Here is a 40,411-nt window from a genome sequence, read left to right on the forward strand (position 1 = left end):
CTCGTTCCTGCGCGACGCCACCGCCCTGCGGCTCGTCGTGAACCGCAACAAGAACGAGCTGATGTGCCGGGCGTACGACGACAGCGACGGCAAGTGGATCGTGAACCCGATGTTCATCGAGCCGAAGAAGCAGAAGACCGCCCCCTACCCGTGCTCCACCACCGGCTACGTCGACCACGACGGCACGCCGGGCCCGGTCCGCCGGGGCGACGGGGGCGTCATCCCGGACCAGACCGACTCCGTGTACGCGGAAGGGACCGCCTAAAGGAAGGTGCGGCCCTCGCCCCGGTACGTCGGGGCGGTGGCCGTCACCCGGTCGCCCTCGATCAGGTGCAGCGCGTCGAACCGCTCGCACAGTTCCCCGGCCTTGGCGTGCCGGAACCACACCCGGTCGCCGATCAGCAGGTCGTCGGCCGGGCTGCCGAGCAGCGGGGTCTGTACCTCGCCCGCGCCCTCCTGCGGGTCGTAGCGCAGCCCCTGCGGCAGGTACGGGACGGGCAGCCGGTCCTGGCCGGCCGCGCCGGAGGCCGGGTAGCCGCCGCCGAGCACCGTCACCACCCCGACGCCGGGCCGCCGCACCACGGGCTGGGCGAACAGCGCCGCCGGACGCCCCCGGAACGAGGTGTAGTTGTCGAACAGCCTCGGCACGTAGAGCCCGGAACCGGCCGCGATCTCCGTCACCGCCTCCTCCGCGGCGGTCTGCCGCACGCTGCCGGTACCGCCGCCGTTGACGAACTCCAGGTCGGGGACCACCTCGCGGACGGCCCGTACGGTCTCCGCACGCCGGGCGGCGAGCTCCTTGCGGGCCGCGCTCTGCATGAGGCGGATGGCCCGGGAGCGCAGCGGCCGCCCGGCGAGCGCGTCACCGACCCCGGCGACGTGCCCCTCGTACCCCATCAGGCCCACCACCCGGAAGCCGGGCCGGGCCGAGACCGTACGGGCCAGCTCGGCCAGCTGCTCCGGCTCGCGCAGCGGTGAACGCCGCGCCCCCACCCGTACCCGGCCGCCGAAGAGGTGCAGGGCCGTGTCCAGCTCCAGGCAGACCCGGACCTCCTGGGTCCCGCCGTCGCGGGACCGGTCGATCAGCTCCAGCTGGGCGGGATCGTCGACCATGACGGTGATCGCCGCGGCGAGCTTGGGATCGTCCGCCAGCTCGGCGAAGCCGGCCCGGTCCGCGGACGGGTAGGCCAGCAGTACGTCCTCGAATCCGGAGCGGGCCAGCCACACCGACTCGGCGAGGGTGTACGACATGATCCCGGCGAACCCCGGCCGGGCCAGCACCCGTTCGAGGAGCACCCGGCACCGGACGGACTTGCTGGCCACCCGGACCGGCTTCCCGCCGGCCCGGCGCACGAGGTCGTCGGCGTTGGCGTCGAACGCGTCGAGGTCCACGATGGCCAGCGGCGCGTCGAGGTGCGCGGTCGCCCGGTCGTACCGGGCCCGGTCGGCGGCGGGGGAGTTCATGGGCCGCAGCTTGCCAGACCGCACTACCGGTGGGTAGGGGCCGACGGTTCCCGTACCCGCATCCGCCGCCCGCCCGTACCTACGCCTGCGTGCCGCCCGCCCGTACCTGCACCGCCGCGCGTACCTGCGCCGCCGGTTGCCCTCACCACGGCGCCGCCCGCGCGCACCTGCGCCGCCGCGTCGCCCACCTGTACCCGCACCGCATGCCCACCCGTATCCGTACCGCGCCGCCCGCCCGGCTCGCGCACCGCCGTTGCCCCGGCCCCGGCCCCGTCCCGGCCCCGGCCCGGCCCCGGCCCCCTCGCGGGCCGCCTGGTACCCGAGTCCCGCGTACCGCCGGGAGGAGCCGTAGAGTACGGGCAGGCAGCCGTACGGAACGGGGGGCGGAGCCGCCGGATGACCACGACGACACCGCGGACCGAGCTGCCGGGCGAGCCCGAGCCGCTCCCGGTCCCGCTCCCCGCAGCCCGCCCGCGCCGCCACCCCGGACGCGTCGTCGCCGCCGTACTGTGCGGCCTCCTCGGGACCGGCCTCGCCGGCGGCGCCGGCGCCGCCGCCTGGGCCGAACACCGCGCCGCCCAGCGGCCCCTGCCCCCCGACGCCGCCTACCGAGCGGCCGGGTCGCTGTGGCACACCGCCCCCGTGGACAGCCTCTTCCCGCCGGTACTGGCCAGCCCCTCGGCCGGCCCCGGCGGCGCCGACCGCACCTGGACCCGGATCGCCGTCGCGCCCGACGCCGACTGCACGGCAGCGCTCTCCGCCGAGTGGCGGGACCGGCTCGCCGCGACCGGCTGCACCCGCGTGCTGCGCGCCACCTACACCGACGCCACCCGCTCCTCCCTGATCGCCGTCGGCATGGCCTTCACCCCCGCCGACGCGGCCGCGATGGCCGCGGCCGCGACACGGCTCACCGCCCCGCCCGCGTACGGGTTCACCGACGCCCAGCGCGCGGCCTGGAGCGTCGCCGTGCTCCCCGAGGCGCCCGTCGTCGTCTACGCCGTCTCCGCCTTCGGCGACGGCCGCTCCGTGGACGCCCCCCGCCCCGCTGAAGAGGCGATGAAGAAGGACGCCACCGGAGCCGTCGCCCAAGCGGGCCTCGGCCACGACGCCGAGGCGGTCGCCGACCGGATCGAAGCCGCCCTGCGGGCGCTCGCCGCCCCGCCCGCCGCGCCGGAGCCCGCCCGATGACCCGCCGCCGCCCCGGGCGGGCGTTCGGACCGGGCGCCGCCGCCCTGACCGCCGCGGTGCTCCTCGTCTCCGCGGCGACCGCGCCCCCGGCTGCCGCCGACACCGTCCGGGACCGCCAGTGGGGCCTGCTGGCCCTGCGCGCCGAGGAGGCGTGGGGGACCACCCGGGGAGACGGCGTCACCGTCGCCGTCCTGGACACCGGGGTCGACGACGCGCACCCCGACCTCGCCGGCCAGGTGCTGGCCGGCACCGACCTCATCGGCACGGGCGCCGGCCGCGGCGACCGCTCCTGGGCCCGGCACGGCACCGCCATGGCCGGCATCATCGCCGGGCACGGTCACGGCCCCAGCCGGAGCCAAGGCGTCCTCGGCATCGCCCCGCAGGCGAAGATCCTGCCGGTCCGGGTGATCCTGGAGGAGGGCGACCCGGGCCGCGCCAAGGCCCGCGAGGGCAAGGGCGGCGCCCTCGCCGAGGGCATCCGCTGGGCCGCCGACCACGGGGCCGACGTGATCAACCTGTCGCTCGGCGACGACAGCGACTCCGCGCACCACGAGGCGGGGGAGGACGCGGCCGTCCAGTACGCCCTGGCCAAGGGCGTGGTCGTCGTGGCCTCCGCGGGCAACGGCGGCGAGAGCGGCGACCGCGTCTCCTACCCGGCCGCCTACCCGGGCGTGATCGCGGTGACCGCCGTCGACCGCCGGGGCCGCAAGGCCCCCTTCTCCACCCGGAACTGGTACGCCACCGTCAGCGCCCCCGGCGTGGACGTGGTCATCGCCGACCCCGACCGCTCGTACTACGAGGGCTGGGGGACCAGTGCGGCGGCGGCCTTCGTCTCCGGCTCGGTGGCCCTGGTCAAGGCCGCCCACCCGGACCTCTCCCCGCCGCAGATCAAGAAGCTGCTGGAGGACACCGCCTCGGACTCGCCCGCCGGCGGCCGCGACGACGCCCGGGGCCACGGCACCGTCGATCCCGTGGCCGCGCTCCAGGTCGCCGAGGCGATGCTGCCGGAGGCGCCGGTGCCCGCGCCCGCCCCGGCCGAGCGCCCGTACTTCGGCCCCGGCCCGGAACCGGTGCGCCCGCCCGAGCGGGAGGCCCGGTTCGGAGCGCCGGAGGCCGGGCTCGCGGGGGTGGCGCTGCTCGCGCTGGCCGCCGTGCTGGCGCGGCGCCCGCGGCGGGCGTCCAGGGGCCGGGGCGGGGATCCGTACGCGGCACAGTAGGGTCGGGTCACTGTGGCGAACATGGCGAACAAGAACATTCCCGACCCCGGCTACTCCGACGACGACGGCTCCGCCGATCCCCGGCTGACCGCGGCCCTGGCCGCCTGGTCGCAGGACCGGACGCAGGAACCGCAGGTGCTGGCCGCCCTCAGGGACGCCCGTCTCCTGGTGCCCGTCGTCGCCGTCCTCGGTGAGGTCGAGACCGACCCCGTCACCGGGCTCGCGCGCGAGAAGACCAGCGACATGGCCGTGCCGACCCTGCGGGCCGGCGACCGCCGGGCACTGCCCGCCTTCACCTCGACCGCCTCCCTCGCGCTTTGGGACCCGGCCGCCCGTCCGGTGGCCGTCCCGCTGCACCAGGCGCTCGCCGCCGCCGCGCACGAGAAGGCCGACACGGTGGTCCTGGACCTGGCCGGGCCGGTCGCCTACCAGCTGACCGGTCCCGCGCTGCTCGCGCTCGCGGAGGGCCGCACGGACACCGACCCGCTGGCCGACCCCGCCGTACGGGAGGCCGTACGGGCCGCCGTGGCGGCGGAACCCGGCGTACTGCGGGCCCATCTGGGCCCGGCCGGGGCGGGAGCCGACGGCACCCTCGCCGTCGTCCTGGCCGGCGAGGCCGCGGGGCCCCCCGCGGCGGCCCGCCGGCTCGCCGAGGCCCTCGCCGCGGACGAGACGCTGCGGGCCCGGCTGGTGCGCGGGCTGGACCTGGCCCTGCTGCCCGCGGACGCCCCGGCCCCGTCCGGCGAACCGCTCTTCACCCGCTGACCCCGGCACCCGCGTACGCCGTACGGAGGGGGTGCGGGGCTCAGCCGAAGACCGGGCCGGTGAACTTCTCGCCCGGCCCCTGGCCCGGCTCGTCCGGGACGATCGAGGCCTCGCGGAAGGCGAGCTGGAGGGACTTCAGGCCGTCCCGCAGCGGGGCGGCGTGGAAGGAGCTGATCTCGGTGGCGCTCGCCGTGACCAGTCCGGCCAGGGCCGTGATCAGCTTGCGGGCCTCGTCGAGGTCCTTGTGCTCGGAGTCCGGCTTGTCCAGACCCAGATTGACCGCCGCGGCGCTCAGCAGGTGCACGGCCACCGTGGTGATCACCTCGACCGCGGGGACGTCCGCGATGTCGCGGGTCATGGCGTCGTAGTCGGGGGAGCCGTCGGCAGCGGGGTCGGTGGAGGGGGTCGCGTCAGTCATGTGGCCCACGATATGCCGTGCGGCGGGCTTGCCACGCGGGTGCTAGTATGTACTTCGACCGGCCGGACACTGCTGTGCCCGGCCCACAAGTGGAGGCTCCGTTCTCCCACCTGACCGCCCTCCGGGGTGTCGGGTCATCCGGTCAGGCGGTATCCATCGTTCCGTACGGACGATGGAAAGCTGCCCGATGATGCGCCCCGCGGTTCGCACGCGGCGGTGCTCCGGTTGTTTTGGAGCCCCTGCCTGTGCCCGGCGGGGCTTTTTTCATTCTCCCCGCCGCGGTAGGTCTGACGGAAATACACGTCAGCGGCTGTCTGCCAGGCAGCCGTGTGGTGCTACCGAGGAGGATCCATCAGCACCGAGCCCCGCATCAACGACCGGATTCGCGTTCCCGAGGTACGGCTTGTCGGTCCCAGCGGCGAGCAGGTCGGCATCGTGCCGCTTGCGAAGGCGCTCGAGCTCGCGCAGGAGTACGACCTCGACCTGGTCGAGGTCGCGGCGTCCGCACGCCCGCCGGTCTGCAAGCTCATGGACTACGGCAAGTTCAAGTACGAGTCGGCCATGAAGGCCCGTGAGGCGCGCAAGAACCAGGCGCACACGGTCATCAAGGAAATGAAGCTCCGGCCGAAGATCGACCCGCACGACTATGACACCAAGAAGGGTCACGTCGTTCGGTTCCTCAAGCAGGGCGACAAGGTCAAGATCACGATCATGTTCCGTGGTCGCGAGCAGTCCAGGCCGGAACTCGGCTTCCGACTGCTGCAGCGTCTGGCCTCGGACGTCGAGGACCTCGGGTTCATCGAGTCGAACCCGAAGCAGGACGGCCGAAACATGATCATGGTTCTCGGTCCGCACAAGAAGAAGACCGAGGCCATGGCCGAGGCCCGCGAGGCGCAGGCCGCCCGCAAGGCCGAGCGCCAAGGCGTCGCCTACACCGAAGACGGCGTTTCCTACACCGACGACGGGGCTCCTTCCGAGGACGCCGCGCTCGAGGCGGAGGAGACCGAGGCCGCCGAGGTCACCGAGGCTGCCACCGACGAGGCAGGCGCCGGCGAGGCGCCCGCCGACGAGGCGAACACCCAGGCCTGATTCCGGGGCGGCCCGTCTCGGATCACCAACACGACATGACGCTCCCGGAGCCGGTCCGCAGCGGACCGGTGGGAGCGCCACCGACGAGGAGACAACGGCGCTATGCCGAAGAACAAGACGCACAGCGGTTCCAAGAAGCGCTTCAAGATCACCGGCTCCGGCAAGGTGCTCCGTGAGCGTGCCGGCAAGCGCCACCTGCTCGAGCACAAGTCGTCCCGTGTCACCCGCCGCCTGACCGGCACCGCGGAGATGGCCCCCGGCGACGCCGCGAAGATCAAGAAGCTTCTCGGCAAGTGACGCCCTCCGCTCCCCTTCCGGGAGCGGGACGTCAAGACCGGGACCCCATCGAATTCGGGTCGTGTGAAGACAACCACGGCCCCGCTACAAGGAGTTAAAAAGTGGCACGCGTCAAGCGGGCAGTAAACGCCCACAAGAAGCGCCGGGCGATCCTCGAGGCGGCCTCCGGCTACCGCGGTCAGCGTTCGCGCCTGTACCGCAAGGCCAAGGAGCAGGTCACCCACTCGCTGGTCTACAACTTCAACGACCGCAAGAAGCGCAAGGGCGACTTCCGTCAGCTGTGGATCCAGCGCATCAACGCCGCTGCCCGCCAGAACGGCATGACGTACAACCGCCTCATCCAGGGTCTGAAGGCCGCCAACATCGAGGTGGACCGCAAGATCCTCGCGGAGCTGGCCGTCAACGACGCCAACGCGTTCGCCGCGCTCGTCGAGGTCGCGCAGAAGGCGCTTCCGTCCGACGTCAACGCCCCCAAGGCCGCCGCCTAAGGGCCAGCCGGCCCGGCAGTCACAGGGCCGGCCCCCACGGACCCGCAGGCATTCGCCTGCGGGTCCGTGTGCTTTCCCCTCCGCACCAGGACCCGAGAGAGAACCGCAGACACCATGGGCACCCCCGCCGAGCTGATCTCCCCCCGATCCCCCCGGGTGGCCGCCGCCAGGCGACTGGCGCGGCGCAACTTCCGCACCAAGGAGCGCCGGTTCATCGCCGAGGGCCCGCAGGCCGTCCGCGAGGCCGTCGAGCACCGCGGGGCCGAGGGCGGGACGACGCTGATCGAGCTGTTCGCGACCGTCGAGGCCGCCGAGCGCTACGCGGACATCATCGACGCCGCCCTGGCCGCCGGTGCCCGGGTGCACTACGCCGGTGACGAGGTGCTCGCCGAGGTCTCCCAGACCGTCACGCCGCAGGGGCTCGTGGGCGTCTGCCACTTCCTGGACTCCCCCTTCGAGGAGATCCTGGCGGCCCGGCCCAAGCTCGTCGCCGTCCTCGCGCACGTCCGCGACCCCGGCAACGCCGGTACCGTCCTGCGCTGCGCGGACGCCGCCGGCGCGGACGCCGTGGTGCTGACCGACGCCTCGGTCGACCTGTACAACCCCAAGTCCGTACGCGCCTCAGTCGGTTCCCTCTTCCACCTGCCGGTGGCCGTCGGCGTCCCGGTGGAGCAGGCCGTCGAGGGGCTCCGGGCGGCCGGAGTACGGATCCTCGCGGCCGACGGGGCCGGCGAGGACGACCTCGACGCCGAGCTCGACGCGGGCACCATGGGCACCCCCTCGGCCTGGGTCTTCGGCAACGAGGCCTGGGGCCTGCCGGAGGAGACCCGGGCGCTGGCGGACGCCGTGGTGCGGGTCCCGATCCACGGCAGGGCGGAGAGCCTGAACCTCGCGACGGCCGCCGCCGTGTGCCTCTACGCCTCCGCGCGTGCACAGCGGGCGCCCGGAGGGTGCCGCTCCGTGACCCCCAGCTAGTAATGTGGCGGCCCGGGGGGCCCACTGCGCTACTCGGAGATGTGGGGTACGGGGACATGACCGTCGGTACGAACAGCTCGCCGCAGGCCGGCACGGCCACCGGCCCCGCCGCCGAGCGTGTCCAGGACGTACGCGCCGCCCTGGCCGGAGTCCCGCCCCAGGCGGGCCCCGCCCGCCCCGCCCCCGAGGGCGGAGCCGACGGGCCGCGCACCGGAGCACGGCAGGGGCGCGCGGCGTCCCGTACGCCCGTCCCGTACGCCCCGCCCGGCCCGAAGCCGGAGTACGACGCCGGGGCCGCGGCCGAGTCCGGGGCCCCCGGACCGGGCGTCCCCGTCGGACCGGGGCCGGGCGACGCCGCCGGCGAACGGCTGGGCGGCGGCATCGACCCCGACGACCTGCCCGACGGGCTCGTCGTCGCCGACGACTCCGGACGCGTCATCTGCTTCAACCTGGCCGCGGCCCGGATGACCGCCACCGACCCCGCGCGGGCGCTGGGCACCCGTATCGACAGCGCCCTGCCGCTGGAGGACCTCGAGGGCCGCCGCTGGTGGGCGCTGACCGACCCCTACGGAGGCCTGGCCACCCGGCGGGGCCAGCCCGAGCGGAACCTGCTGCTGCCCGGCGGCCGCGAGGTGCTCGTCTCCGCCCGTTATGTGCGCACCCACCCCACCGGCCCGCTGCGCCGCCTCGTCGTCACCCTGCGCGGCACCGAGGCCCGCCGCCGCACCGAGCGCAGCCACGCCGAGCTGATCGCCACCGTCGCCCACGAGCTGCGCTCCCCGCTCACCTCCGTCAAGGGCTTCACGGCGACCCTCCTCGCCAAGTGGGAGCGGTTCACCGACGACCAGAAGCGGCTGATGCTGGAGACCGTCGACGCCGACGCCAACCGCGTCACCCGGCTCATCGCCGAGCTCCTCGACATCTCCCGCATCGACTCCGGCCGCCTGGAGGTGCGCCGCCAGCCGGTCGACATCGGCACCGCGGTGGCCCGTCACGTCCAGGCGCTGACCGCGAACGGACAGACCCCCGAGCGGTTCCTCGTCAGCGTCTGCCGTCCGCTGCCCGATCTATGGGCGGACCCGGACAAGATCGACCAAATTCTCGGCAACCTCCTCGAAAACGCGGTGCGCCACGGTGAGGGAACGGTCACCATCGAGGTGACGCCGCACGAGAAGGGAACAGCCGTCACCGTGACCGACGAGGGCTCCGGGATCCCGGAGGAGTCGATGGGCCGCGTCTTCACCCGCTTCTGGCGGGGGAGCAAGCGCGGCGGCACCGGCCTGGGCCTGTACATCGTCAAGGGCATCGTGGAGGCCCACGGCGGCACCATCGCGGTCGGCCGGGGCCCCGGCGGCGGAGCCGAGTTCCGGTTTATTCTGCCCGTGAGCGCCCCGGCCTACCTCACGCAGTAGCACTGCGGAGCGTCTCGCCAGGCGGCCCACGGGCTCCTTCACCCCCGGCGACCTTTAGACTCGACCTTTGGCACCTTTGTGTCCTTGTGTCGATCAGGTCGATCAAGTCGTCGGGGACCACCAGCCAGCCATCGGAAGTACGGGAAGAGATGTCGGCACCGAACAAGTCGTACGACCCTGTCGAGGTCGAGGCACTGAAACCGGAAGAGATCGAGCGCATGCGGGACGAGGCGCTCGCCGCCTTCGCTTCCGCCGGCGACCTCGACGCACTGCGGGAGGCGAAGACCGCGCACATGGGCGACCGCTCGCCCCTGGCGCTCGCCAACCGCGAGATCGGCGCCCTGCCCCCCCAGGCCAAGGCCGAGGCGGGCAAGCGAGTGGGCCAGGCACGCGGCGCCGTGAACAAGGCCTTCGGGTCCCGCACGGTCGAGCTGGAGGCGGAGCGCGACGAGCGGGTGCTCGTCGAGGAGGCGGTGGACGTCACGCTGTCCTACGACCGCCTGCCGGCCGGCGCCCGGCACCCCCTGACCACGCTGATGGACCGCATCGCGGACATCTTCACGGCCATGGGGTACGAGGTCGCGGAAGGGCCCGAGGTCGAGGCGGAGTGGTTCAACTTCGACGCCCTGAACTTCACGCCCGACCACCCGGCGCGCCAGATGCAGGACACCTTCTTCGTCCAGGGGCCCGAGGGCACAGAGGGCGACGAGTCCGGCGTCGTGCTGCGCACCCACACCTCCCCGGTGCAGGCGCGCTCGCTGCTGGAGCGCAAGCCCCCCGTCTACATCGTGTGTCCGGGGCGGGTGTACCGCACCGACGAGCTCGACGCGACGCACACCCCGGTCTTCCACCAGGTCGAGCTGCTCGCCGTGGACGAGGGCCTGACCATGGCCGACCTCAAGGGCACCATGGACCACATGGTCCAGGAGCTGTTCGGCGAGGGCACGACCACGCGCCTGCGCCCGCACTTCTTCCCCTTCACCGAGCCGTCCGCCGAGATGGACATGCAGTGCTACGTGTGCCGCGGCGCGTCGGTGGGCAACCCCGACCGCCCCTGCCGCACCTGCTCCAGCGAGGGCTGGATCGAGCTCGGCGGCTGCGGGATGGTCAACCCCAAGGTGCTCACCGCCTGCGGCGTGGACCCGGAGAAGTACAGCGGGTTCGCCTTCGGGTTCGGCATCGAGCGGATGCTGATGTTCCGTCACAACGTAGAAGACATGCGAGACATGGTCGAGGGTGACGTTCGCTTCACCCGGCCGTTCGGGAGTGAGATCTGATGCGCGTCCCGCTTTCCTGGCTGCGGGAGTACGTCGACCTCCCCGCGGGTGAGACCGGCCGCGACGTGGCCGCCAAGCTGGTCGACGCCGGCCTCGAGGTCGAGACCGTCGAGCAGCTCGGCGGCGGGCTCAAGGGCCCGCTCGTCGTCGGCCAGGTGCTGACCATCGAGGAGCTCGAGGGCTTCCGCAAGCCGATCCGCTTCTGCACGGTCAACGTCGGCACCGCCAACGGCACCAGCGAGCCGCAGGAGGTCGTCTGCGGCGCCCGGAACTTCGCCGTCGGCGACAAGGTCGTCGTGGTCCTGCCCGGCGCGGTGCTGCCCGGCGACTTCGCCATCGCCTCGCGCAAGACGTACGGCCGCACCTCGCACGGCATGATCTGCTCCGGCGACGAGCTGGGCATGGGCGACGACGGCACGCACGGCATCATCGTGCTGCCGCACGAGCACGAGGTCGGCACCGACGCGATCGAGCTGCTCCAGCTCGTCGACGAGGTCCTCGACATCGACATCACCCCGGACCGCGGCTACTGCATGTCCCTGCGCGGCATCGCCCGCGAGGCGGCGACCGCGTACGGCCTGCCGCTGCGCGACCCGGCGCTGATCGACGTCCCCGCGCCGAACTCGTACGGCTACCCGGTCAAGGTCGACGACCCGGCCGGCTGCGACCGCTTCACCGCGCGTACGGTGACCGGCCTCGACCCCGAGGCGCGCTCTCCGATCTGGCTGACCCGCCGCCTCCAGAAGGCGGGCATGCGCCCGATCTCGCTCGCCGTCGACATCACCAACTACGTGATGCTGGAGCTCGGCCAGCCGCTTCACGCCTACGACCGCTCGCGGATCGACGGCACGATCGGCGTCCGCCGCGCGGAGCAGGGCGAGAAGTTCACCACCCTCGACGGGGTCGCGCGCACGCTCGACGCCGAGGACCTGGTGATCACCGACAACAGCGGGCCGATCGGCATCGCCGGCGTCATGGGCGGTGCCGGCACCGAGATCGCCGACTCCGTCACGAACCCGGAGACCGGACAGGTCACCGGCACCACCGAGGTCGTCGTCGAGGCCGCGCACTTCGACCCCGTGTCGATCTCGCGCACCGCCCGCCGCCTGAAGCTCTCCTCGGAGGCCTCCAAGCGCTTCGAGCGGGGAGTCGACCCGCAGGCCGCCGCCGCTGCCGCGCAGCGGACCGTCGACCTGCTCGTGCTGCTCGCGGGCGGCACCGCCGAGGCGGGCGTCACCGAGTACCTCGCCCCGGGCGCCCCGCGTTCCATCGCGATGAGCGCGGACCACCCGGACCGGGTCGCCGGCATGGACTACGGCCGCGAGACCGTCGTGCGCCGCCTCCAGGAGGTCGGCTGCGACGTGTACGGCCAGGACGAGCTCGTCGTCACCGTCCCGTCGTGGCGGCCCGACCTCGCCGAGCCCAACGACCTCGCCGAAGAGGTCATCCGGCTGGAGGGCTACGGGAACCTCCCGTCCACCCTCCCGCAGGTGCCCTCCGGCCGCGGTCTCACGGCCCGCCAGCAGCTGCACCGCCGGGTGGGACGCGCGCTGGCCGGCGCCGGCTACGTCGAGGCGCTGAGCTACCCGTTCGTGGGGGAGCAGGTCTTCGACCAGCTCCAGCTGCCCGCGGACGACGCCGCCCGCCGGGTCGTCAAGCTCGTCAACCCGATCTCCGACGAGGAGCCGGCGCTGCGCACCACGCTGCTGCCGGGTCTGCTCGGCGCGCTGCGCCGCAACGACAGCCGGGGCAGTCACGACCTCGCGCTCTTCGAGACCGGTTCGGTCTTCCTCGCCGCCGGGCGGCCGGGTGTCGCCGTACGGCTGCCCGTCGACCGGCGTCCCACGGACGAGGAGATCGCCACCCTGGACGCGGCCCTGCCCGCCCAGCCGCGGTACGCCGCGGTCGTGCTGGCCGGTGCGCGCGAGCAGGCCGGCTGGTGGGGCAAGGGCCGCCCCGCCGACTGGGCGGACGCGGTCCAGGCCGCCCGCGCGCTGGCCGCCCTGGCCGGCGCGGAACTCGTCGTCCGCCAGGGCCAGTACGGTCCCTGGCACCCGGGCCGCTGCGCCGAGCTGGTCGTCACCGTCGACGGTGACGAGCAGGTGATCGGCCACGCGGGCGAGCTGCACCCGCGCGTGGTCAAGGCGTTGGGCCTGCCGGCCCGCACCAGCGCCATGGAGCTCGACCTGGACCGCCTCGCGGCGGCCGGCGACGAGTCCCTCCAGGCGCCCCGGATCTCCACCTTCCCGGTGGCGACCCAGGACGTCGCGCTGATCGTCGACGCGTCGGTCCCGGCGTCCGCCGTGGAGGACGCCCTGCACGAGGGCGCGGGCGAACTCCTCGAGTCGCTGAGGCTGTTCGACGTGTTCACCGGTGAGCAGGTCGGCGGGGGCAAGAAGTCCCTGGCGTACGCGCTGCGCTTCCGCGCGGCCGACCGCACGCTGACCGCCGAGGAGTCCACGGCCGCGCGCGACGCGGCGGTGGCGCTGGCCGGCGAGCGGACCGGGGCGGTGCTCCGGGGCGCGTAACCGCCCACCCGCACGGCATGTCGAGGGGCGCGTCCGGACCACTGGGCGCGCCCTTCGCGCGTGGTCGGCGCCGCCTTGACGGGCCGGGTCCGTACGTGCGCCGCGGCGCACCGGCAGGGCGGCCCGCCGACGAACCGCCCTGCCGGTGGCCCCGCGACGGCCGGACGCAGTGGTCAGTGCCGGAGCCGAACCGCGCGCCGGGCCAGGTGGATGGACCCGGCACGCGTGTCGCCGACCCCGCGGGGCCCGGCGACCAACCAGGCGCCGGCGGAGCCGGAACGCGCCGCCCGCCTGCCATGGAGTGTCGGGCAGACAGCAGGACGGGCGGCGCGGTGACGGGTCGTCGCACTGTACGAGGGGGAGCCGACGACCCGGGCTGCCTCTTGGCGAGGCCCTTAAGTGAAGCGCGCGCGGGGGCTCACGCGGCAGGGTACGTTTCGCATTTATGCGCGTACTTGGTTCACACCCTGTGTGAATCAGAAGCAGTACACCCTGTGTGAATCAGAAGCAGTACACCCCGTGTGAAGCGCGCACCCACTAGCCTGTCTCCGAAGAGCCCTTGGAGCGGCCCATGCAGCCCAATGTCCTGCTCGACGCCCTCCTCGCCGAGGCGGGCATGTCCCACGCCGGACTCGCCGCGTACGTGAACCAGGCGGGCAGCACCCGCGGACTCGCCCTGCGCTACGAACACACCGCCGTCGCCCGGTGGCTGAAGGGCCAGCGCCCGCGCGGCCAGGTCCCCGACCTGATCTGCGAGGTGCTCGGGGGCCGGTTGCGGCGCCCCCTCGGACTGGACGACATCGGCCTCGGCCTGCCGGACCGGCCCGCGTCCGCCCATGCCTCCCCGCTCAGCGGGTTCGTCGACCGGGCCGCGGCCCTGTGGCGCTCCGACGGGCAGGCCCGCCCCCAGGCCCTCGCCGCCGGGGCCGTCACCGGGACGCCGGCCGTGATCCCGGTCTGGGAGTGGGAGAACCCGCCCGAGGACGCCGACGTGTCCCGGGAGGGCCCGCACCGGATCGGGCCCGAGCACATCGAGATCCTGAAGGCGGCCCGCGCGCACTACGAGCTCATGTACCGCCGGGCGGGCGGAGTGGCGACCCGGGACCGCGTCGTCCGCTTCCTCGGCAGCGAGACCGCGCCCATGCTGCGCGGGAGCTACTCCGACGGGGTCGGCCGCAGGCTGCACCGCGCCACCGGCTCCCTCGTGGCGGTGGCGGGCATCTGCGCGTACGACTCGGACGCGCACGGCCTGGCCCAGCGCTACTTCCACCAGGCCCTGCGCCTGGCCAAGGCCAGCGGGGACCGCGGGCTCGGGGCGTACGTGGTCGCGCTGATCGTCAACCAGTCCCTGCACCTGCGGGAGTTCCGTCAGGCCGTCGCCTTCGCGGAGGCCGCGCTGCGCTCCGCGGGCCGGCACACCACCCCGGCGCTGGCCGCCGACCTGTACGCCATGCAGGCCAAGGCGTACGCCCAACTCGGAGACGACCGGGCGGCGTTGGAGTGCATCCGGCAGGCGGAGGCGGCCGCCGACCGGATCCGTCCGGGCACCGAGCCGGACGAGACCGGCTACGTACAGCCCGGGCTGGTCAACGTGCAGGTCGCCGAGGCGCTGCTGAGCCTGGGCGATCTCGCCGCCGCGCACGAGCAGGCGACGGCCGCCGTGGGCACCCCCGCGCACGACCGCGGCCGGGTGCACCGGCTGGCGATGCTGTGCGAGATCCAGCTGCGGCAGGGGGAGGCGGACCGGGCCGTGGCGGCGGCGGCCGAGATGGCCGAACGGGCCAGGGGCATGGAGTCGCTGCGGCTGCGCGACCGTTTGCGGACGGTCCGCGCACAGCTGCTGACCAGCGGGTGTTCGGGTGCGCAGGAGACGGCGCTGCTCATCGACGGGACGCTGCGCGTCCCCTTGTGAGGGCCGGTTCTGCTGCCATGTTGCCACCAACCCGATCGGAAGGTGGCATGACCGTGCAGTGGATGAACCTGAACGAGCAGACCGTGTACAGGAACCGCTGGTTCGACGTGAACCTCGCGGACGTCGAGCTCCCCGACGGCCGGCACCTGGACCACTTCGTGATCCGGCTGCGCCCGGTGGCCGTCGCCACGGCCGTCAACGGGGCCGACGAGGTGCTGCTGCTGTGGCGGCACCGCTTCATCACCGACAGCTGGGGATGGGAGCTCCCCGCCGGAGTCGTGGAGGACGGCGAGTCCGTCGAGGCCGCGGCCGCGCGGGAGATGGAGGAGGAGTCGGGCTGGCGGCCCGGCCCGCTGCGCCACCTGATGACCGTGGAGCCGTCCAACGGGCTGACGGACGCCCGCCACCACCTCTACTGGGCGGACGGAGCCACGTACACCGGCCATCCCGAGGACGACTTCGAGTCCTCGCGCAGGGAGTGGGTCCCGCTGAAGCTCGTACCGGAGATGATCGCGCGCGGCGAGGTCCCGGCCGCGAACATGGCGGCCGGGCTGCTCCTGCTGCACCACCTGCGGCTGGGCTAGGTCCTCTCCCGGGCCCGTCCCGTACGGACGGCGCCCCGGACCGGTGCGGGCCCGGTCCGGGGTGGCGGCGGCCCGGAGGCCCTACGCGTACGGGTAGAAGCCCGAGCCCGTCTTGCGGCCGAGGCGGCCCGCGTCGACCATCCGCTGGAGCAGCGGGGGAGCGGCGTACAGCGGCTCCTTGAACTCGGAGTACATCGAGTCCGCCACCGAGGCCACGGTGTCCAGGCCGATCAGGTCCGCCAGCTTCAGCGGGCCCATCGGGTGGGCGCAGCCCAGCTCCATGCCGTTGTCGATGTCCTCGCGGCTCGCGATGCCCGACTCGAACATCCGGATCGCGGACAGCAGGTACGGGATCAGGAGCGCGTTGACCACGAAGCCGGAACGGTCCTGGGCGCGGATCGCGTGCTTGCCCAGCACGTCGCGCACCAGGGCCTCGGCCCGCTTGACCGTCTCGTCAGCCGTGGTCAGCGCGGGGATCAGCTCGACGAGCTGCTGCACCGGGGCCGGGTTGAAGAAGTGGATGCCGATGACCTGGTCGGGCCGCGAGGTCGCGACGGCCAGCTTGACCAGCGGGATCGAGGAGGTGTTCGAGGCCAGGATCGCGTCCGGGCGGGTGACCACCTGGTCGAGGACCTGGAAGATCTCGGTCTTGACCTGCTCGTTCTCGACGACGGCCTCGATGACGAGGTCGCGGTCGGCGAACTCGCCGAGGTCGGTGGTGAAGGTGAGGCGGGCCAGGGTGGCGTCCCGCTCCTCCTCGCTGATCTTGCCGCGTTCGGCGGCCTTGATCAGGGAGTTGTGCAGCCGGGTGCGCCCGATCTCCAGGGCCTCGCCGGTGGTCTCGGCGACCTTCACCTCAAGACCGCTGCGGGCGCACACCTCAGCGATGCCCGCGCCCATCTGGCCGCAGCCCACTACGCCGACGCGAGCGATGTCGGTCGGGAGGGTAGAGAGGTCCGTCACATCGTGCCTTTCGCTGCTCATCCATCGCGGGTCCCCCGTACTCGACAGTGGTAACTGCGTTCCGGCGCCCGCCACGCCCCCCGACGTTACCCCCGACCTTGACCCCGGTGGCGGGCCGGGGCGGGCATGCTGGGCGCACGCAGAGGGATGTCACGCAACGGAACGGAGTCGTCACATGACGTACATCGGACGGCGGGGGCTGCTGGCGGGGGCCGCGGGTGCGCTGGCCGCGGCCGCGGCGGCGGGGGGTCCGGCGGCAGCGGCGGCGGGCGCCGGGGCGAAGCACGCGGCGGGCGTGGCGCGTTCGCCGGGCGCCGCGGAGCGGGCGGGCCGGCACCGGCCCGCGGGGAGGGCGGCGGACGCCCCCGAGTTCCGCGGGATGTGGATCGCCACCGTGCAGAACGTGGACTGGCCGTCCAGGTCCGGACTGTCCGCCGGGAGCCAGCGCGCGGAACTGCTGTCCCTCCTCGACACGGCCGTCGAACGCCGCCTCAACGCTGTGGTCCTCCAGGTCCGGCCGGCGGCCGACGCCCTGTGGCCGTCCCGGCTGGAGCCCTGGTCACAGTGGCTGACCGGGGAACAGGGGGCCGACCCCGGCTGGGACCCGCTCGGCACCGCCGTCGCCGAGGCGCACGCCCGCGGGCTGGAACTGCACGCCTGGTTCAACCCGTACCGGGTGGCCAACCACACCGACCCGGACCGGCTCGTGGCCTCCCACCCGGCCCGGCGCAACCCCGGCTGGACCGTGCCGTACGGCGGGAAGCTCTACTACAACCCCGGGCTGCCCGAGGTGCGCCGCTTCGTCCAGGACGCGATGCTCGACGCCGTCGCACGCTACCCCGTCGACGGGGTGCACTGGGACGACTACTTCTACCCGTACCCGGTGGACGGCCAGTCCTTCGACGACGACGAGGCCTACGAGCGGTACGGCTCCTCCTTCGACTCCCGCGCGGACTGGCGCCGCCACAACACCGACACCTTGGTCCGCGAGATGTCCGAACGGCTGCGGACGCTGCGGCCCGCGGCGCGCTTCGGCATCAGCCCGTTCGCGATCTGGCGCAACGCCGACAGGGACCCGCTCGGCTCGCCGACACAGGCGGGCCTCGGCACGTACGACGACCTGTACGCGGACACCCGCAAGTGGGTCACCGAGGGCTGGATCGACTACGTGGCCCCGCAGGTCTACTGGCACATCGGCCACCCGACCGCCGACTACGCCGACGTCGTCCCCTGGTGGGCGCGGACGGTCGAGGGCACGGGCGTGGACCTGTACGTGGGGGAGGCGCTGTACCGGAGCGACGCGAACAGCCCCACCGCCGCCTGGCGCGATCCGGCGGAGCCGTCCCGGCACGTGCGTTTCGCACGGCAGTACCCGCAGGTCCGCGGCCACCTCTGGTTCTCGGCGAAACAGGTGGCCGCGGACCCCAACGGGGCGATGGCCCGGGTGGTCGCCGACCACTACGGACCGCCCGCCCAACCGCGCTGAGCCGGAGCCCGGCGCACCGGTGCCGGGCGAACCGGTGCGCCGGGCGTGGCGGGGCCCGACGCTTCAGAGTCCGTCCGCCTCGGGGTGGGGGTGGCGGACCACGCAGTCCGGCCCGGGGGCCATGAGCGCCTCGTGTCCGTCCTGGAAGCGCACCCGGTAGGGGGGAGTCCCGTTGTCCCCCAGGACCTGGGTGATCTCGCCGACCTTGTCGTTCTGACCGACGATCCTGCCGTGCTGCACCAACTGGTCGCCCTCGGTCGCGTGCATGTCCGACCTCCTCGGTGGCGGTCCGATCCGGTGTTAGCAGTTTAGGTCGTCCTGGTGCGGTTTGACCCGTTCGTCACTTGGACCGTTGGGTGACGGCGATGCAGACGAGCACCGCGCAGGCGGCCGCGGGCGCGGCGGGCGACAGGTGCTCGCCGAGCAGTGCCACCGACCACACCAGGGTCAGCAGCGGCTGGGCCAGCTGGAGCTGGCTGGCCCGCGGCGCGCCGATCTCGGCCATGCCCCGGTACCAGACGTACAGCCCGAGGAAGGTCGAGCCGGCCGCCGCCCAGACCAGGCCGGCCACGCCGTGACCGGTGAGGTGCACCGGCTCGTACGCGAGCCCCAGCGCGGAACCGGCCAGGCTGAGCGGCAGGCACAGCACCAGCGCCCAGCCGACCACCTGCCAGCCGGGCAGCACCCGGGCCAGACGGCCGCCCTCGGTGTACCCGGCGGCGCACACCAGCAGCGCGCCGAACAGGTACCCGTCGCCGGCCGAGAGGGAGCCGCCGCTCTGCGCCACGGTGAAGGCGAGGACCACGGCGGCCCCGGCGACGGCGGCCACCCAGAAGCGGCGCGAGGGCCGGGCCCCGGTGCGCAGCGCCGACAGCGCGGCCGTGGTCAGCGGGAGCAGGCCGACGACCACGGCGGCGTGCGAGGTGGTCGACGTCCGCAGCGCGAGGGTGGTGAGGAGCGGGAAGCCCACGACCACTCCGGCGGCGACGACCGCCAGTCCGCCCCAGTGCGCCCGGGCGGGCGGGGCGACCCGCAGGGCCAGCAGGAAGCCGCCGGCGAGGACGGCCGCGAGGACGCTGCGCAGCGAGACGAGGGACCAGGGCCCGAAGCTCTCCAGCCCCCATGCGGTGGCGGGGAAGGTCAGCGAGAAGGCGACGACGCCCAGCGATGCCAGGAGGGTGCCCCGGCGGCTCACGGAGTCGTTGACCGCTATCGGCGTCGGGAGGATAGCGCTATTCTGTGCTGTCATGTACGAGCGTAGCAGTGTGGTGGAACTGGCCGAGTCCCTGCGGTCCGAGCTGGACCGCTACTCGATCGGTGGAAAGCTCCCGTCGAGCCGGTCCCTAGTCGAGCGCTACCGGGTGAGTCCCGTGACCGTCTCGCGGGCCCTCGCCCAGCTCGCCGCCGAGGGCCTCGTCGTCACCCGCCCCGGCGCCGGGGTCTTCCGCGCCCGTCCGCGTACGCGGGCCGCCGCGCCCGGGGACACCTCCTGGCAGGAGGTCGCCCTCAGTGCGGAGGGGGTCGGGGAGGTCGTCCCGCGGTCCGTGGACGCCGCCGGGGTGCTGGCCTCGCTCGCCACGCCGCCGCCCGGGGTCATCGAGCTCAGCGGCGGCTACCTCCACTCCTCGCTCCAGCCCGAGCGGGCCATGGCGGCGGCGCTGGCCCGCGCCGGCCGGCGGCCCGGGGCCTGGGGGCGGCCGCCCGTCGAGGGCCTGCCGGAGCTGCGGGACTGGTTCGCCCGGGAGATCGGCGGGGCGGTCGGCGCCGAGGACGTCCTGGTCACCGCGGGCGGGCAGAACGCGCTGGCGACCGCGCTGCGGGCGCTCGCCCCTCCGGGGGCGCCGATCCTGGTGGAGTCGCCGACCTACCCGGGGCTGCTGGCCATCGCCCGCGCCTCGGGGTGCCGGCCCGTACCCGTACCGGTGGACGCCGAGGGGGTCCGGCCCGACCTGCTCGCCGCGGCCTTCGAGGCCACCGGGGCACGGGTGTTCGTGTGCCAGCCGCTGTTCCAGAACCCGACCGGCGCGGTGCTGGCCCCGGGGCGGCGGGCCGAGGTGCTGCGGATCGCGCGGGCCGCCGGGGCCTTCCTGGTCGAGGACGACTACGCCCGGGCGCTGGCGCACGAGGACGCCGGCCCCCTGCCCGCCACCCTCGCCGCCGAGGACGAGGACGGGGTGGTGGTCCACGTGCGGTCGCTGACCAAGGCCACCTCGCCCAGCCTGCGGGTGGGCGCCCTGGCGGCGCGCGGCCCGGTCCTGGACCGGCTGCGCGCCATCCAGGTCGTGGACAGCTTCTTCGTGCCCCGCCCGCTCCAGGAGGCGGCCCTGGAGCTGGTCGGAGCCCCCGCCTGGCCGCGCCACCTGCGGACGGTCGCCGCCGAGCTGCGGCACCGCCGGGACGTGCTCACGGGTGCCCTGCGGCGCGAGCTGCCCGCCCTGGAGGTGCCCCATCCGCCGTCCGGGGGCTTCCAGCTGTGGGTACGGCCCGCCGTCGGCGGCGACGACACCTCCGTGACCGCGGCCGCGCTGCGCGCCGGGGTCGCGGTCACGCCCGGGCGCCCGTACTTCTGCGCGGAACCGCCCGCCCCCCACGTACGGATGAGCTTCGCCGCCGTCGCGGGCCCGGCCGAACTGGTGGAGGCGGCCGTACGGCTGCGGGCCGCCCTCGCGGACCCGGCCGCTGCGGACGCCTGACCCGGGGGGCGGCCGCCGCGCGCCTCAGGGCTCGTCCAGGCGTACGGCGAGGGCGGCGACGTCGTCGTCGAGGCGTCCCCTGCTGTGGCGCAGGAGGTCGCGGTGGAGCGCCGCGAGCAGTTCGCGGGGCGGTGTCGGGGGCTGCCGGCGCATCCAGGCCGCCAGCGGGAAGAACTCGCCGTCGCGGGCGCGGGCCTCGGCGATCCCGTCGGTGTAGACGAGCAGCAGGTCGGTGGGGGCGAAGGCGAAGGTGTCGACGGTGTACCGCGTGCCGATCAGCTCCGCGAGGCTCAGCAGCGGCGAGGGGGTGACCGATTCGAGGACGCGGAGCTTCCCGCGGTGCACGAGCAGCGGCGGGGGGTGTCCGCAGTTGAGGACGTCGATCCGTCCGCCCCCGTGCGGGATCTCGACGAGGAGGGCGGTGGCGAAGCGCTCCATCGGCCCCTCGGGCGGGAAGGCGGCGTTGTACCGGGTGCTGCTGGCGTCGAGCCTGCGTGCGACGTCGACCAGGTCGCTCTCGCCGTAGGCCGCCTCCCGGAAGGCGTTGACGATCGCCGCGGCCGCCCCCACCGCCGGAAGGCCCTTGCCCCGCACGTCGCCGATGAGCAGCCTGACCCCGAACGGGGTGTCGACCACCTCGTAGAAGTCCCCGCCGATGCGGGCCTCCGCGGCGGCCGCGAGGTACAGCGACTCGATCGCGATGCCGCCGAAGCGGCGCGGCATGGGGCTCAGCACCACCTGCTGCGCCGCGTCGGCGACGAGCCGCACCTGGAAGAGCGTGCGCTCGCGCTGGAGCCGGACGTGGCTTCCGTAGGCGGCGGCCACGGTCACCGCGATGATCCCCGCGGCGGTCCACCACGTCCCCAGGTCGGGGAAGACGAGGCCGAGGCCGATCATCAGGAGGAGGCAGACCGTCCCGAGCAGGACGGTGGGGAGCACCGGCCACATGGCGGCGGCGAGGGCCGGCGCCGCGGGCAGGAGGCGGCTGAAGGCCATTTCCGGCGGGGTCGCGTATGCCAGGCTCGCGATGACGACGGTCAGGATCACCGGCGACAGCCGCACAAGTCTTCCCGGGCCGGGGCGCCTGCGGAGCCGCGGCCGTCCAGACTCGATCACATGTCCCACGATATCCGGGCAATGCGGGCACGGCGCTTTGGCGACCCCGGAGCGGGGCCCGCCCGGCGGTGGCTTTGCATAAAACTGCGGTGATACGTATAGTCATGCCATCGACGAGGAGGGTCCGATGGCAGTACGTGTAGCGGTGGCCGGAGCGAGTGGATACGCGGGCGGGGAACTCCTGCGCCTGCTGCTCTCGCACCCCGAGGTGGAGATCGGAGCGCTGACCGGGCACTCCAACGCCGGACAGCTGCTCGGCTCCCTCCAGCCGCACCTGGGGCCGCTCGCCGAACGGACCCTGGAGGCGACCACGGCCGAGGTCCTCGCGGGACATGATGTCGTGTTTCTCGCGCTTCCGCACGGCCAGTCCGCCGCCGTCGCCGCCCAGCTCGGCGACGACGTGCTCGTCGTCGACATGGGCGCCGACCACCGGCTGAAGGACGCCGCCGACTGGGACGCGTTCTACGGAGCCCCGCACGCCGGCACCTGGCCCTACGGCCTCCCCGAGCTGCCGGGCGCCCGCGCCGCGCTGGCGGGGGCCAAGCGGGTCGCCGTCCCCGGCTGCTTCCCCACCGCCGTCTCGCTCGCGCTCTTCCCCGCGTACGCCGGGCAGCTCGCCGAGCCCGAGGCCGTGATCGTCGCGGCCACCGGCACCTCCGGCGCGGGCAAGGCCCTCAAGCCCCACCTGCTCGGTTCCGAGGTCATGGGCTCCGTGAGCCCGTACGGCGTCGGCGGCGGACACCGACACACCCCCGAGATGGTCCAGAACCTCTCCCCGGTGGCCGGACAGCGCGTCTCCGTCTCCTTCACGCCGACCCTCGTCCCCATGGCGCGCGGCATCCTCGCCACCTGCTCCGCCAAGGCGCTCCCCGCCGCCACCGCCGAGTCGCTCCGCGCCGCCTACGAGAAGGCGTACGCCGACGAGCCCTTCGTCCGGCTGCTCCCCGAGGGCCAGTGGCCGGCCACCCAGTCCGTCACCGGCTCCAACGCCGTCCAGGTCCAGGTCGCCTACGACGCGTCCGCCCGCCGGATCATCGCCGTCAGTGCGATCGACAACCTGACCAAGGGCACCGCGGGCGGCGCGCTGCAGAGCATGAACATCGCCCTCGGGCTCCCCGAACAGCTCGGCCTTTCCACGATCGGAGTAGCACCGTGAGCGTCACGGCAGCACAGGGATTCACGGCGGCGGGCATCGCCGCCGGGATCAAGGCGAACGGCAACCCGGACCTGGCCCTCGTGGTCAACAACGGGCCGCGTCTGGCCGCCGCGGGCGTGTTCACCTCCAACCGCGTCAAGGCCGCGCCCGTGCACTGGACCGAGCAGGTCCTGCGCGGCGCCGCCGTCAGCGCGGTCGTCCTGAACTCCGGCGGCGCCAACGCCTGCACCGGCCCCAAGGGCTTCCAGGACACCCACGCCACCGCCGAGAAGGTCGCCGGCGTCCTCAACGGGCTGGGAACGGGCGCGGAGTTCAACGCGGGCGAGATCGCCGTCGCGTCCACCGGCCTGATCGGCGTCCTGCTCCCCATGGACAAGCTGCTGCCCGGCATCGAGACCGCGGCCGCCGCCCTCACCCCGGACGGCGGAGAGGCCGCCGCCATCGCCATCAAGACCACCGACACCGTGCACAAGACCGCCACCGTCTCCCGGGACGGCTGGACGGTCGGCGGCATGGCCAAGGGCGCGGGCATGCTCGCCCCGGGCCTCGCCACCATGCTCGTCGTCCTCACCACCGACGCCGACGTGGACAGCGCCGCCCTCGACACGGCGCTGCGCTCCGCCACCCGCACCACCTTCGACCGGGTCGACTCCGACGGCTGCATGTCCACCAACGACACCGTGCTGCTGCTGGCCTCCGGCGCGTCCGGCCGGGTGCCGGAGCAGGAGGCGTTCGCCGAGGCCGTACGGACCGTCTGCGACGACCTCGCCCGCCAGCTGATCGGCGACGCCGAGGGCGCCAGCAAGGACATCCGCATCGAGGTCGTCGGCGCCCTCAGCGAGGACGACGCCGTCGAGGTCGGCCGCTCCATCGCCCGCAACAACCTCCTCAAGTGCGCCATCCACGGCGAGGACCCCAACTGGGGCCGGGTGCTCTCCGCGATCGGCACCACCCGGGCCGCCTTCGACCCCGACCGGCTGAACGTCGCCATCAACGGCGTCTGGGTCTGCAAGAACGGCTCGGTGGGCGAGGACCGCGACCTGGTGAGCATGAAGGACCGCGAGGTGCGCATCACCGCCGACCTGGCCACCGGCGCCGAGTCCGCCGTGATCTGGGCCAACGACCTCACCGCCGAGTACGTCCACGAGAACAGCGCGTACAGCTCATGAGCGACGAGAAGGCCGGACAGCCCGGCACCGGTTCCGCCGCCGCGGGCACGGCGCGCAAGCACACCGCGCTGCCCAAGGCGGAGATCCTCATCGAGGCCCTGCCCTGGCTCACCCGGCACAACGGCAAGGTCGTCGTCATCAAGTTCGGCGGCAACGCCATGATCGACGAGGACCTCAAGGCGGCCTTCGCCCAGGACGTGGTCTTCCTGCGGCAGGCCGGCCTCAAGCCGGTCGTGGTGCACGGCGGCGGCCCCCAGATCAACGCCCAGCTCGACAAGCAGGGCCTGATCAGCGAGTTCAAGGCGGGCCTGCGCGTCACCACCCCCGAAGCCATGGACGTCGTACGGATGGTCCTGGCGGGCCACGTCCAGCGCGAGCTGGTCGGGCTCCTCAACCAGCACGGGCCGCTCGCCGTCGGCCTGACCGGCGAGGACGCCCACACCATCACCGCCACCAAGCACAGCCCGGAGATCGACGGCGAGCTCGTCGACATCGGGCGGGTCGGCGAGATCATCTCCATCAACACCGGCGCCATCGAGGCACTGCTGTCGGACGGCCGCATCCCGGTCGTCTCCTCCATCGCCCGCAGCGCCGACGACCACCACGTCTACAACGTCAACGCCGACACGGCCGCCGCGGCCCTCGCCGCCGCCCTCGGCGCCGAGACGCTGATGGTCCTCACCGACGTCGAGGGCCTCTACGCGGACTGGCCCGACAGCGACGAGGTCATCAGCCGGCTCACCGTCAGCGAGCTGGAGAAGCTGCTGCCCGAGCTGTCCAGCGGCATGGTGCCGAAGATGCGGGGCTGCCTGCACGCCGTCCGCAACGGCGTCACCACCGCCCGCGTGATCGACGGGCGGGTCCAGCACTCGATCCTGCTGGAGATCTTCACGGACGAGGGAATCGGCACGATGGTCGTGCCGGACGAGCCGCAAGGGGGAGCGAAGTGACCGCGCACACCGGCAATCAGGAGTACGGCGCCCGCTGGCGGGGCGCCCTGGCCGACAACTACGGGACCCCCGCCCTGGCCCTCGTACGGGGCGAAGGCGCCCAGGTCTGGGACGCGGACGGCAAGCAGTACACCGACCTCGTCGGCGGCATCGCGGTCAACGCGCTGGGCCACGCCCACCCCGCGATCGTCGCCGCCGTCACCGGGCAGATCTCCACGCTCGGCCACGTCTCCAACCTCTACATCTCCGAGCCCGTCGTGGCGCTCGGCGAGCGGCTCCTCCAGCTGTTCGGCCGCCCCGGCAAGGTCTTCTTCTGCAACTCCGGCGCCGAGGCCGTCGAGGCCGCCTTCAAGATCGGCCGGCTGACCGGGCGGACCCGCATGGTCGCCACCGACGGGGGGTTCCACGGCCGGACCATGGGCGCCCTCGCGCTCACCGGCCAGCCGAAGAAGCAGGACCCGTTCCGGCCGCTGCCGGGCGAGGTCACGCACGTCCCGTACGGCGACGTGGAGGCCCTGCGGGCCGCCGTCACCGAGGAGACCGCGATCCTCGTCATCGAGCCCATCCAGGGCGAGAACGGCGTCGTCGTCCCCCCGGCCGGATACCTGACGGCCGCCCGCGAGATCACCCGCGCCACCGGCACCCTCCTCGTCCTGGACGAGGTGCAGACGGGCATCGGCCGGTGCGGCCAGTGGTTCGAGCACCAGGCACACGAGGGTGTGGAACCCGACCTCGTCACCCTCGCCAAGGGCCTCGGCGGCGGTCTGCCGATCGGCGCCGTGGCCGCCTTCGGACCCGCCGCCGACCTGCTCCGGCCGGGCCAGCACGGCACCACCTTCGGCGGGAACCCGGTCTCCTGCGCGGCCGGCCTCGCCGTCATCGACACGATCGCCGCCGAGGGGCTCCTCGACCGGGTCAAGGAGCGGGGCGAGCGGCTGCGCTCCGGCATCGAGGGAACCGGCCACCCCCTCGTCTCCCACGTCCGCGGTGCCGGGCTGCTGCTGGGTATCGTGCTCACCGAGCCGCTCGCGCCCCAGGTGCAACAGGCGGCTCAGGACGCCGGCTTCCTGGTCAACGCGCCCGCCCCCGACGTCGTACGGCTGATGCCCCCGTACGTACTCACCGAGGCCGAGCTGGACGCGTTCCTCCAGGCCCTGCCCGGCATTCTCGACACAGCCAACGGGGACGGATCCGGAGAATGAGACGACAATGACCCAGGCGCAGGAGAACGAGCACGTAGGACAGGCCGTTCCGCAGACCCGCACCGCCCGCCACCGCCGGATCGTGGACATCCTCAACCGGCAGCCCGTCCGCTCCCAGAGCCAGCTGGCCAAGCTGCTCGCGGACGACGGGCTGAGCGTCACCCAGGCGACGCTCTCGCGCGACCTCGACGAGCTCGGGGCCGTGAAGATCCGCAACACCAACGGCGAGCTGATCTACGCGGTGCCCAGCGAGGGCGGCTTCCGCACCCCGCAGGCCCCCCTCGGGGAGTCGGCGAAGGAGGAGCGGATGCGGCGCCTCTCCGGGGAACTGCTGATCTCGGCGGAGGCCTCCGCCAACCTCGTGGTCCTGCGCACCCCGCCCGGGGCCGCACAGTTCCTCGCGTCGGCGATCGACCAGGCCGAACTCCGGGAGATCCTCGGCACGATCGCCGGGGACGACACGCTGATGCTGATCAGCCGGGACCCGCTCGGCGGCCAGGCCCTCGCCGACCACCTGCTGCGCCTGGCCCAGAAGGAAGGCTGACCGTACGGGGGAGGGGCCCGGCCGGGGGACGACCGTGGGGCCCGTCAGTAGCGGGTCACCGCCAGGGCCCCCGACGCGGTGCCGATCGCGATGTGCGGGCTCCGGCGCGGGTCCGCCCAGCGCAGCAGCGCCCGCATCGCCCGGTCGGGAACGGACACGCAACCGGCCGTCGCGCCCCTGCCGTTGACGTGCAGGAAGATCCCGGCGCCCCGGCCGCGCACGGGCCGGTCGTAGTTGAAGGCGATGACCAGCGCGTGCGCGTACTGGGTCCCGTAGTCCGCCAGGTGCTCCGCCTCGCCGGGCGCGCAGTCGGCGGGCAGCGGCTCCGTCCAGCGGTTGTAGCTGCCGGAGGCGTTGTCCTGGCACCACCACGAGGCGTCCGTCACCCGGCGGTAGCGGTACTGCGTACCGGCGGGCGCGCGCCGGTTCCCGAAGGCGTACGGAAGCGCGTACAGGCCCGCCGGGGTCGTGTTCGTGCCCTGGACGCGGCGCGCGCCGTCGGTCAGCCCGTTCGCCCCGAAGCGGGCCTCCGCGCTCCCGGCCTCGAACCAGCGGCCCGCCCGCCGGTCCCACCAGGTGACCCGCCCGGCCGTCGACCCGGGCGCGGGCGCCACCGCGGTGATCAGCTGGCTGCCCCCTCCGGTGTCGGCGAGCCGCGCGGGCAGCGGTGAAGGGCCTTGGGGGAGCAGGGCGCTGACGATCAGTGAGCCGGTGACGAGAGCGGTACGCAGCACACGTCAGACGGTACGGGGCGGGAGGGGCAGCGGCAGCGCAGGCAGGCCGTCGACGCTGGTCCCGATGAAATCCTTCTTCTCGCAGTACGCGGCGAACTCGTCGTCCGTCTTGCGGCCGAAGTATTCCGCGTGCAGGGTGCGCTCGCCCTGGTACTCCATGAAGGGGACCGCGTACCCGCACACGTCGGTGATCCGGCGGGCCCGCACGACGATGACGGCCCGGGCGGCCGGCCCGTCGGCCTCGCCGAACAGGGCGACCAGGCCGCCCCAGCGGGGATCGTCGCGGAAGACGGCCTCGCCCTCGCCGTGGATGCGCACGATGTTCGGCGGCCCGCTGAACGCGCACCACATCAGCGTGATCCGGCCGTTCTCGCGGACGTGGGCGATGGTTTCGGCGCCGCTGCCGCCGAAGTCCAGGTAGGCCAGGGTCCGGTCGTCGATGACGACGAGGGTCCCGGCGCGGCCCTTGGGCGAGAGGTTGACGTGGCCGTCACCCGCGAGCGGGGCGGTGGCCGTGAAGAAGACCGGCTGTTCCTCGATGAACCTGCGGAGCCGGTCGTCTATGCGTGCGTGGAGTTTTCCCATGGACCGATTATCGGACCGAGAGACCCGGGTGGGTCGGCCGGTTTCACTCCCTGAGACCGATCCGGCGCAGGCGCAGGCCCAGTTGGTAGGCGTCGAAGGCCTCGGCGGAACGCCTCAGCAGCCCGCCCAGCTCGGCCGCGTCCGTCTCCCCGGTGTGCAGCGCGTACTGCCAGTTCCACGCCCGGACCGTGTGCGCCGCCAGCGCGCGCAGGCCCGGGTCCCCGTCCGCCAGCAGCTCCACGGACGCCCGCAGCGCGGGCATCCCGCCCCGCGCGCGCAGCAGCCGGTAGGCGGCGCGGCGGGTGTGCGGCGGCCTCGCGGGCCCGACGCGCTCCAGCAGCCGGTCGGTGGACGGCCGGTCCGCGGAGCCGCTCAGGCTCAGCGCGACCGCGCGGGCCACGGCGGGGCAGGGGTCGTCCAGCAGCGGCTCCAGCAGGGCCGCGTCGTACGTGTCGAGCAGCCGCAGCCCCGTGACGGCGCCCGCCCGTACGGCGCCGACGGGGTGGTCGGTCAGCGCGCGCAGCAGCGGTGCGTCCTCGCGTCCGGCGCACTCGGCGAAGCCGAGCACCGCGGCGGCGGTGGCGAGCCCCGCGCCGGTGACGTGCGCGCGGGTCAGGGCATACGGGTCGCCGCCGTCCTGGCGCACCGCCCAGCGGGCGCACGCCCGGACCAGTCCGGAGCGGTCGCCGAGGTACCGCCCGGCCTCGGCGGCCCGCCCGGCCCGCCGCAGCAGGGTGACCCCGGCGGAGCGGACCATCGGAACGTGCCCGCCGAGCAGGGTGTCGACGGCCTCGGCGTCCGGCCCGCCGGCCGAGGCCGCGGCCAGGGCCAGAGCCGCGTCCGTCCACGTCCGGCCCGTCGCCGGGTCGTGCTCGGCGGCCGCCCGCCGGGCGAGCTCGCGCAGCTCCGCCGCTCCGGCCCCGGCGGCGTCCGCGGCCGCGACGGCCTCGACGGCGATCCGGGCGGCGAGCCGCCGCGCCGGCAGGTCGGGGCTGTCGTGCAGTGCGGCGAGGGCCGGGCCCCCGGCCGCGGCGCGCAGCGCCCCCTCGAACAGTTCCAGCGCCCAGGCGCCCTGCTCGCGGCGGCCGAGCCGCAGCACGAGCGGGGTCAGCCGGAGCAGCGCCGACAGCGGGTCGGCGGCCAGCAGGTCGGCCAGGACCCGCCGGGCCCGCCGCCGTACCGCCGGGGCCCAGTCGGCGCAGCGGATCGCGACGAGTTCCGGTGTGGGCCGCGGGGCGCTCAGGGCCTGCTGGCGGATCCGGCCGTCGGGGTGGCAGAGCGCGGCCTCGGGGCGGTCGGCGGCGTCGCACCGGTAGCGGGGGTACGAGCGCAACTCCTGGTCGAAGGCGGTCCACGCATCGGGCCCCGCGCCGGGCAGCACCGGGCCGGCCCCGGCCGCCGCGCCGCTCAGGACCGCCTCCGCCGCCGCCCGTCCACGCTCCGTCTCCTGTCGCCGCACGGCGCCCATGTGCCCTCCCCCGGGTGTGTCACGTACCGATCCTAGGCGGCGGACGGGAGTGGAGCCTGCGATATTCGGGCTGGTCACAGGGGTGCGATGGAGCTCGATTGACGAAACATACGGAACAATGCATAGTTATGCCTGTCGCTGAGGCGCAACCGTGCGGAGGGGCCCCGGCCCGTCCCCGGCGACCGCCCCGCGTCCCGACCCCGCCTGAGTCGTTACGCATAAGCCGGCGGTACCAGCGGTACCAGCAGTACGCAGACGGCCTTCCCGCATCCTCCGCGGCGGGGAGGCGGTCGCACATCCACCCCCCTGAGGAGCAGTAGCTGTGAGCAGCAACAACGGTGACGTCCGGCTCTGGGGCGGCCGCTTCGCCGACGGCCCCGCCGAGGCCCTCGCGAAGCTGTCCGCGTCGGTCCACTTCGACTGGCGCCTCGCCCCGTACGACATCGCCGGCTCCCGTGCCCACGCGCGCGTGCTGCACAAGGCGGGCCTGCTCACGGCCGAAGAGCTCGACCGCATGACCGACGGCCTGGACCGGCTCGAAGCCGACGTGGTGAGCGGCTCCTTCACCGGCACCATCGCGGACGAGGACGTGCACACGGCCCTGGAGCGGGGGCTGCTGGAACGGCTCGGCGCCGATCTCGGCGGCAAGCTGCGCGCGGGCCGGTCCCGCAACGACCAGGTGGCCACCCTCTTCCGGATGTACCTGCGCGACCACGCGCGGATCGTCGGCGGTCTGATCGCGGACCTCCAGGACGCGCTGGTCGGCCTCGCCGAGGACCACGCGGACGTGGCGATGCCCGGCCGGACCCACCTCCAGCACGCCCAGCCGGTGCTCTTCGCCCACCACGTGCTCGCCCACGTGCAGGCCCTGTCCCGGGACGCCGAGCGGCTGCGCCAGTGGGACACCCGGACGGCGGTCTCCCCGTACGGCTCGGGCGCCCTCGCGGGCTCCTCGCTGGGGCTGGACCCGGAGGCGGTAGCCGCCGACCTGGGCTTCGAGCGCGGCTCGGTCGGCAACTCGATCGACGGCACGGCCTCCCGCGACTTCGTCGCCGAGTTCGCCTTCATCACCGCGATGATCGGGATCAACCTGTCCCGGATCGCGGAGGAGATCATCATCTGGAACACGAAGGAGTTCTCCTTCGTGACCCTGCACGACGCCTTCTCGACCGGGTCGTCGATCATGCCGCAGAAGAAGAACCCGGACATCGCGGAGCTGGCGCGCGGCAAGTCGGGCCGCCTCATCGGCAACCTGACGGGCCTGCTCGCCACGCTGAAGGCGCTGCCGCTGGCCTACAACCGGGACCTCCAGGAGGACAAGGAGCCGGTCTTCGACTCCTGCGACACCCTCGAGGTGCTGCTGCCGGCCTTCACCGGCATGATGGCCACCCTCACGGTCCACCGGGAGCGGATGGAGGAGCTGGCCCCGGCCGGTTTCTCGCTCGCCACCGACATCGCGGAGTGGCTGGTCAAGCAGGGCGTGCCGTTCCGGGTGGCGCACGAGGTGGCCGGCGAGTGCGTCAAGGTCTGCGAGGGTGAGGGCATCGAACTCGACCAGCTCACCGACGACCAGTTCGCGAAGATCTCGGAGCACCTGACCCCGGAGGTCCGGACCGTGCTCAACGTCAAGGGCGCCCTGGCTTCGCGTTCCGGCCGCGGCGGCACCGCCCCGTCGGCGGTCGCGGTCCAGCTGACCGAGCTGAAGGCCGACCTGGTCATCCAGCACGCCTGGGCGATCCACAAGCAGTAGCCGCGGGCCTGGAGGGGCGGGGGGGGGCGCGCCACCCCCCCCCCCCCCCGCCGCCCGCCCCTCGGTCGTTCGGGCCTTCGGTGCCCGGGGTCGTGCCCGTGCCCGGCCCCGGCGCCCCTCACCGTGCCCAGTCCGCCAGGGCGTCGAAGTCGGCCCGGGCGAGCCCTACGCGCTCGTCGATCCGCAGGAGCAGCGCCCGGGCCGGGTGGCGCATGTCGACGTACTCGCGGTCCGCGGCCGTGATGTCGTCGTCGATCCAGGCGAAGGGGCGCTCTCCCGCGTACTCCAGGATGTACTGGGTCTTCCAGAAGGTCCCGCGCGGTGCGCGCCCGTGCATCACCGGCCAGTCGATGAAGGGCAGCCGGGGCAGCCCCAGGTGCGGGCCTATCCAGTCGTTGGCCTCGTCCTTCCACGTCGTGGCCCACACGAGGTCGTACGCCCCCGCCAGCGCGAGCAGCTCCGCGCCGTGGCGGTGGTCCAGCCAGACCCGCAGCGGCTTGGCGCTCTCGGACTCGCGCCAGCCCGCCGGGCGCATCCGGTGGGTGGTGTAGCCCGCGGGGCGGCGCTGAAGCTTGGCGGCGTACGGGTTCAGTGGCCCGTCCACGTCGATCAGCAGCAGCGGCTTGGGCGGGGTCAGCGGATTCATTTCGGCAGCATTCCTCTCGGGCGCCCCAGGGGCAGCCCATTCTCCCGCCGAATGAGACATCAACGTCTCATTCGGGTTATGGTTGTCTCATGGCTATGGATCGTGACCAGGTGCTCCGCGACGCGGCGGCCCTGCTCTCCCGCAAATCGACCGCGACGATGGACGAGGTCGCGCGCGCCGCCGGAATCGGGCGCGCCACCCTCCACCGGCACTTCGCCGGGCGCGACGCCCTCGTGCGCGCGCTCGAAGAGCTCGGCATCCGGGAGTTCGAGGTGGCGTTCGGCAACGCCCGCCTCGACGAGGGCACGGCGCTGGACGCGCTCAGGCGCCTCGTCGCCGAGGCCGAGCCAAACGCGGAACTGCTGGCCTTCCTCGTCACCGAGAACCAGCTGTTCGAGGGCGACGGGATCCACGAGGGATGGGCCCGGCTGGACGCCCGCGTCGGCGCGCTCTTCCGGCGCGGCCAGCAGGAGGGCGACATCCGGATCGACCTGAGCCCCGCCTGGCTCACCGAGGCCCTCTACGCCCTCATCGGCTCCTGCGCCTGGGCCGTGATGGACGGCCGGGTCGCCGCCAAGGACTTCCAGTACATGATCATCGAGTTGCTGCTCGGTGGAGCACGACGGAGCGTGGAGCAATGAGCAAAACCGAAGAGCTGAGCAGGCACAAGGGGGCGGAGGGCAAGAGCCCCGGGCGCTGGCTCGCGCTCTCCGTGCTCGTCCTGGCCGTACTCCTGGTCGCGGTGGACGCCACCGTACTGGGCCTCGCGACCCCGGCCCTCAGCGAGGACCTCCAGCCGTCCGGCACCCAGCTGCTGTGGATCGGCGACATCTACTCGTTCGTCATCGCCGGCCTGCTCGTCTCCATGGGCTCCCTCGGCGACCGCATCGGCCGCAAGAAGCTGCTCCTCGTCGGCGCCACGGCCTTCGGCGCCGTCTCCGTCCTGAACGCGTACGCCACCAGCCCCGAGATGATGATCGTCGCCCGGGCCCTGCTCGGCGTCGCCGGCGCCACCCTGATGCCGTCCACCCTGGCGCTGATCCGCAACATCTTCCAGGACCCGCGGGAGCGCAGCCTCGCGATCGGCATCTGGGGCGCCGCCGCCTCCGCGGGGGCGGCCGTCGGACCGGTCGTCGGCGGGGCCCTGCTCCAGCACTTCTGGTGGGGCTCGGTCTTCCTCATCAACCTGCCCGTGATGATCGTCCTGGTCCTCGTCGGCGTCAAGCTGCTGCCCGAGTCAAGGAACCCCGTCGCGGGCCCCTGGGACCTGGTCAGCGTCGCCCTCTCCCTCGTCGGAGTCATCGGCGTGGTCTACGCCGTCAAGGAAGTCGCCACCCACGGCCCGACCTGGGGCGTCTGGGCGGCCGCCGTCATCGGCGGCGCATGCCTGTACGCCTTCGTGCGCCGCCAGTTCAGCCTGCCGTCCCCGCTGCTCGACATGCGGCTCTTCAAGCACCGCGGCTTCTCCGGCGCCGTCCTCGCCGACCTGCTGACCGTTTTCGGCCTTTCCGGACTCGTCTTCTTCCTCTCCCAGTTCCTCCAGCTCGTCCAGGGACGCGACCCGCTGGAGGCGGGCCTGGCAGAGCTGCCCGCCGCCGTCGGCGCGGTGGTCACCGGCCTGCTCGCCGGCCGCTACGCCCGCAGGTACTCCGTACGCTCGACAGTCGTCGGCGGCCTCGCCGCCATCGGTCTGGCCCTGGGCGTCCTCACCGTGATCCACAAGGACACCGGCTATCCGCTGCTCGGCGCGGCCCTGCTGGCCGTCGGCCTCGGCGCCGGCCTCTCGTTCACCGTCACCGCCGACGTCATCCTCTCCAGCGTCCCCAAGGAGCAGGCCGGCTCCGCCTCCGCCGTCTCCGAGACCGCGTACGAGCTCGGCGCCGCGCTCGGCATCGCCCTGCTCGGCTCCGTCGTCACCGGTGTCTACCAGAGCTTCACGGCCCCCGCCTCGGTCCCCGCACCCGTCGCGGACGCCGCCCACGAATCCCTCGGCGGAGCCGTCGAGGCCGCCAAGCAGCTGGACCCGCAGACCGCCGGGCAGATGGTGGGCGCGGCCCAGGAGGCCTTCGTGGACGGCCTGCGGCTCGCCTCGGGGGTCGGCGCGGCCGTCCTGCTGGCCACCGCCGCGGCCACCTGGTTCCTGCTGAAGGGCCAGAAGCTCCAGGACGGAATCGAGCACTGACCAGGTGTGATCCGGCCAAAAGGCGCCGTCCTGAACACAGTTGACAGTTCGTGGACCGCGGGACACCATCCCCAGCGATGGAGATCAACGATCTGACCCCGGCCGAACGCCGCCTGTGGGAAGCCTTCCCGCGGGGCGAGCGCGTCGACTTCCGGGCCGGCCCGGACGAGGACGCCGCCGACGGCGACGGCTGGGGCCCGGAGCGCACCGTGCGCGCCGAGGTGATCACGGCCCTGCTGATCAACGGCCCCAGCACCCCCGGCCTGGTCGCCGGACTCAACGTCCGCGGCGCCCGGATCACGGGCAAGCTGGACCTGAAGTACGCCCTGGTGGAGCACGCGATCCGGCTGCGCGGCTGCTGGTTCGAGCGCAAACCCCTCGTGTACGGGGCCCAGCTGCGGGCCCTGGTGCTCAGCGACTCGGCGCTGCCCGGGCTGACCGCCACCTCCGTCAGCATCGACGTCGTCCTGCGGATGCCCTGCTGCACGATCACCGGTCCCGTCCGGCTGTCCGGCGCCCGGATAGCCGGCGGCCTCTTCCTCCAGCGCGCGGTCATCGGCGTCCCGGGCGCCGATGCGGAGTGCGGGGAGCCGATCCTCCAGTTCAACCACGCGGACATCGGCACCGACGTCATCGCCATGGACCTCGTCGTCCACGGCGAGACGCGCATCAACGGCGCCACCGTCGGCGGTCAGATCAACCTCGACGGCGCCCGCCTCCTCGCCCCCGGCGCCACCGCCCTGCACGCCGAGACCCTGACCGTCGGCACGGACCTGCGCGCCATGCGGATGGAGGCCCGCGGCCGGGTCAACCTCACCGGCTCGCGGATACCCGGCCAGCTCAATTTCGCCTACGCCCGGTTCGTCAACCCTGGAGGCGTCGCCCTGCGCGCCTCCAGCTGCCTGGTCGGCGAGGTGTGGCTGCGCTCCTGCGAGACCATCCAGGGCAGCGTCAACCTGCGGCGCTCACAGTTCGACCGGCTGCACATGCCGCCCGAGACCTGGCCCGACGAGATCCGCATCGACGGACTCACCTACCGGACCCTCGCCCCGCACCTCCCGGCCGAGGAACGGCTGCCCGCACTGGAGCGGGAGGAGACCGGCTACCTCCCGTACGCGTACGAGCAGCTCGCCGCCGCCTACCGCACGGCCGGCGACGAGGCGGCCGCCCGGACCGTCCAGCTCGCCAAGCTCCGCAGGCACCGCCAGACCCTGCCCCGGCACGCCCGCGCCTGGGGCCTGCTCCAGGACGTCACCGTCGGCTACGGCTTCCGACCGCTGCGCGCGGCGGGCTGGCTGCTGGCGGTGCTGGTCACCGGGGTCATCGCCTACTGGACCGGTCCGCCGCGCCCCCTCAAGGCGGGGGAGGCCCCGGACTTCAACCCGGTGTTCTACACGCTTGACCTGATGCTGCCGATCGTCGGCTTCGGACAGGAGTCCGCGTACGCGCCGAGCGGCTGGCACCAGTGGCTGTCGTACCTGCTGATCGTGACCGGCTGGATCCTCGCCACCACGACGGCGGCGGGTGTCAGCCGGTCCCTCCAGCGGCAGTAGGCGAGGCCCTACGCGGCCTTGGCCTTGGTGGCGTACATGTCCACGTACTCCTGGCCCGAGAGGCGCATGACCTCGGCCATCACCGAGTCGGTGACGGCGCGCAGCACGTACCGGTCGCGGTCCATGCCCTCGTAGCGGGAGAACTCCATCGGCTCGCCGAAGCGGACTGTGACCCGTCCCGGGCGGGGCATCCCGGCGCCGCCGGGCTGGAGCTTGTCGGTGCCGATCATGGCGAACGGGACCACGGGGGCGCCGGTCATGAGGGTGAGGCGCGCGATGCCGGTGCGGCCGCGGTAGAGCCGGCCGTCGGGGGAGCGGGTGCCCTCGGGGTAGATGCCGAAGACCTTGCCCTCCTCGAGGATCCGGCGGCCGGTCATCAGGGCCGCGACCCCGCCGTTGGCGCCGTCGCGGTCGACGGGGATCATCCCGGAGCCCGTGAAGAACCACGCCATCAGGCGGCCCTTGACCCCCTTGCCCGTCACGTACTCGTCCTTGCCGATGAAGTGGACCGTGCGGTCGCACACCAGCGGCAGGATCATCGAGTCGATGAAGGTGAGGTGGTTGCCCGCCAGAATCACCGGCCCGGTCCCGGGAATGTTCTCGATGCCCTCCACGCGGGTGCGGAACATCATGCGCATGACCGGTCCGACAGTGGCTTTGATGAGCGCGGTACGGAACAACGTGGGCCCTCCGGCATCGAAAAGCGGTTCGCACACGCCACCACATGGCGGTAGTGCAGGTGAGGACGATACTCGCGGGCCGGCGCTGATCGCACATCGGGTTCACGAGTCGGATACGCGGTGTTGACGCGCGTTTCCGCCATGTTCCCCCGGCACACGTCCGCCGGCCACCACCCCCTGCCTACCATCGGCACGCCGATCGGGGGCCGCGTGACACCTACAGATCCCGGGACCCGCGGCCCTTTCCGAACGAGGAGTGGCACTCATGACGCAAGGTGGGGCAGCACGGCGCACGGTCCTGGGAGCGGCCGTCCTGGCGGCGGGCGGAGCCGTCGCGGGACTCGCGCCGGGAACCGCGGCGGCATCGGAGGCGGACCGCGGCGACCGCGGCGACCACGGTCACCGGGACCTCCCCGTACCGACGGTGATCGGCCACCGGGGCGCCAGCGGCTACCGCCCCGAGCACACCATCGGCTCCTACCAGCTCGCCCTCGACCTCGGCGCCGACGTCGTCGAGCAGGACCTCGTCCCGACCCGCGACGGCCACCTCGTGTGCCGCCACGAGAACGAGATCGGCGGCACCACCGACGTCGCCGACCACCCCGGATTCGCCGCCCGGCGCACCACCAAGTCCATCGACGGGGTCTCCGTCACCGGCTGGTTCACCGAGGACTTCACCCTCGCCGAACTGAAGACCCTGCGCGCGAAGGAGCGCATCCCCGCCGTCCGCCAGCGCAATACCCTCTACGACGGCCGCTGGGCCGTGCCCACCTTCGAAGAGGTGCTGCGCTGGGCCGACCGCGAGGGCAAGCGCCGCGGCCGGCGGGTCTGGCTGCACGCGGAGACCAAACACCCCAGCTACTTCCGCTCCCTGGGCCTCGGCCTGGAGGAGCCCCTCGCGAAGCTGCTGCGCCGCTACGGACGCGACGGCCGGAACGCCGCGATCTTCCTCCAGTCCTTCGAGCCGTCCAGCGTCCAGCGGCTCTCCCGGCTGGTCTCCGCCCCGCGCGTGGTGCTGCTCTCCGCCGCGAACACCCGCCCGTGGGACTTCGAGCTGGCCAAGGACCCGCGTACGGTCGCGGACCTGGTCAAGCCCGAAGGGCTGAAGTGGATCGCCGGCTTCGCCCAGGGCATCGGCCCCACCATGGACCTGATCCTCCCGCGCGACGCGTCCGGCAGGCTCGGTGCGCCCACCACCCTCGTCGCGGACGCCCACGCCCGCGGTCTGCTCCTGCACCCCTACACCGTGCGCAACGAGAACAGCTTCCTGCCGGCCGAATACCGCAAGGGCACCGATCCGGCCGCGTACGGGGACGCCTTCGGCGCGTTCCGCACGTACTTCGAGCAGGGCATCGACGGCATCTTCACCGACAACCCGGACACCGGCCTGCTCGCGGCCGAGGACTTCCGCCCGGGCCGCCGGCCCGTCAACCGCTGACCGGAGCTTCTCGAACGGGTGGCCCGTGCCCGGCGCGGAAACCGCCGGGCACGGCCCGCTCGTCCCGCCCGGCATGGACCTGTTGAAGGCTGACCTCTTCGAGAACCTCGGCCCGCTGCTCTCCGCCGAGGCGGCCGCGGAGGCCCCGGGCACCGGAGTCGACGCGGCCGACCTGGAACAAGCCGTCTGGGTCAGGCTGCTGGAGAGCGGCCGCCGGGCCCCCGACCCCGCCGACCCGGCCGAACCCGCGCGCTGGCTGCGCCGGGCGGTGCGCGCCGAGGCCCGCCTGGCCCGCCGCCGCGTCCGCCGGGAGGTCCCGTACGACCCCAACGACCGCCGCCGCCCCGGCGCCGAGGGCAGGCGCCGCCGCTCCGGCGACGTCGGCCCGCCGGCCGGGGCCGGGCCCGGAGCCGCCACCGGCAGGGGAGCGGAGCCGGAGGACGCGCTCCTGCACGGCGAGACGAACCGGGCCCTGCGGTCGGCGGTGGCCCGGCTGCCCGGGCGCTGTCCGGAACTGATGCAGGCACTTCTCTCGCCCCGAGACCTCACTTACCGTGAAATCGCAGGAGAGTTGGGTATCTCACAAGGAAGTTTGGGACCCGTCCGTTCCCGTTGCCTGGGATGTCTGCGCAGAATGCTGGCTGCAGAGGTTGCGGCTCCTGGCCTGCGGGGAAAGGAGCGGTAGACCGACGGGCTACCAGGTGAGCGGGAGGCATGCGCACATGGGCATGAGCGTGACCATTTCGGCGGCGGCTGCCGAGGACGCTGAGCAGATCTTCAAACTGCAGTACCTGGCCTTCCAGCGCGAGGCCGAGCTGTACGGCAACTACCGCATCCAGCCGCTCACCCAGTCCCTGGACTCCCTCAAGGGGGAGCTGGCCGCGGACACGGTCCTGGTGGCGCGCCTCGGCGACGAGGTCGTCGGCTCCGTGCGCGGCAGCGTCGACGAGGACGGCACCGGCCGGATATCCAAACTGTGCGTCCACCCGCGGCTGCAGGGCCACGGTCTCGGCGCCCGCCTGCTGCGCGCCGTCGAGGGTGACCTCGCCGGGCCACGGGGCCACCGTCCGCTTCCGCCTCCACACCGGGCACCGGAGCGAGTCCAACCTGCGGCTCTACCGCAAGGCGGGCTACACCCAGGTCGGCGGCCGCACGGCGTCCGACGGGGTCCGGCTCGTGATCCTGGAGAAGGAAGCCAAGGACGCCACCGACCTCGCGGTCAGCGCGTAGTCCCCGTCCCGGGGCAGGGCCGGTGACGGCAACCGCCCCGGCCGTCGGCGCCGTCAGCGCCTGCGCAGCCAGAGCATCCCGGTGATCGGCAGGATCACCGGGATGAACAGGTAGCCCATCCCGAACTGCGACCACACGGTCGTGTCGGGGAAGGCCTCGGGGCGGACCAGGGTCCAGGTCCCCACGGTCAGTACGCCGGCCAGCTCGGCCGCGCAGCAGACCAGCGCCGCCCGGCGGGCACGCTCCCCGCCGCGCACGAGCGAGTACGTGATGAACGCGTACGCCAGCGCGGCCACCGCGGACAGCGCGTACGCCAGCGGCGCCCGGTCGAACTCGGTGGAGATCTGGTAGGCGGACCGGGAGACGGCGCCGACCACCATCACCCCGTACAGCCAGACCAGCAGCAACCCGGGCCCGGAGACCAGCCGCTCACGGCCGGCCGGCGTGTCGGTCGTGGTGTCAGGCACCGGTGGTTCCCCAGATGTCGTAGAGCCGTACTTCGAGGACGGCAAGGACGAGCGCGCCCGCGGCCACCGTCACCGAGCCCCACTTCGTGCGCTCGGTCAGCGAGAGCATCCCTGCGGCCGGCACCGTGGCGAAGGCGCCCAGCAGGTAGGCCACGAAGATCACGGTGCCCTCGTCGGGCTCCCCGCCGCCGGCCAGCTTCACCAGCCCGACCACCAGCTGGGCCAGGACCAGCGCGGTCACCACGGCCATGCCGATGAAGTGCCAGTCCTTGGTCGGCTGGTCCCGCCAGGCGGCGTGGCCGCACCAGGCGGCGAGGGCGAGTGCGGCCACGCCGATGGCGACCGTCAGGGCGTCGAGCATGCAGCGAGGGTATTACGGGCCGAAAGGCCCGATGCGCGCACCCCTGGGCCCGCGCTTTGCCGGAAGGCATGAACCTGCATGCCGATGCCCTGCTGTTCGACAACGACGGCACGCTCGTCTCCTCCCTGGAATCGGTGCACCGCTGCTGGACGCGTTGGGCCCGGGAGTACGGGATCACCGGGGAGGAGTTCGCCCGCGTCGAGCTGCACGGCCGCCCCGCCGCGGAGATCATCGCCGAGCTGCTGCCCGCCGGAGTCCGGGCCGGGGCCCTCGCCCGGATCGAGGCCCTGGAGGTCGAGGACGTGGCCGGCGGCGTCGTCCTGCTCCCCGGTACCGAGGACCTGCTCTCCGGGCTCCCCGCGGGCAGCTGGGCCGTGGTCACCTCCGCCGCCCGCCCGCCCGCGGGGAGCCCGGAGAGCAGGTC

The 40,411-nt window shown here is 73.6% G+C and carries 39 protein-coding genes and 2 pseudogenes (1 of these 41 running past the window's edge); 28 read left to right on the top strand and 13 right to left on the bottom strand.

Features of this window, described 5'->3' with window-relative positions; all coding sequences use genetic code 11:
• A protein-coding gene (locus OTB16_RS23790) for a haloacid dehalogenase-like hydrolase (RefSeq protein WP_267722691.1) crosses the window boundary here: on the top strand, positions 1-265 show its 3' end. Its footprint begins 1,052 nt before the window's first position; 265 of the gene's 1,317 nt are visible here — the last part of the coding sequence; the start codon falls outside the window, past its left edge; it ends in the stop codon at positions 263-265.
• Here the strand turns inward: OTB16_RS23790 and OTB16_RS23795 are convergent.
• Positions 262-1,464 carry an amino acid deaminase/aldolase gene (locus tag OTB16_RS23795; protein ID WP_267722692.1) on the bottom strand — a complete coding sequence of 401 codons (1,203 nt, stop codon included), beginning with the start codon at positions 1,462-1,464 and terminating at the stop codon, positions 262-264. The genes OTB16_RS23790 and OTB16_RS23795 overlap by 4 nt on opposite strands.
• A 396-nt stretch (positions 1,465-1,860) precedes the next feature.
• On the opposite strand from OTB16_RS23795, the gene OTB16_RS23800 reads away from it, so the two are divergent.
• Genes OTB16_RS23800 through OTB16_RS23810 form a run of 3 tightly spaced genes read left to right on the top strand, consistent with a single transcriptional unit; the run spans position 1,861 to position 4,634 of the window.
• Positions 1,861-2,652: a hypothetical protein gene (locus OTB16_RS23800; protein WP_267722693.1), complete on the top strand. Its 792-nt coding sequence runs from the start codon at positions 1,861-1,863 to the stop codon at positions 2,650-2,652.
• Positions 2,649-3,869: a type VII secretion-associated serine protease mycosin gene (gene mycP, locus OTB16_RS23805; RefSeq protein WP_267722694.1), complete on the top strand. Its 1,221-nt coding sequence runs from the start codon at positions 2,649-2,651 to the stop codon at positions 3,867-3,869. Before OTB16_RS23800 ends, mycP begins: the two co-directional genes overlap by 4 nt.
• Positions 3,870-3,890: 21 nt before the next feature.
• The gene (locus OTB16_RS23810; protein WP_267722696.1) at positions 3,891-4,634 is read left to right on the top strand and encodes an SseB family protein; all 744 of its coding nucleotides are present in this window, start codon (positions 3,891-3,893) and stop codon (positions 4,632-4,634) included.
• Positions 4,635-4,674: 40 nt separating this feature from the next.
• Here OTB16_RS23810 and OTB16_RS23815 read toward each other — a convergent pair whose 3' ends face one another.
• Positions 4,675-5,052 carry a DUF1844 domain-containing protein gene (locus OTB16_RS23815; protein ID WP_267722698.1) on the bottom strand — a complete coding sequence of 126 codons (378 nt, stop codon included), beginning with the start codon at positions 5,050-5,052 and terminating at the stop codon, positions 4,675-4,677.
• Positions 5,053-5,379: 327 nt separating this feature from the next.
• On the opposite strand from OTB16_RS23815, the gene infC reads away from it, so the two are divergent.
• The 9 genes from infC to OTB16_RS23860 all read left to right on the top strand — a co-directional run bounded on the left by infC (position 5,380) and on the right by OTB16_RS23860 (position 15,614).
• Positions 5,380-6,141, top strand: coding sequence for a translation initiation factor IF-3 (infC, locus tag OTB16_RS23820; RefSeq protein WP_267722700.1), 762 nt, complete (start codon positions 5,380-5,382; stop codon positions 6,139-6,141).
• A gap of 102 nt (positions 6,142-6,243) precedes the next feature.
• The gene (rpmI, locus tag OTB16_RS23825) at positions 6,244-6,438 is read left to right on the top strand and encodes a 50S ribosomal protein L35 (protein ID WP_030387121.1); all 195 of its coding nucleotides are present in this window, start codon (positions 6,244-6,246) and stop codon (positions 6,436-6,438) included.
• A gap of 101 nt (positions 6,439-6,539) precedes the next feature.
• On the top strand, positions 6,540-6,926 hold the full coding sequence (gene rplT / locus OTB16_RS23830) for a 50S ribosomal protein L20 (RefSeq protein ID WP_267722706.1): 387 nt from the start codon (positions 6,540-6,542) through the stop codon (positions 6,924-6,926).
• A 114-nt stretch (positions 6,927-7,040) separates the two neighbouring features.
• Entirely contained in the window at positions 7,041-7,901 is an 861-nt protein-coding gene (locus OTB16_RS23835; RefSeq protein WP_267722707.1) for a TrmH family RNA methyltransferase, read from the top strand.
• A 56-nt stretch (positions 7,902-7,957) separates the two neighbouring features.
• A complete protein-coding gene (locus tag OTB16_RS23840; RefSeq protein WP_267722708.1) occupies positions 7,958-9,313 on the top strand; it encodes a sensor histidine kinase in 1,356 nt (451 codons plus the stop codon).
• A 149-nt stretch (positions 9,314-9,462) separates the two neighbouring features.
• Complete coding sequence (pheS, locus tag OTB16_RS23845; RefSeq protein ID WP_267722709.1) at positions 9,463-10,590, top strand: phenylalanine--tRNA ligase subunit alpha; 1,128 nt, start codon at positions 9,463-9,465, stop codon at positions 10,588-10,590.
• A complete protein-coding gene (pheT, locus tag OTB16_RS23850; protein ID WP_267722711.1) occupies positions 10,590-13,118 on the top strand; it encodes a phenylalanine--tRNA ligase subunit beta in 2,529 nt (842 codons plus the stop codon). The genes pheS and pheT overlap by 1 nt, the downstream gene beginning before the upstream one ends.
• A 571-nt stretch (positions 13,119-13,689) precedes the next feature.
• Positions 13,690-15,030, top strand: coding sequence for an NsdA family TPR-like regulatory protein (locus tag OTB16_RS23855; RefSeq protein WP_267722712.1), 1,341 nt, complete (start codon positions 13,690-13,692; stop codon positions 15,028-15,030).
• A gap of 53 nt (positions 15,031-15,083) precedes the next feature.
• On the top strand, positions 15,084-15,614 hold the full coding sequence (locus OTB16_RS23860; protein WP_267722762.1) for an NUDIX hydrolase: 531 nt from the start codon (positions 15,084-15,086) through the stop codon (positions 15,612-15,614).
• Between the two features lie 81 nt (positions 15,615-15,695).
• Here OTB16_RS23860 and OTB16_RS23865 read toward each other — a convergent pair whose 3' ends face one another.
• The gene (locus tag OTB16_RS23865) at positions 15,696-16,598 is read right to left on the bottom strand and encodes a 3-hydroxybutyryl-CoA dehydrogenase (protein WP_267722713.1); all 903 of its coding nucleotides are present in this window, start codon (positions 16,596-16,598) and stop codon (positions 15,696-15,698) included.
• A gap of 154 nt (positions 16,599-16,752) precedes the next feature.
• Between OTB16_RS23865 and OTB16_RS23870 the strand changes: the two genes are divergently transcribed.
• On the top strand, positions 16,753-18,063 hold the full coding sequence (locus OTB16_RS23870) for a glycoside hydrolase family 10-like protein (RefSeq protein WP_267722714.1): 1,311 nt from the start codon (positions 16,753-16,755) through the stop codon (positions 18,061-18,063).
• A gap of 63 nt (positions 18,064-18,126) precedes the next feature.
• Here the strand turns inward: OTB16_RS23870 and OTB16_RS23875 are convergent, their stop codons facing one another.
• Positions 18,127-18,330 (bottom strand): DUF1918 domain-containing protein, encoded by a 204-nt coding sequence (locus tag OTB16_RS23875; protein WP_267722715.1) that lies wholly within the window; start codon positions 18,328-18,330, stop codon positions 18,127-18,129.
• Positions 18,331-18,403: 73 nt separating this feature from the next.
• Entirely contained in the window at positions 18,404-19,312 is a 909-nt protein-coding gene (locus tag OTB16_RS23880; RefSeq protein WP_267722716.1) for a DMT family transporter, read from the bottom strand.
• Here OTB16_RS23880 and OTB16_RS23885 point away from each other — a divergent pair.
• Positions 19,311-20,756: an aminotransferase-like domain-containing protein gene (locus OTB16_RS23885; protein WP_267722717.1), complete on the top strand. Its 1,446-nt coding sequence runs from the start codon at positions 19,311-19,313 to the stop codon at positions 20,754-20,756. The two genes, OTB16_RS23880 and OTB16_RS23885, sit on opposite strands and share 2 nt — an antisense overlap.
• Before the next feature lie 24 nt (positions 20,757-20,780).
• Here OTB16_RS23885 and OTB16_RS23890 read toward each other — a convergent pair whose 3' ends face one another.
• On the bottom strand, positions 20,781-21,818 hold the full coding sequence (locus OTB16_RS23890; RefSeq protein WP_267722720.1) for a PP2C family protein-serine/threonine phosphatase: 1,038 nt from the start codon (positions 21,816-21,818) through the stop codon (positions 20,781-20,783).
• A 181-nt stretch (positions 21,819-21,999) separates the two neighbouring features.
• Here OTB16_RS23890 and argC point away from each other — a divergent pair, with 181 nt between their 5' ends.
• Genes argC through OTB16_RS23915 form a run of 5 tightly spaced genes read left to right on the top strand, consistent with a single transcriptional unit; the run spans position 22,000 to position 26,893 of the window.
• On the top strand, positions 22,000-23,028 hold the full coding sequence (gene argC, locus OTB16_RS23895) for an N-acetyl-gamma-glutamyl-phosphate reductase (protein ID WP_267722722.1): 1,029 nt from the start codon (positions 22,000-22,002) through the stop codon (positions 23,026-23,028).
• The gene (gene argJ / locus OTB16_RS23900) at positions 23,025-24,197 is read left to right on the top strand and encodes a bifunctional glutamate N-acetyltransferase/amino-acid acetyltransferase ArgJ (RefSeq protein WP_267722723.1); all 1,173 of its coding nucleotides are present in this window, start codon (positions 23,025-23,027) and stop codon (positions 24,195-24,197) included. The genes argC and argJ overlap by 4 nt, the downstream gene beginning before the upstream one ends.
• Complete coding sequence (gene argB / locus OTB16_RS23905; RefSeq protein WP_267722724.1) at positions 24,194-25,147, top strand: acetylglutamate kinase; 954 nt, start codon at positions 24,194-24,196, stop codon at positions 25,145-25,147. Before argJ ends, argB begins: the two co-directional genes overlap by 4 nt.
• Complete coding sequence (locus tag OTB16_RS23910) at positions 25,144-26,349, top strand: acetylornithine transaminase (protein ID WP_267722725.1); 1,206 nt, start codon at positions 25,144-25,146, stop codon at positions 26,347-26,349. Before argB ends, OTB16_RS23910 begins: the two co-directional genes overlap by 4 nt.
• 7 nt (positions 26,350-26,356) lie before the next feature.
• Positions 26,357-26,893 carry an arginine repressor gene (locus OTB16_RS23915; protein ID WP_267722726.1) on the top strand — a complete coding sequence of 179 codons (537 nt, stop codon included), beginning with the start codon at positions 26,357-26,359 and terminating at the stop codon, positions 26,891-26,893.
• A gap of 44 nt (positions 26,894-26,937) precedes the next feature.
• On the opposite strand, the gene OTB16_RS23920 is transcribed toward OTB16_RS23915, so the two are convergent.
• From OTB16_RS23920 to OTB16_RS23930, 3 genes are read right to left on the bottom strand one after another with little or no spacing between them, the layout of a single operon-like run.
• Positions 26,938-27,624, bottom strand: a complete 687-nt coding sequence (locus tag OTB16_RS23920; RefSeq protein WP_267722763.1) for a L,D-transpeptidase family protein — start codon at positions 27,622-27,624, stop codon at positions 26,938-26,940.
• Between the two features lie 6 nt (positions 27,625-27,630).
• Positions 27,631-28,212: a pyridoxamine 5'-phosphate oxidase family protein gene (locus OTB16_RS23925; RefSeq protein WP_267722727.1), complete on the bottom strand. Its 582-nt coding sequence runs from the start codon at positions 28,210-28,212 to the stop codon at positions 27,631-27,633.
• Positions 28,213-28,255: 43 nt separating this feature from the next.
• Positions 28,256-29,680, bottom strand: a complete 1,425-nt coding sequence (locus tag OTB16_RS23930; protein ID WP_267722729.1) for a hypothetical protein — start codon at positions 29,678-29,680, stop codon at positions 28,256-28,258.
• 322 nt (positions 29,681-30,002) lie between these two features.
• Between OTB16_RS23930 and argH the strand changes: the two genes are divergently transcribed.
• Positions 30,003-31,430, top strand: coding sequence for an argininosuccinate lyase (argH, locus tag OTB16_RS23935; protein ID WP_267722730.1), 1,428 nt, complete (start codon positions 30,003-30,005; stop codon positions 31,428-31,430).
• Between the two features lie 118 nt (positions 31,431-31,548).
• On the opposite strand, the gene OTB16_RS23940 is transcribed toward argH, so the two are convergent.
• Entirely contained in the window at positions 31,549-32,076 is a 528-nt protein-coding gene (locus OTB16_RS23940) for an HAD domain-containing protein (RefSeq protein ID WP_267722731.1), read from the bottom strand.
• 89 nt (positions 32,077-32,165) lie between these two features.
• Here OTB16_RS23940 and OTB16_RS23945 point away from each other — a divergent pair, with 89 nt between their 5' ends.
• The 3 genes from OTB16_RS23945 (at position 32,166) to OTB16_RS23955 (ending at position 35,811) form a co-directional block, all read left to right on the top strand.
• On the top strand, positions 32,166-32,717 hold the full coding sequence (locus OTB16_RS23945; protein ID WP_267722732.1) for a TetR/AcrR family transcriptional regulator: 552 nt from the start codon (positions 32,166-32,168) through the stop codon (positions 32,715-32,717).
• Positions 32,714-34,258 (top strand): MFS transporter, encoded by a 1,545-nt coding sequence (locus tag OTB16_RS23950; RefSeq protein WP_267722735.1) that lies wholly within the window; start codon positions 32,714-32,716, stop codon positions 34,256-34,258. Before OTB16_RS23945 ends, OTB16_RS23950 begins: the two co-directional genes overlap by 4 nt.
• A 77-nt stretch (positions 34,259-34,335) precedes the next feature.
• Positions 34,336-35,811, top strand: a complete 1,476-nt coding sequence (locus OTB16_RS23955) for a membrane-associated oxidoreductase (RefSeq protein WP_267722736.1) — start codon at positions 34,336-34,338, stop codon at positions 35,809-35,811.
• Between the two features lie 8 nt (positions 35,812-35,819).
• Here the strand turns inward: OTB16_RS23955 and OTB16_RS23960 are convergent, their stop codons facing one another.
• Positions 35,820-36,449, bottom strand: coding sequence for a lysophospholipid acyltransferase family protein (locus OTB16_RS23960; RefSeq protein WP_267722737.1), 630 nt, complete (start codon positions 36,447-36,449; stop codon positions 35,820-35,822).
• 307 nt (positions 36,450-36,756) lie between these two features.
• Here OTB16_RS23960 and OTB16_RS23965 point away from each other — a divergent pair, with 307 nt between their 5' ends.
• The 3 genes and pseudogenes from OTB16_RS23965 (at position 36,757) to OTB16_RS23975 (ending at position 39,159) form a co-directional block, all read left to right on the top strand.
• Positions 36,757-37,929: a glycerophosphodiester phosphodiesterase gene (locus OTB16_RS23965; RefSeq protein ID WP_267722739.1), complete on the top strand. Its 1,173-nt coding sequence runs from the start codon at positions 36,757-36,759 to the stop codon at positions 37,927-37,929.
• 73 nt (positions 37,930-38,002) lie between these two features.
• Complete coding sequence (locus OTB16_RS23970) at positions 38,003-38,614, top strand: sigma-70 family RNA polymerase sigma factor (RefSeq protein WP_267722764.1); 612 nt, start codon at positions 38,003-38,005, stop codon at positions 38,612-38,614.
• A 37-nt stretch (positions 38,615-38,651) separates the two neighbouring features.
• A pseudogene (locus OTB16_RS23975) lies at positions 38,652-39,159 on the top strand (GNAT family N-acetyltransferase).
• 53 nt (positions 39,160-39,212) lie between these two features.
• Here OTB16_RS23975 and OTB16_RS23980 read toward each other — a convergent pair.
• Together OTB16_RS23980 and OTB16_RS23985 are read right to left on the bottom strand one after the other, a co-directional pair.
• On the bottom strand, positions 39,213-39,626 hold the full coding sequence (locus tag OTB16_RS23980; protein WP_267722741.1) for a hypothetical protein: 414 nt from the start codon (positions 39,624-39,626) through the stop codon (positions 39,213-39,215).
• Positions 39,619-39,987: a hypothetical protein gene (locus OTB16_RS23985; RefSeq protein ID WP_267722743.1), complete on the bottom strand. Its 369-nt coding sequence runs from the start codon at positions 39,985-39,987 to the stop codon at positions 39,619-39,621. The genes OTB16_RS23980 and OTB16_RS23985 overlap by 8 nt, the downstream gene beginning before the upstream one ends.
• 68 nt (positions 39,988-40,055) lie before the next feature.
• On the opposite strand from OTB16_RS23985, the pseudogene OTB16_RS23990 reads away from it, so the two are divergent.
• A pseudogene (locus OTB16_RS23990) lies at positions 40,056-40,411 on the top strand (HAD hydrolase-like protein); the annotation flags it as partial.

Source organism: Streptomyces antarcticus (assembly GCF_026627255.1).
Lineage (GTDB): Bacteria > Actinomycetota > Actinomycetes > Streptomycetales > Streptomycetaceae > Streptomyces > Streptomyces antarcticus.

Bases quoted from the DNA above. Each gene is read 5' to 3' on its own strand.
- OTB16_RS23835 (WP_267722707.1), top strand. From the start codon at position 7,041: ATGGGCACCCCCGCCGAGCTGATCTCCCCCCGATCCCCCCGGGTGGCC.
- OTB16_RS23875 (WP_267722715.1), bottom strand. From the start codon at position 18,330: ATGCACGCGACCGAGGGCGACCAGTTGGTGCAGCACGGCAGGATCGTC.
- OTB16_RS23985 (WP_267722743.1), bottom strand. From the start codon at position 39,987: ATGCTCGACGCCCTGACGGTCGCCATCGGCGTGGCCGCACTCGCCCTC.
- OTB16_RS23950 (WP_267722735.1), top strand. From the start codon at position 32,714: ATGAGCAAAACCGAAGAGCTGAGCAGGCACAAGGGGGCGGAGGGCAAG.
- OTB16_RS23840 (WP_267722708.1), top strand. From the start codon at position 7,958: ATGACCGTCGGTACGAACAGCTCGCCGCAGGCCGGCACGGCCACCGGC.
- mycP (WP_267722694.1), top strand. From the start codon at position 2,649: ATGACCCGCCGCCGCCCCGGGCGGGCGTTCGGACCGGGCGCCGCCGCC.
- OTB16_RS23925 (WP_267722727.1), bottom strand. From the start codon at position 28,212: ATGGGAAAACTCCACGCACGCATAGACGACCGGCTCCGCAGGTTCATC.
- OTB16_RS23855 (WP_267722712.1), top strand. From the start codon at position 13,690: ATGCAGCCCAATGTCCTGCTCGACGCCCTCCTCGCCGAGGCGGGCATG.
- OTB16_RS23945 (WP_267722732.1), top strand. From the start codon at position 32,166: ATGGCTATGGATCGTGACCAGGTGCTCCGCGACGCGGCGGCCCTGCTC.
- OTB16_RS23810 (WP_267722696.1), top strand. From the start codon at position 3,891: ATGGCGAACAAGAACATTCCCGACCCCGGCTACTCCGACGACGACGGC.
- OTB16_RS23870 (WP_267722714.1), top strand. From the start codon at position 16,753: ATGACGTACATCGGACGGCGGGGGCTGCTGGCGGGGGCCGCGGGTGCG.
- OTB16_RS23865 (WP_267722713.1), bottom strand. From the start codon at position 16,598: ATGAGCAGCGAAAGGCACGATGTGACGGACCTCTCTACCCTCCCGACC.
- pheT (WP_267722711.1), top strand. From the start codon at position 10,590: ATGCGCGTCCCGCTTTCCTGGCTGCGGGAGTACGTCGACCTCCCCGCG.
- OTB16_RS23915 (WP_267722726.1), top strand. From the start codon at position 26,357: ATGACCCAGGCGCAGGAGAACGAGCACGTAGGACAGGCCGTTCCGCAG.
- rpmI (WP_030387121.1), top strand. From the start codon at position 6,244: ATGCCGAAGAACAAGACGCACAGCGGTTCCAAGAAGCGCTTCAAGATC.
- argB (WP_267722724.1), top strand. From the start codon at position 24,194: ATGAGCGACGAGAAGGCCGGACAGCCCGGCACCGGTTCCGCCGCCGCG.
- OTB16_RS23880 (WP_267722716.1), bottom strand. From the start codon at position 19,312: ATGACAGCACAGAATAGCGCTATCCTCCCGACGCCGATAGCGGTCAAC.
- OTB16_RS23930 (WP_267722729.1), bottom strand. From the start codon at position 29,680: ATGGGCGCCGTGCGGCGACAGGAGACGGAGCGTGGACGGGCGGCGGCG.
- OTB16_RS23815 (WP_267722698.1), bottom strand. From the start codon at position 5,052: ATGACTGACGCGACCCCCTCCACCGACCCCGCTGCCGACGGCTCCCCC.
- OTB16_RS23960 (WP_267722737.1), bottom strand. From the start codon at position 36,449: ATGCGCATGATGTTCCGCACCCGCGTGGAGGGCATCGAGAACATTCCC.
- pheS (WP_267722709.1), top strand. From the start codon at position 9,463: ATGTCGGCACCGAACAAGTCGTACGACCCTGTCGAGGTCGAGGCACTG.
- argC (WP_267722722.1), top strand. From the start codon at position 22,000: ATGGCAGTACGTGTAGCGGTGGCCGGAGCGAGTGGATACGCGGGCGGG.
- OTB16_RS23965 (WP_267722739.1), top strand. From the start codon at position 36,757: ATGACGCAAGGTGGGGCAGCACGGCGCACGGTCCTGGGAGCGGCCGTC.
- OTB16_RS23955 (WP_267722736.1), top strand. From the start codon at position 34,336: ATGGAGATCAACGATCTGACCCCGGCCGAACGCCGCCTGTGGGAAGCC.
- OTB16_RS23800 (WP_267722693.1), top strand. From the start codon at position 1,861: ATGACCACGACGACACCGCGGACCGAGCTGCCGGGCGAGCCCGAGCCG.
- OTB16_RS23795 (WP_267722692.1), bottom strand. From the start codon at position 1,464: ATGAACTCCCCCGCCGCCGACCGGGCCCGGTACGACCGGGCGACCGCG.
- OTB16_RS23885 (WP_267722717.1), top strand. From the start codon at position 19,311: ATGTACGAGCGTAGCAGTGTGGTGGAACTGGCCGAGTCCCTGCGGTCC.
- OTB16_RS23970 (WP_267722764.1), top strand. From the start codon at position 38,003: ATGGACCTGTTGAAGGCTGACCTCTTCGAGAACCTCGGCCCGCTGCTC.
- OTB16_RS23940 (WP_267722731.1), bottom strand. From the start codon at position 32,076: ATGAATCCGCTGACCCCGCCCAAGCCGCTGCTGCTGATCGACGTGGAC.